Origin of the sequence: Actinomadura vinacea (assembly GCF_039532545.1) — a bacterium.
Lineage (GTDB): Bacteria > Actinomycetota > Actinomycetes > Streptosporangiales > Streptosporangiaceae > Spirillospora > Spirillospora vinacea.
In genome coordinates, this window is record NZ_BAAARW010000044.1 from 1 (window position 1) to 57,671 (window position 57,671).

General features: G+C 66.8%; 49 protein-coding genes (1 of these 49 running past the window's edge). 18 read left to right on the forward strand and 31 right to left on the reverse strand.

Annotated elements, in window-relative coordinates; all coding sequences use genetic code 11:
• The 4 genes from ABD340_RS44265 to ABD340_RS44280 form a co-directional block, all read left to right on the forward strand.
• Nucleotides 1-663, forward strand: a 663-nt coding sequence (locus ABD340_RS44265) for an IS5 family transposase (RefSeq protein ID WP_344597749.1), incomplete at its 5' end; no start/stop codon positions are given.
• Nucleotides 664-1,094: 431 nt separating this feature from the next.
• Nucleotides 1,095-4,037, forward strand: a complete 2,943-nt coding sequence (locus tag ABD340_RS44270) for a helicase-related protein (RefSeq protein ID WP_344597751.1) — start codon at nucleotides 1,095-1,097, stop codon at nucleotides 4,035-4,037.
• A 2-nt stretch (nucleotides 4,038-4,039) separates the two neighbouring features.
• A complete protein-coding gene (locus tag ABD340_RS44275) occupies nucleotides 4,040-7,882 on the forward strand; it encodes an Eco57I restriction-modification methylase domain-containing protein (RefSeq protein ID WP_344597752.1) in 3,843 nt (1,280 codons plus the stop codon).
• A gap of 122 nt (nucleotides 7,883-8,004) precedes the next feature.
• Nucleotides 8,005-12,960: a DEAD/DEAH box helicase gene (locus tag ABD340_RS44280; protein ID WP_344597754.1), complete on the forward strand. Its 4,956-nt coding sequence runs from the start codon at nucleotides 8,005-8,007 to the stop codon at nucleotides 12,958-12,960.
• 237 nt (nucleotides 12,961-13,197) lie between these two features.
• On the opposite strand, the gene ABD340_RS44285 is transcribed toward ABD340_RS44280, so the two are convergent.
• The 9 genes from ABD340_RS44285 to ABD340_RS44325 form a co-directional block, all read right to left on the reverse strand.
• On the reverse strand, nucleotides 13,198-13,650 hold the full coding sequence (locus tag ABD340_RS44285; protein ID WP_344597887.1) for a DUF6271 family protein: 453 nt from the start codon (nucleotides 13,648-13,650) through the stop codon (nucleotides 13,198-13,200).
• 9 nt (nucleotides 13,651-13,659) lie between these two features.
• Nucleotides 13,660-13,866 (reverse strand): hypothetical protein, encoded by a 207-nt coding sequence (locus ABD340_RS44290; protein ID WP_344597756.1) that lies wholly within the window; start codon nucleotides 13,864-13,866, stop codon nucleotides 13,660-13,662.
• A gap of 70 nt (nucleotides 13,867-13,936) precedes the next feature.
• Nucleotides 13,937-15,001: a histidine phosphatase family protein gene (locus tag ABD340_RS44295; protein ID WP_344597758.1), complete on the reverse strand. Its 1,065-nt coding sequence runs from the start codon at nucleotides 14,999-15,001 to the stop codon at nucleotides 13,937-13,939.
• A gap of 791 nt (nucleotides 15,002-15,792) precedes the next feature.
• Nucleotides 15,793-16,581, reverse strand: coding sequence for a phytanoyl-CoA dioxygenase family protein (locus ABD340_RS44300; RefSeq protein ID WP_344597760.1), 789 nt, complete (start codon nucleotides 16,579-16,581; stop codon nucleotides 15,793-15,795).
• Between the two features lie 80 nt (nucleotides 16,582-16,661).
• The gene (locus ABD340_RS44305) at nucleotides 16,662-16,823 is read right to left on the reverse strand and encodes a hypothetical protein (RefSeq protein WP_344597761.1); all 162 of its coding nucleotides are present in this window, start codon (nucleotides 16,821-16,823) and stop codon (nucleotides 16,662-16,664) included.
• An 11-nt stretch (nucleotides 16,824-16,834) separates the two neighbouring features.
• The gene (locus tag ABD340_RS44310) at nucleotides 16,835-17,659 is read right to left on the reverse strand and encodes a sulfotransferase (RefSeq protein WP_344597763.1); all 825 of its coding nucleotides are present in this window, start codon (nucleotides 17,657-17,659) and stop codon (nucleotides 16,835-16,837) included.
• Between the two features lie 5 nt (nucleotides 17,660-17,664).
• On the reverse strand, nucleotides 17,665-19,623 hold the full coding sequence (locus ABD340_RS44315) for a TOMM precursor leader peptide-binding protein (protein ID WP_344597765.1): 1,959 nt from the start codon (nucleotides 19,621-19,623) through the stop codon (nucleotides 17,665-17,667).
• A gap of 134 nt (nucleotides 19,624-19,757) precedes the next feature.
• On the reverse strand, nucleotides 19,758-20,318 hold the full coding sequence (locus tag ABD340_RS44320) for an aspartyl/asparaginyl beta-hydroxylase domain-containing protein (protein ID WP_344597767.1): 561 nt from the start codon (nucleotides 20,316-20,318) through the stop codon (nucleotides 19,758-19,760).
• On the reverse strand, nucleotides 20,315-21,427 hold the full coding sequence (locus tag ABD340_RS44325; RefSeq protein WP_344597768.1) for a radical SAM protein: 1,113 nt from the start codon (nucleotides 21,425-21,427) through the stop codon (nucleotides 20,315-20,317). The genes ABD340_RS44320 and ABD340_RS44325 overlap by 4 nt, the downstream gene beginning before the upstream one ends.
• A 646-nt stretch (nucleotides 21,428-22,073) precedes the next feature.
• On the opposite strand from ABD340_RS44325, the gene argS reads away from it, so the two are divergent.
• Nucleotides 22,074-24,122, forward strand: a complete 2,049-nt coding sequence (gene argS, locus ABD340_RS44330; RefSeq protein WP_344597770.1) for an arginine--tRNA ligase domain-containing protein — start codon at nucleotides 22,074-22,076, stop codon at nucleotides 24,120-24,122.
• A gap of 262 nt (nucleotides 24,123-24,384) precedes the next feature.
• On the opposite strand, the gene ABD340_RS44335 is transcribed toward argS, so the two are convergent.
• The 4 genes from ABD340_RS44335 to ABD340_RS44350 all read right to left on the reverse strand — a co-directional run bounded on the left by ABD340_RS44335 (nucleotide 24,385) and on the right by ABD340_RS44350 (nucleotide 26,601).
• Nucleotides 24,385-24,594, reverse strand: coding sequence for a hypothetical protein (locus ABD340_RS44335; RefSeq protein WP_344597771.1), 210 nt, complete (start codon nucleotides 24,592-24,594; stop codon nucleotides 24,385-24,387).
• Complete coding sequence (locus tag ABD340_RS44340; RefSeq protein WP_344597773.1) at nucleotides 24,591-25,133, reverse strand: hypothetical protein; 543 nt, start codon at nucleotides 25,131-25,133, stop codon at nucleotides 24,591-24,593. Before ABD340_RS44340 ends, ABD340_RS44335 begins: the two co-directional genes overlap by 4 nt.
• Before the next feature lie 81 nt (nucleotides 25,134-25,214).
• Complete coding sequence (locus ABD340_RS44345; RefSeq protein WP_344597775.1) at nucleotides 25,215-25,991, reverse strand: endonuclease/exonuclease/phosphatase family protein; 777 nt, start codon at nucleotides 25,989-25,991, stop codon at nucleotides 25,215-25,217.
• A gap of 88 nt (nucleotides 25,992-26,079) precedes the next feature.
• Entirely contained in the window at nucleotides 26,080-26,601 is a 522-nt protein-coding gene (locus ABD340_RS44350; RefSeq protein WP_344597777.1) for an HAD family hydrolase, read from the reverse strand.
• 470 nt (nucleotides 26,602-27,071) lie between these two features.
• Between ABD340_RS44350 and ABD340_RS44355 the strand changes: the two genes are divergently transcribed.
• Complete coding sequence (locus tag ABD340_RS44355; RefSeq protein ID WP_344597778.1) at nucleotides 27,072-28,469, forward strand: NsdA family TPR-like regulatory protein; 1,398 nt, start codon at nucleotides 27,072-27,074, stop codon at nucleotides 28,467-28,469.
• Nucleotides 28,466-28,978: a GNAT family N-acetyltransferase gene (locus ABD340_RS44360; RefSeq protein WP_344597779.1), complete on the forward strand. Its 513-nt coding sequence runs from the start codon at nucleotides 28,466-28,468 to the stop codon at nucleotides 28,976-28,978. Before ABD340_RS44355 ends, ABD340_RS44360 begins: the two co-directional genes overlap by 4 nt.
• Here the strand turns inward: ABD340_RS44360 and ABD340_RS44365 are convergent.
• Nucleotides 28,953-29,981: an NAD-dependent epimerase/dehydratase family protein gene (locus ABD340_RS44365; RefSeq protein WP_344597781.1), complete on the reverse strand. Its 1,029-nt coding sequence runs from the start codon at nucleotides 29,979-29,981 to the stop codon at nucleotides 28,953-28,955. The two genes, ABD340_RS44360 and ABD340_RS44365, sit on opposite strands and share 26 nt — an antisense overlap.
• A gap of 503 nt (nucleotides 29,982-30,484) precedes the next feature.
• Here ABD340_RS44365 and ABD340_RS44370 point away from each other — a divergent pair.
• Together ABD340_RS44370 and ABD340_RS44375 are read left to right on the forward strand one after the other, a co-directional pair.
• A complete protein-coding gene (locus ABD340_RS44370; RefSeq protein ID WP_344597783.1) occupies nucleotides 30,485-32,113 on the forward strand; it encodes an ISL3 family transposase in 1,629 nt (542 codons plus the stop codon).
• An 11-nt stretch (nucleotides 32,114-32,124) separates the two neighbouring features.
• A complete protein-coding gene (locus ABD340_RS44375; RefSeq protein ID WP_344597784.1) occupies nucleotides 32,125-32,331 on the forward strand; it encodes a hypothetical protein in 207 nt (68 codons plus the stop codon).
• Between the two features lie 151 nt (nucleotides 32,332-32,482).
• Here ABD340_RS44375 and ABD340_RS44380 read toward each other — a convergent pair whose 3' ends face one another.
• Entirely contained in the window at nucleotides 32,483-33,613 is a 1,131-nt protein-coding gene (locus ABD340_RS44380; RefSeq protein WP_344597786.1) for a WD40 repeat domain-containing protein, read from the reverse strand.
• Nucleotides 33,614-33,835: 222 nt separating this feature from the next.
• Between ABD340_RS44380 and ABD340_RS44385 the strand changes: the two genes are divergently transcribed.
• Nucleotides 33,836-34,168, forward strand: coding sequence for a hypothetical protein (locus ABD340_RS44385; protein ID WP_344597788.1), 333 nt, complete (start codon nucleotides 33,836-33,838; stop codon nucleotides 34,166-34,168).
• A gap of 142 nt (nucleotides 34,169-34,310) precedes the next feature.
• Here ABD340_RS44385 and ABD340_RS44390 read toward each other — a convergent pair whose 3' ends face one another.
• The 13 genes from ABD340_RS44390 to ABD340_RS44450 form a co-directional block, all read right to left on the reverse strand.
• Nucleotides 34,311-35,108 carry an NYN domain-containing protein gene (locus ABD340_RS44390; RefSeq protein WP_344597789.1) on the reverse strand — a complete coding sequence of 266 codons (798 nt, stop codon included), beginning with the start codon at nucleotides 35,106-35,108 and terminating at the stop codon, nucleotides 34,311-34,313.
• Nucleotides 35,109-35,179: 71 nt separating this feature from the next.
• Nucleotides 35,180-37,876 (reverse strand): BTAD domain-containing putative transcriptional regulator, encoded by a 2,697-nt coding sequence (locus ABD340_RS44395; protein ID WP_344597791.1) that lies wholly within the window; start codon nucleotides 37,874-37,876, stop codon nucleotides 35,180-35,182.
• Nucleotides 37,873-38,268: a pilus assembly protein TadG-related protein gene (locus ABD340_RS44400; protein WP_344597792.1), complete on the reverse strand. Its 396-nt coding sequence runs from the start codon at nucleotides 38,266-38,268 to the stop codon at nucleotides 37,873-37,875. Before ABD340_RS44400 ends, ABD340_RS44395 begins: the two co-directional genes overlap by 4 nt.
• 71 nt (nucleotides 38,269-38,339) lie before the next feature.
• A complete protein-coding gene (locus tag ABD340_RS44405) occupies nucleotides 38,340-38,801 on the reverse strand; it encodes a TadE/TadG family type IV pilus assembly protein (RefSeq protein ID WP_344597793.1) in 462 nt (153 codons plus the stop codon).
• Nucleotides 38,798-39,193, reverse strand: a complete 396-nt coding sequence (locus ABD340_RS44410) for a TadE/TadG family type IV pilus assembly protein (protein WP_344597794.1) — start codon at nucleotides 39,191-39,193, stop codon at nucleotides 38,798-38,800. The genes ABD340_RS44405 and ABD340_RS44410 overlap by 4 nt, the downstream gene beginning before the upstream one ends.
• Nucleotides 39,194-39,198: 5 nt before the next feature.
• The gene (locus ABD340_RS44415; RefSeq protein ID WP_344597795.1) at nucleotides 39,199-39,411 is read right to left on the reverse strand and encodes a hypothetical protein; all 213 of its coding nucleotides are present in this window, start codon (nucleotides 39,409-39,411) and stop codon (nucleotides 39,199-39,201) included.
• A gap of 24 nt (nucleotides 39,412-39,435) precedes the next feature.
• Nucleotides 39,436-40,329, reverse strand: coding sequence for a hypothetical protein (locus tag ABD340_RS44420; protein ID WP_344597796.1), 894 nt, complete (start codon nucleotides 40,327-40,329; stop codon nucleotides 39,436-39,438).
• A complete protein-coding gene (locus ABD340_RS44425; RefSeq protein WP_344597798.1) occupies nucleotides 40,326-41,222 on the reverse strand; it encodes a type II secretion system F family protein in 897 nt (298 codons plus the stop codon). Before ABD340_RS44425 ends, ABD340_RS44420 begins: the two co-directional genes overlap by 4 nt.
• Entirely contained in the window at nucleotides 41,219-42,622 is a 1,404-nt protein-coding gene (locus ABD340_RS44430; RefSeq protein WP_344597800.1) for a TadA family conjugal transfer-associated ATPase, read from the reverse strand. The genes ABD340_RS44425 and ABD340_RS44430 overlap by 4 nt, the downstream gene beginning before the upstream one ends.
• On the reverse strand, nucleotides 42,619-43,455 hold the full coding sequence (locus ABD340_RS44435) for a P-loop NTPase family protein (RefSeq protein ID WP_344597802.1): 837 nt from the start codon (nucleotides 43,453-43,455) through the stop codon (nucleotides 42,619-42,621). Before ABD340_RS44435 ends, ABD340_RS44430 begins: the two co-directional genes overlap by 4 nt.
• 4 nt (nucleotides 43,456-43,459) lie before the next feature.
• Nucleotides 43,460-44,152 carry an SAF domain-containing protein gene (locus ABD340_RS44440; RefSeq protein WP_344597803.1) on the reverse strand — a complete coding sequence of 231 codons (693 nt, stop codon included), beginning with the start codon at nucleotides 44,150-44,152 and terminating at the stop codon, nucleotides 43,460-43,462.
• 785 nt (nucleotides 44,153-44,937) lie between these two features.
• Nucleotides 44,938-45,492 (reverse strand): hypothetical protein, encoded by a 555-nt coding sequence (locus tag ABD340_RS44445; RefSeq protein WP_344597804.1) that lies wholly within the window; start codon nucleotides 45,490-45,492, stop codon nucleotides 44,938-44,940.
• Nucleotides 45,493-45,797: 305 nt separating this feature from the next.
• Nucleotides 45,798-47,057 carry an IS701 family transposase gene (locus tag ABD340_RS44450; RefSeq protein ID WP_344597806.1) on the reverse strand — a complete coding sequence of 420 codons (1,260 nt, stop codon included), beginning with the start codon at nucleotides 47,055-47,057 and terminating at the stop codon, nucleotides 45,798-45,800.
• A 208-nt stretch (nucleotides 47,058-47,265) separates the two neighbouring features.
• Between ABD340_RS44450 and ABD340_RS44455 the strand changes: the two genes are divergently transcribed.
• Nucleotides 47,266-47,598 carry a type II toxin-antitoxin system PemK/MazF family toxin gene (locus tag ABD340_RS44455; protein WP_344597807.1) on the forward strand — a complete coding sequence of 111 codons (333 nt, stop codon included), beginning with the start codon at nucleotides 47,266-47,268 and terminating at the stop codon, nucleotides 47,596-47,598.
• Nucleotides 47,599-47,733: 135 nt separating this feature from the next.
• Here the strand turns inward: ABD340_RS44455 and ABD340_RS44460 are convergent, their stop codons facing one another.
• A complete protein-coding gene (locus tag ABD340_RS44460; RefSeq protein ID WP_344597809.1) occupies nucleotides 47,734-48,522 on the reverse strand; it encodes a hypothetical protein in 789 nt (262 codons plus the stop codon).
• A 698-nt stretch (nucleotides 48,523-49,220) separates the two neighbouring features.
• Here ABD340_RS44460 and ABD340_RS44465 point away from each other — a divergent pair.
• A complete protein-coding gene (locus tag ABD340_RS44465) occupies nucleotides 49,221-49,577 on the forward strand; it encodes a hypothetical protein (protein WP_344597811.1) in 357 nt (118 codons plus the stop codon).
• Nucleotides 49,578-49,717: 140 nt separating this feature from the next.
• On the opposite strand, the gene ABD340_RS44470 is transcribed toward ABD340_RS44465, so the two are convergent.
• Nucleotides 49,718-49,846, reverse strand: coding sequence for a hypothetical protein (locus ABD340_RS44470; protein ID WP_344597812.1), 129 nt, complete (start codon nucleotides 49,844-49,846; stop codon nucleotides 49,718-49,720).
• 504 nt (nucleotides 49,847-50,350) lie between these two features.
• Between ABD340_RS44470 and ABD340_RS44475 the strand changes: the two genes are divergently transcribed.
• The 6 genes from ABD340_RS44475 (at nucleotide 50,351) to ABD340_RS44500 (ending at nucleotide 56,753) form a co-directional block, all read left to right on the forward strand.
• A complete protein-coding gene (locus ABD340_RS44475; protein ID WP_344597814.1) occupies nucleotides 50,351-50,821 on the forward strand; it encodes an ATP-binding protein in 471 nt (156 codons plus the stop codon).
• 868 nt (nucleotides 50,822-51,689) lie between these two features.
• Nucleotides 51,690-52,682, forward strand: coding sequence for a helix-turn-helix domain-containing protein (locus ABD340_RS44480; RefSeq protein ID WP_344597816.1), 993 nt, complete (start codon nucleotides 51,690-51,692; stop codon nucleotides 52,680-52,682).
• A gap of 141 nt (nucleotides 52,683-52,823) precedes the next feature.
• The gene (locus tag ABD340_RS44485) at nucleotides 52,824-54,023 is read left to right on the forward strand and encodes an AAA family ATPase (RefSeq protein WP_344597817.1); all 1,200 of its coding nucleotides are present in this window, start codon (nucleotides 52,824-52,826) and stop codon (nucleotides 54,021-54,023) included.
• Between the two features lie 59 nt (nucleotides 54,024-54,082).
• Nucleotides 54,083-55,897: a vWA domain-containing protein gene (locus ABD340_RS44490; RefSeq protein WP_344597819.1), complete on the forward strand. Its 1,815-nt coding sequence runs from the start codon at nucleotides 54,083-54,085 to the stop codon at nucleotides 55,895-55,897.
• 93 nt (nucleotides 55,898-55,990) lie between these two features.
• Nucleotides 55,991-56,320 carry a ParB N-terminal domain-containing protein gene (locus ABD340_RS44495; protein ID WP_344597821.1) on the forward strand — a complete coding sequence of 110 codons (330 nt, stop codon included), beginning with the start codon at nucleotides 55,991-55,993 and terminating at the stop codon, nucleotides 56,318-56,320.
• A 49-nt stretch (nucleotides 56,321-56,369) separates the two neighbouring features.
• A complete protein-coding gene (locus ABD340_RS44500) occupies nucleotides 56,370-56,753 on the forward strand; it encodes a hypothetical protein (protein ID WP_344597822.1) in 384 nt (127 codons plus the stop codon).
• A 509-nt stretch (nucleotides 56,754-57,262) separates the two neighbouring features.
• On the opposite strand, the gene ABD340_RS44505 is transcribed toward ABD340_RS44500, so the two are convergent.
• Nucleotides 57,263-57,671 carry the end of a C40 family peptidase gene (locus ABD340_RS44505; RefSeq protein WP_344597823.1) on the reverse strand. Its footprint extends 575 nt past the window's final position, so 409 of the gene's 984 nt are visible here — the last part of the coding sequence; its start codon lies beyond the right edge, outside the window; the stop codon is at nucleotides 57,263-57,265.

The following is a 57,671-nucleotide window of genomic DNA, read 5'->3' on the forward strand; positions in this document are numbered from 1 at the left end:
CGGGCGGATGCGGCAGCGCTGATCACCTGGGAGGTGAGTGTGGACTCCACCATCGCCCGGGCGCATCAGCACGCCGCCGGAGCCCGCACCCGGCCGCAGGAGCAGAAGGAACCTCCGGGCGGAGCCGGCGATGAACCCGCCGATCACGCGCTGGGCCGGTCGCGGGGCGGGCTGACCACCAAGATCCACCTGTCCTGCGAGCAGGGCCAGAAGGTGTTGTCCTTGCTGGTCACCGCCGGTCAGCGCGGCGACTCGCCGCAGTTCCGGGCCGTCCTGGAGGCGATCAGGGTGCCCCGGATGGGCGTGGGCCGTCCCCGCAGACGACCGGACCGGGTCCGGGCCGACAAGGCCTACAGCTCCCGCGCCAACCGCGCCTACCTGCGCAGACGTGGTATCGGTTGCACCATCCCACCCAAGGCCGACCAGCTCAGGCACCGTAAGAACCGAGGCCGCCACGGCGGACGCCCGCCCGCGTTCTGCGCACTGGACTACCGGCAGCGCCACGCCGTCGAGTGCGGCATCAACCGGCTCAAACGCCACCGCGCCGTGGCCACTCGCTACGACAAGCTCGCCGTCCTCTACGAAGCCGTCCTCTACGAAGCCGTCCTCTACGAAGCCGTCCTCCACATCGCCGCCATCAACGACTGGCTGACCTGCCTTTGAAACACGCCCTAGTAATGGTGGCCACCTCATCCCGGACTGGCCACCCAGTTGGCCACATCACTCCGGAACTGGCCACATCGACGAGAACCTGACAGCTGGTCATGAGTTGTTAGAAAGGGCCCACTGATGCATGCCGGTCGGCACGGAGAGGCCGTCGCCCGCAACCAATCGGCAGCCGAGCGTGTCCGCGCGTAGCCATCCGGTGGGCAGCCACGCTCTTGCCTCCGGGCCGAAAGAGGAGACGCTCGGCTGAGCTCAGGGCCGCGTGGCGGTGAGCGACAGCTGCGGGAGTCGGGCGCCGACGCGGCGGACAAGCCGCGGCGGCCGAGAAAGCTGGGTTACTCCCATCGTCCTCGATGGTCGATGCGAGGAAGTCATCGGCGATAGCCTTCAGGCTCGCCGGTCGCATGGGGCTAGGGAGCGCTACAGGGATGTTCGAGCGGGGCATGCGGGTGCGTCTTCGGGATCGGTTGTGGGAGGTGGAGGCGGTCCGGGGCGGGGGCGCGGAGACCTTCCTGGAGTTGCGTCGTTCTGATGATCGCCCGGGTCCTCGGCGAGTGACGGTGCTGGCCGCTCTGGAGCCGACTCTGCAACCAGAGGTCGCCTCGGGGCTGCGGTTCGAGCCGGGGAACCCGGTGCGGCTGGCCGAGTTGCACGACGCTCTTGCGCTCACGATGGCGCATGGCCGGGGGGATCTGCTCGCCGTTGAGCACGGTCGCATCGATGTCGAGCCGTATCAGCTGGTGCCGGTGCTGGCGGGGATACGTCAGCCGCGGGTGCGTGTCCTGATTGCTGACGATGTCGGTCTTGGTAAGACCATCGAGGCCGGCCTGGTGCTGTTGGAGTTGGCGCGGCGAGGGCGTGCGGACCGGGTGTTGATCGCTTGTCCGGCCGGGTTGCAGGACCAGTGGGTTGACGAGATGCGGTTCCGGTTCAACCTGGATTTCACGAAGGTCGACAGCAAAAAGTGGCTGGAGTTGCGCCGTGACAACCCGACCACGGTTAGCCCGTGGACCGCGGTGCCGTACGCGGTCTCCTCGATCGACTACCTCAAGAACAACCTGGGCGCGATCCAATCCGCGCCCCCCTTCGACGTTGTGATCATCGATGAGGCGCATCATGTGGCGCGGGCCTACGCCGGTGAGGGCCGTTCGTCGGCTACCGACCGAAGTCGTCTGGCGCGGGTGTTGGCCGATCATGGTCGGGAACTGCTGCTGTTGTCCGCTACTCCGCACAACGGCTATCAGGAGTCGTTTGCGAGTTTGCTGCAGCTGTTGTCGCCTCATCTGGCGGCGGATGACGGTCGCTTGGACCCGGAGGTGGTCCGCCCGTACATCGTGCGCCGGCTCAAGGACGACGTGGCCCGTGGTGACCCTCCGCAGCCGATCAGTCGGCGGTACCCTCCGCAGCCGATCGAGGTGCACCCCACGGCTCGGGAGAAGGAGATTCATCAGCGACTGCGTGGCCACAGCAAGCGTGTGCTGCGGGCGCTACGAGATACCGACTCCTATTACGTTCAGGCCTTCGCTCTGGAGGTGCTGCGGAAACGCGCGTTGTCCAGCCCGTACGCGCTGCTTCAGAGTCTTCGGCGACGCGCGGAGAACCTCGGTGTGCCAGCCGTGGGTCACACCGGGCGCAGGCGCCTGGACGCGTTGCAGCAGTACCGGGGCGACACGGCTCTGCCGGAGACCGAATTGCTGACGGTCGAGGAGCTCGGGCTGCAGGGCGTGGCGGCTCATCTGCCGGAAGAGGATCTGAGGGAGGAGCAACGCCTCGTCGGCACGCTCTTGCAGCAGGTCGAAGCCTTGACGCCGGGTGACGACAGCAAGCTGACCAGGCTACGCGGCTGGCTGGAAGGCTTTCGGTCCGGCCGCCGCGGTGAGCGAGTGATCATCTTCACCGAGTACCGCGACACGCTGGACTACCTGGAACAGAACTTGGGGCTCGGGCCGCTGCTGCGCATCGACGGTACTGTACCGCTGGTCAAGCGACGAGCCATCCTCGAGCGTTTCTCCAGCGCCCCGGGAGCTATTCTGCTCGCGACCGACGCTGCTGGAGAGGGTCTCAACCTTCAGGACGCCTGCCACGTCGTCGTGCACTACGAGCTGCCCTGGAACCCCAACCGGCTGGAACAGCGCAACGGGCGTGTGGACCGGTACGGCCAGCAGAACATCGTGGAGATCAGCTATCTCTACCTGGCGAACACGCGCGATGAGGAGATTCTGCAACGGCTTCGCGAGAAGCTCACCGTCATCACCAAGCAGCTCGGCTCCAGCAGCGACGTGCTGGGCGTAGCCGGCCGCAGCGATGTCATCGACGGGCTCTTGGAAGATCTGCCCGAACAGGAGCTGGAGGAACGGCTGGAGCGGGCGGTCCATCAGGTCCGCCAGTACCTGGAACGCTCAGGCGCTCTGGTGCTCATGCAGGGCATGCGCAATGAACAACAAGCCGAGGCCGATACCAGCACCGCTCGCGAGCTGGCCCGCTGGCTGTTGCCGGACTTTGAGGAATTCCGCCGATTGGTGACCTCGGTCGTGCAGCAAAGTGGTGGCCGCGTGACCGGAGGCGGCGAGATCGTTGAGATCAGTCCGGGCCCGCTGCTCACCCAGTACCCCCAGGTTCCCGCCGAACCGTTCAAGGCCACCTTCAGCCGCGCTGTGGCGCTGCACCCCGCCAACCGCGGGCTGGCTTTCCTGACACCGGTCCACCCGTTGGTGCGGGCCGTGCTTCAACGCGTTCGCACCCGCCTGTACGACGATGGCGCTCGGGATCGTGTTGCAGTACGGCCGATCTCGGGTGAGGACGAGGGGTGGCTGTTCACCTTTGTCGGGCGCATCGTTTCCGACGACCGCAGGGTCTTGGAGGAACCGCTGGTCCCAGTGTTCGTTCCGCACGAGGAAGGCCGTCCGGGAAAAGCCAGCCAGGACGAAGGCCTTGACCTCAAACGCCTGCGCCAGCGCGGCGTCGCCGACGCCAACGGCGCAGTTGACAAGGCATGGCACAAACTCTCCGGAAGCTTTGAAACCGCCGCCGACCTCGCACAGGCCGAGGCATCCCGCCGACTCGCCCATCGGGCCGAAGGCCTGCGCGCCCAACTGTCCGCGGAAGCCGACCGGCTCAATAGGGATCTGAATCGCTGGCACAAGGCTGAACTGGCCGAAGCCGAGCGCCGGTTCAGCACAAGCGTTGGGGACGTCGTGCAACTGGGGCTGTTCGCCGACATGGGCAACGAAGGCTTCCACAGCCTTGAGGAGGCCAAGACCCTGGTCGACGAGGAGTTCGACCGCCGGCGGCAGGCGCTATCGCGCGGCTTTCAGGTAGCTGACGTGGACCCGGCCGAGCCGGTGGGCTGCGTCGTATGCGTGGAGGCCTGAGCATGCTGAACATCACCGTGGCCGGGACCACGCTGTCCACCTACTACCTGTCCGACCCTGGACTATTCCTACACGACCAGCAAGGCCGGGTCGGAGCCGAGGATGCCGACGAGGGCATCCGCACGGCGCGCTGGGAACTGCGCCGTCTGATCGCAGATGTTGATGAGACGAGTACGGCCGGGCAGACCCGGCAGCGCATGCTCACCTGGCTCGCGTGCTTTGGCTGGCGCTTCCCCTCAACTCTGCCCCTAGTGGAGGAACCGCTAACCGCCCACGCAGCAGACCATCCGGGCAATGACCGAGCCTGGGTTCTGATCGCCCCGGCCGGTCAACACCTCGATGCCGCGCCCAGCGGCCGACGCGCAGGCAAGCTACGACCCCAGCGCCAAGCCGAGGTTTGTGCCCGTGAAGGCTCGTTGCCCGCCGTGTTGCTCAGCAACGGCTCCGAGCTCCGAGTGATCCGCCGCGACCCTGGTCTTGGCGGTGAGGCAAGCTACCTCACGGTCGACCTCGCAGGACTGGCAGACCTGGGCGACGACCACGAATGGCGCGTGCTGTGGGCGTTGTTCCGCCCGGAAGCGTTCACCCCCGACGGCACTGGTGAATCCCTGTGGGATCGGCTCGAAACGGCCAGTGGCGATGCCGCGACCTCGGTCAGCGAGAATCTGTCCGGCGGAGTCCGTACCGCGATCATCGCCCTCGCCAACGGCGCGCTCGCCGACTGGGGCCGCCGCGGCCAGCCGTCCCCCACACCACGCGATCTGTTCGCTGACGCACTCAAGATCGCATATCGCCTACTGTTCGTCGCTTATGCCGAAGACCGCGGGCTGCTCCCGGTCGGGACACCTGCCTATGACCACGGCTACTCCCTACGCACCCTGCGACGGCAGATCCTCGATCCCGGCGCCCCCTGGGAACCCGACAGCGGATACCTGTGGAACACGCTGCGCGCCCAATGGGGCCTGCTGCGCGGCGGCGCCGACGCAGGCGAACTACAAATTACCGGCTTCAACGGCGGACTCTTCGACCCGGAAAAGTGCCCACTGCTCGATGACACCGAGTTGACCATCGGCGACACCTTCGTACGGGACGTCATCGACGCCCTGTCCTACACCGAGCCGATGACCAGCATCAACCGGCGCGACACCGTGGGACGACGGCCCGTCAACTACCGCGAACTCGGCGTCGAACAACTGGGCAGCATCTACGAGGGCCTGCTGTCGTTCGAACCGCAGATCGCCGACACCCCCAAGGTCCTGGCCCGCGTCGGCCGAGGCCAGTCCGCCATCATCCAGGTACTCAATGCCGACCAGTTGCCGGACAAAGCGGAGGAACTGGAGCGGTACGAGGAAGGATCCTTCTACCTCTTCGAAGCCACAGGTCAGCGCAAGGGCTCAGGCTCGTTCTACACCAAACGACCGCTTGCGCACTTCCTCGTTGGCGAGACACTACGCCCTTTGGTGGAAAACGCCACACCAGAGCAGATCCTGAACCTGCGCATCTGCGACCCCGCCATGGGCTCTGGGGCCTTTCTAGTGCCAGCGGTACACCGGCTCACCGAAGCCTACGGCGAAGCGCTTGCACGTGCGGGGGAAGCCCTCGACCACAAACTGGATGACACCGAGCGCGCCGCCTACCGCCGCCTGATCGTCGAACGATGCATCTACGGCGTCGACCTGAACCCTATGGCCGTAGAACTCGCCAAGGTCTCGCTCTGGCTGGCGACGATGGCAGTCGGCAAACCTCTGTCTTTCCTCGACGCCCATCTGCGCTGCGGAGACGCGGTGATCGGCGCCAGCCTGGACACCTGGGAAGGCGTCCCGGCGCCGGCGCAGGGGGGCCGCAACACCGAGACTGCAGCATCGGCCGACGACGAGCTACAACCCAGTCTCTTCGACCTCCCGGCACCTGATCTGGCCGGTGTTATCAGGGTACGCCGGAGGCTGGCCGTTGCCCCATCGGACGACCGGCTGGACATTCGTGAGAAGGAGCAGACGTTCGCCCGTCTGGTCAAAGGGGATGACTTTAAGCGTCTGCAAGCTCTCGGTGATTGGTGGGTCGCCCCCTTCTTTGAAGACGAGCAACTGAAGCGCAATAGCGCCCAATGGCTATCCGGACGTCGAGACATCGAGCACGGTAATGCACTCGTTCCCCATATCTCCGACATCCCTGACCGGATTCGCGAGACGGTACGACCGCTGCACTGGGAGGTTGAATTCCCCGAGGTCTTCTTCGACGCCCAAGGAAAGCGGCGTGCGGATGCTGGCTTCGATGCTGTGATCGGAAATCCTCCATGGGAGGCCATTACCTTCAAGGCGGCCGAATTTTACGGGAGATTCGACCCGTCCTACTCGCTATTGAGGAAAAAGAACGAGAAGCTGAGGCGGCAGGCCGCGCTGGAGGAGTTGCCTAATGTGGCTGCGGCCGGATCACAGGTAGACGCACACCTGGCAGGTGTGAAGAGGTTCATCGGTAGCTCTGGCGCATATCGGATGCTGTACTCCCACGGGACTACATTTAACTATTACCGAACCTTTCTGGAGCGGGCGTTGGGATTGCTCGCTCCAGGCGGCAGGCTCGGAATTGTGATCGACTCTGGTGTGGTATCGGATGCCGCCACTGCGGAACATCGTCGTGAGCTGCTCGAACGCTGCACCGTTGAGCAGTTCGTGCTCTGTGATAATGTTAATAAAATCTTCCCAATTGACAGCCGTGAACAGTTCTTGTTGCTGGTGGCCGGGACTGGTGGTTCGACCGATCCTCTGCCGTTCACAAGTGATGTATCGCAATTGGAGCATCTGCTCGACTTGGAGCGGCGTACGCTACCTATTTCGCTCAGCACGATCGAAGCGCTAGCTCCAGATACCCTTGCTATTCCTGACGCCCGGGACTCGGCACTGCTAGATCTCCTTACTGCAATCTATGGCGATCGGCCTTATCTCCTCGATGAAATGGATGCTGGAGGCTGGCGGATCGACTGGGGTAGGGAACTGCATCTCGACGATGACCGGCGATACTTCAGTGTCGAGGGTACCGGGATTCCGCTGCGAGAAGGTAAACATATTCACCAATACGTCCATGACTTCGCTGAGCCGGTCTACCGCCTGAAGTATGAACTCGGTGAGCAGGCTCTCATTAACCGGGCACGAAAGCGGGCCAAGAAGAAGAATGTTAATGGGTTGGCAAGGCGTAAAGGTGAAAAAGTTCTGCTGGCTGATGGGCCTCGCGTGGGAGTTTTGGAGCCTCCAGTAGATCACTACAGACCTTGCTTTCGAGAAACGGCGCGGGGTAGTGATGAACGCACACTGATCGCCGCAGTTTTGCCTCCCGGCACTTCGCTCGCCCACACGGTGCACTACTTCTATCGGTCTAGTTGGGACCCTTTGGGGAACGGCTATCACACCGTCCTTGGCGCTGACGCCATGGTCTATGTAGTAGCGCTTATGAATAGTCTCGTTTGGGACTTCATCGTGCGTCGCAAAGCGAGTGCGCATGTAACCAAGTCGATCATGGCTACCTTGCCGGTTCCGGACGTTCCGCTTGACCGTGGTCCGGGCGCTGAGGTCGTGCGGATCTCGGCGCGGCTGACCTGTCGGGCGCCGGAGTTCGAGGAGCTTGCTGAGGTGCTCGGCGTCGAGTGCGCTTCTCTGTCCAAGAACGAGGAACGTGATCTTCGGGCCGAGCTCGATGCCCGCGTGGCTCATCTCTATGGGCTGACGGCGCAGCATCTAGAGTTGATCCTCGCTGACTTCAGGCAGAGTGCCGACCCCGAGGGCAGTCCGGTGCGTCCCGATGAGGGGTACAAGCAGCTCGTTCGCAAGCATTTCGCCCGTTTGGCTGACTGAAGCTGGTCACGCCATGAGACCCGCTTGTCAGTATCGGCCGCTACATTGCTCGCCTGGGCACCTTCCGGTTTGGGAGACATGCCCGTGTGCAAGGTGGAGAGGGCGACTGGGAGGCGACCGGTATGAATCCCCTTGAGCTGGCCGAGCGGCTGCGTGATGACTACCGGCGGTTCACCTGGACCACCTACCCGGTTGCCGATCCTGGCCTTCGTGCGCAGTTGGAGCACATGGTCGATGAGGACGCGCTGCTGTGGCGGGGTCCGTACCTGTCGGTGCAACCCAGGTTCCAACTGGATGCCACCCTGGCCGAGCTTGTCGGTCGGCTCGGCCTGCCGCCGGAGCTAGCCAAGGCGTTTCCTCGGGTTGAACGCCTGTTCACCCATCAGGTTACGGCGATCACCAGGATCCATGGCGGCCAGAACACCCTGGTGGCGACCGGTACCGGGTCGGGTAAGACCGAAGCGTTCCTCATCCCGGTAGTTGCGCACGCGTATCTCAACAGGCATCGCCCCGGGGTGAAGGCCATCGCGCTGTATCCGATGAATGCCCTGGTCAACGACCAGCAGGACCGGGTGCGGGCTGCATGCGACGCCTTGGGGTTGACCTATGGCGTCTATACCGGCGCCACTCCGCAGCACGAACGGGCTCGGATGCAGGAGAACCCGCCCGACATCCTGCTGACGAACTACTCCATGCTGGAGTACGTCCTGACCCGGCGTGATGACCGTCAGCTGTTTGGTTCCGGTGTTCTACGGCATCTGGTCCTTGATGAGGTGCACACCTACCAGGGGGCCCTCGGCACCGAGATCGCCGGTCTGATCCGACGGCTCCGTGGCCACGTCGACGCGGCCGGTCTGGTGTGCATCGGCCTGTCGGCGACGGTCAGCGCCGGTGGAGACCACGCGGCGGATCTGCGCCGTACAGCTGCGTTCGCCAGGCGCCTGTTCGCCTCCGCTTTCGATGTCGACTCGATTGTGGAGGAGACGGCGGTTGAGCAACCTGCCCCTTCTCCTGAGGCGATCGGATCGCCCCCCGATCGGCAGGCGCTTCGCCATGCGTTGGCCGATGGTGGCGGTATCGGCCGTCTCCAGGCGATACTTGGTGACCCGCAGTCCAGCCCGGTGCTCGACCTGCTTCGTGCCCGGCTTGCCACCCCGACAACGATCGAGGAACTGGTGGAGGCGCTCGCCGCGGTTCCACAACGGACGGGTGTAGAGCGAGCGGCTATCCACGATGAGGTTGCCGGGTGGTTGCTGCTGGGCGCGGGTACCCATACCTCCGAGGGCCCTCCGGTTTTGGAGGCCAAGGTCCACCTGTTCTTGCGCGGCTTGCCCAACCCGGTTCGCTGCGCGGCGGAGGCTGAGCACTTGCTGCTCGACGGCGCCCTCACTTGCACCGCTGATGGCTGCGAGGCGCGTTCCACGACCCCGGTCGGGGTGTGCTTGGGATGCGGTCAGGACTATGACTTGGAGAGCGACGAGCCGGGCGGTCCGCCAATGCGGTACGTGGCCCGTCGCTTGATTACTGAGGAGCCGTTGGAAGACCCAAAACCGCGTAGCCAGGCGTGGTACCCGGCGCGACGTTGCACCGTGTGCGGCAAAGACGCCCATGGCGACACCTGCCTCGGTTGCGCCGCGCCCACCCGCGCGGTGTTCATCGCTGTTCCCGACCCTGGTCGGCCGCTCACGCGGTGCCGGGTCTGCGGCTATCTGCGCCCCAATGGGGGAGCCGTTCAGGAGTTCACCGCGCGTACGGCCGCTGCGGTGACGGCAGCGGCGTTCAGCCTGCACAGTGGATTGGCCGACCAGAGTGACGATGAGATGCTCCGCCGCTTGCTTGTGTTCGCCGACTCCCGGCAGGACACCGCTTTTCAAGCGGGCTACGTACGTGACCGGTCCCGTGCCGTTCAAGTACGGCGCATGATCGTCGAGAGCGTTGCCTCTCGTGCTCGCGAGGCTCGTCCGGACGCAAGCTTCAACGGCCTAGTGGAGGACGTCTTCCGGCGAGGCCAGGAGTCAGGCCTGTATCTGAATCCGGCCGGTAAGGACGCTCGTCAGCGGGCCCTGCGGGTTTGTGAGTGGGATGTGCTCGGTGAAATCGCCAGCGACGAGCGGCGCCCGCCCACGTTGGAGCGTCTCGGCGTGATCACCGTCGGCTACCCCACTCTGGAGGCTCTCAGCGATGCGGCCCTGGAGCCGTTGACCGCACACCTCGGTGGCGACATCGTCGCGGCTCGCTGGCTGCTCGCCCGAATCCTCGACTTGGCCCGCACCCGTGGAGGCGTCGCCCACGAGCTACTCAGCGCGCGCTTGGACGCCAAAGTGGAAGCTGAGTTGGCCGAGGCCGGCGCCACCCTCCGCGGCGGCAACACCGTGACCGGATTCGGGGACACCACGGTCAAGGCGCCGGGAGCGAACCCGTTGAGCATGGGCGTCAAAGGCTCAGCCGCCCGGCTGGTCAAGATCGCCTTTCCCCAGGTGACCAACAGCGACGCTGTGGAACGCGGGACACGCAACGCGGTCGAATTGCTCGTCCGGCACGGGCTGCTCCGCGACACCCAAGTTGGAAGTGGACGCTCGCGGGTTCTGCTACGGCAGGTCGACCCCCAGGAAATGGAGATCCGGCCCGCCGCCGAAACACTCCACCGCTGCCGCGCCTGCCGGACCGTACAGCCCGAACAGTCACCCAGGGGGCGCTGTTCCACCTTCAACTGCATGGGACGCCTGGAGCCCTGGCAAGGAGATCCCGAGGACCACGAACGACAACTCGTCACCAGCGACGCTCCGCTCGTGGTGAAGGCCGAGGAGCACTCCGGCCAGATCCCGTTGGAGACCCGCGAGCAGATCGAAGAACGCTTCAAGAACGGCGAGCTGAACCTGCTGGTGTGCACCATGACGCTGGAACTGGGCGTCGATCTCGGGCAGCTCCTTGCCGTCGTTCTCCGTAACGTCCCGCCACGGCCCAGCAACTACGCTCAACGCGCCGGCCGGGCCGGACGCCGTGAAGAGCGCGTCGCACTCGTCGTCACCTTCGCCGGAGGCATGCCGCACGACAGCTACTACTACGCCCGGCCCGTGGAAATGATCCGCGGAGCCATCCGCCCGCCGGCCTTCCTACTGGACAACCAACGGGTCATCACCCGCCACGCGCGGGCCATGGCCCTGGAGCTATGCGGCCAGGACCTGCCGGTATGGATGCGTGCCCTGGTCACCGAGGACCAAGCTGGTGACCTTCACGGGGTCGAGGACGTACAGGCCGCCCTCGCCGAAGATGGCCAACGCATCGCCGAGCGGATTCATCGCTCCTTCCGGCTCGGTCTCGGAGACGAAGACCTGCCATGGTTGACCGAGGACTGGGCCCGCTCGGTCGTCGACTCCTGGATCGATGATCTCAACAAGGCGGTCGAGGGGTACCGGATCCGGCAGAAAACCCTCATCGAGGAGTGGACCCAGGCCGCCAACCGTCCCGGTGACAGGGAGGCATCCCGCGCCCTAGCGAGCATCAGCGCCAGCCTCGAAGCCATGCGCCGCACCGACCGCAACCGAGCCTACGTGCTCTCCTACCTGGGCAACGTCGGCTTCCTGCCCTCCTACGCCTTCCCAACCGACACCACCACACTGGTCTTGGAACGGGAGACGACCGAGCTCGCCCAAGACTCGGTCCAGGCACTCAAGGACTACGCACCCGGGCAACTGGTCTATGCCCGCGGTGCCAAGTGGCTGGTGGACCAGGTCGACTTCCGCCGCGCCAACCTGATCAACTCCGACGGCGTCGGAGCCCTGAGCCATATCAACCTCTGCACACGCTGCGACACCGTCAACGCGCCCACCGACGCGCACTGCATGTCCTGCAACAGCGACGAGCTGAACCCCCAGCTCAGCGTTCCCATGCGGGCCATGCGTGCCACGCGTCGCCAGCGCATCGCCGCCGACGAAGAACACCGCTCACGAACGCCCTTCGACGTCAGTCACCATCTCGGCGCCCCCAACACCGCCGAAACATGGCTGTTCGAACGCCCCGGCCTCGTCCTGCACTGGGAACGCGGTGCCGACCTCACGATCCTCAACCGAGGACGCGTCGCCAAGGATCACCGAGACAGCGAACGCTTCATCATCTGCACCGGTTGCGGCCTATGGTTCGACGATATCCCCGGGCCCAAGCCCACCCAGGCGCAGAAGAACCGGATCAAACTCCACGACGCGATCTGCACCAACCAAAGGCTTGATCCCAGCGTCCTGCAAACCGACCGTCGCGTCGACTGCCTGCAGATCCTTCCCGACCTGGAGACCTTCGACATTCCGCCGGATCACCTGGAGGAGTTCCTCGCCAGCGTCAGGGCCGCGCTGGATCTGGGCTGCCGGGTCGTCCTACAGGCCGGGGAAGACGAGGTCGCCGGGTTCGACTGGCCCAGGCCCGACCCTGAAAGCGAAGACGCCTCCATGCGCCTCGCCGTCCTGTACGAAGAGGTCCCTGGCGGAGCCGGCTACCTCCGCCAACTCGCCGAACGCTTCGGCGAGGTCGCGGCCGTCCTCGTCCCCGTTCTCGACAACTGCTCCTGCGAACGGTCCTGCTACGCATGCCTCCGCTCGTTCAGCAACCAGCTCGAAGGTGACCTGCTCAACCGCCAGGTGGCAGCCGACTTCCTCCGCCACTTCATCGACGCCCCCGACGTCGCCGGCCTTCGCGTCCCCACCTACTCCGACGTCTTCGTCGGCAGACCCCGATCGGCCATCGAGAGGCGCCTGGCCATAGCGTTGATGACCCTTGGAGTCCCACGAGGCCACGCCCAGTATCCGTGGGGAGACCGGGGCTCGACCGACGGGACCCCCCGCCCGATCACCGTTGCAGACTTCGCCTGGCCCCACCAGAAGATCGCCGTCTTCTGCGACGGATGGAAGCACCACAACACCCCCGAACGCCAAGAGTCCGATAAAGCAAAACGGGACGCCATGCGACAGGCAGGGTGGACTGTCCTGTCTTTCTGGGGCGGCGAAATCGTCCGTAACGTCGACCGCTGCGCAACTGAAATCAAGACACTCCTCCATGACGATCACGAAGGTGTGAACGACCCCCTGTGAACACGTCACGCCGCAAGCGACCCCTGTCCATGGCAAGCACGGCCTCGAACAACATCACCTCCGAGCACGCCATCGGATGGTGATCCAGGTAAAGTCGGTGATACGGCCAGTAACAAGGGCGCCGTGGGACCGCAGGCGCGTCCTTGCCATGGGCGACGCGCATGCTGCGCCGCGAGCAGTGACAGGGCGCGTACCCCGGGGCGTGCTCTGATGTAAGGATCCGCTCAGAACAATTGATCATCGTCGGGTTCGAGTTCGGCGCCGAACTGCAGGCATGCCTCCTCGAGATCCCGGTGGTCCGGCGCCCTCGACGCTCGAACCGACGATGAACGAGGCTGCGTGCCCACCGGCACCGGTCGGCAGCGCGGTGCTCAGTGCCGCGATTTCGACCTCGAGCGTGCTCACGCCGGTTCTTTCGTCGTAGGCGGGAAGTTCGTCGCTGTCGCGCCGGTGCAGGGTCGCCGCGGCAAGGTAGGCGGCGAACAGCGCGGCCTTGTTCATGCCTCCGCCATAGGAACCGGTGGGTTTGGGCAGGGCGTTCCGGGCTACCGCTGATTCCGCGTCCGACAACTCGGTGCTCGCCACCAGCGAGTCGACGAAGTCGGCCCACGTCTCGACACCCAGCCAGTTGATGACCTGGCCGGAGTCCTCCGCCAGGCGCTTGGCGGACAGGCGGTTGTCATCCGCCAGCTATCTGGGTCAGTCGTCGATCAGCAGGAGTCGGATCTCGTCAGCGGAGCACTCTCCCGCGGCCAGCATCTCATCCAAGACGGCCTGTAACACTTCTGGGCAGTCGCGGTGGGTGGGTACGTAGACGAGCCGCAGGGGAGCGTTCCCCAAGCGCTGGTACTGGTCGAGCCGTTCACGGAACTGCGCCGGGTGGACCTGGGACTCCGAAGACTCCACGTTCTCCTCGCCTATTGCTGGGTGGCCCTGACGGCCGTTGCGGTCCGGAATAGGATGCCGCCAGTGTGCCCTACACGGCTCCCAGGTCACGGCCGGGCACCACCGCGCTGGGACCGAGGTTCATCGCTTCGAGTCGGGTCTCCCGGGCGGTGAGGGTGAAGCGGCTGAAGGAGCCGGTGTCCCAGCGGTACCGGCGCACACCTTTGAGGTCCACGCCGAGTGCCTGCTCCACCAACCACTGGTGCGGTCCGCCGTGCCCCACCACCAGGACGCGCTTGCCGCCGTACCTCGCGGGCAGGCTCCCGAAGAAGTCGAGCACTCGTTCGCGGGCATCCGCGTATGACTCGTCCTGCGCGAGCTCCACCGCATCGCTGTTGCCGCCCATGATGCTCTGGCCGTCCGCGCCCATCTCGGCCAGGATGGCGGAGACCTCTTTGCCGACCAACTGGAGGAACACGCGCTCCCGCAGCGCCTCGTTGACTTCGGTCTTCAGTTCCGTGCCCGCGGTGGCCAGCTCGGCGGTCTCCACCGCCCGCGCGAAGTCCGAGCTGATGACGACGTCCGGCGCGAACCGCCGGATCGCGGGCTGCGCGGCCCGGGCCTCGGCGCGACCGCGGGCGGACAACCCCATGGTGAACGGGTCCGGGTAAACCCCCGCGGGATAGTCGGGTGCGCCGTGCCGCATGAACAGCAGGTCGACCTCGTCCTCACCGATCAGAGTCTCACGCTTGTCAGGCCGCTCCTGCTCGATGATGTCGAGGATGTCGTCGCAGACCTCCTCGGGGAGCTTCCCGCGGATGGGCAACGGGTAGCCGACGACCTGGTAGCTGGAGTGGAGTTGCTGGAGCCGGGCCTCGTCCATCCGCTGAAGGGGGTCGCGGAGGTTGTTGCGCTCCACGAGGTCCGCCATCTCGGCGGTCAGCGAAATCGTGATGAGCTTGCACCCTCGCCGGTCGAAGCGCAGCGCTTGGCTCTCCAGGAATTCAACGTCCTCGTAGACGCCGTCGAGGATGGGGAGGAAACCGCTGTCGCAGTAAGAGATCGCGAGGTCCAGGCACGCCCGCTCGGACGCTTCCAACGTGAAGGTGGTGAAGTCCCGCGGCTGCGCCATGTACCGCACGGAGTCGTTGGACACGCGCACCGCAGGGTTGAGCGTGTCCCGCAGGAGTGCAGCGGTCGTCGTCTTCCCAGTCCCCGGGAGGCCGCGGATCAGCACAGCGAACAGCCGGCTCACAACACCATCCGTTCGCGTATCGAGGGAAGAGAAGCGACCCTTGCGCCCCTATGGTCGCGGCGTGCCCGCGGCGAAGCCTAGCGCAGCCCGTTTCGGCTTCGGGTGTGTGCGTGGTCCATGGTCGGCGGGGCTGGTCGTTGGCCGCGTGGGCGTCCCACCGGCCGACGCCGTCGGGGCGAGCCGCGCCTGATGATGTAGGCGACGCATGGGCTTTGGATCATGATCGGGTCGCTCATGGCGGGGGTCGGCCTCGGCCCCGCGCCTCAAGTAGCGCATCGATGAGGCTTGAGGTTCGGAGGACACGAGCCGACGCGCCTCCCAGCGGCACCTGTGACGGTCAACCCGGCTCGTGCGGGTGGCCTCGAAGTGATCGGCTGCGGCGCGGATCGCTTCGAGCGTGCTCTTTCTGGTACGGACACTGGGCGGCGCGGCGCGAGGGCGACTGCTGACGGTGACCAGCTCATACTGCGATCATGGGTGAAGCCGGCTGTTCAAATGCACACGCAGAGCGTCTGCGGCTTCGAGTGTGAATTCGTCGATGGCCCGTTCGGGAGGATGGCCGTGGAGAGGTGACATCGGCGCAGGGCGGCAGAAGGATGTGGAATACTGGTCCCGGCGGGCCGTCACCTGCGGATCGGGCAAAATTCGCTAGTGACGGCCCGTTTGCTTCCTCGGTGAGCGATGTGGGCGGGCTACTTGGGCAGCATCCAGTAGCTGGAGAGGATGAGCCGCTTGTTCGCGCGGAGCTCCGTCGACCGGTGAAGCCCGAGGTTGTCAAAGATGATCAACGTGCCTGCCTGGCCGGTACACAAGATCTCCGAGTAGCCGTGACGTTCGCGCAGGCGGCGGGCCTCAGTCGGCAGTAGGCAACCGCAGTAGGGGCTCTCCTCGTTCGCGTACTGCCCGTCCGACTGGCGGTCGTAGTAAGAGAAGAACTCCCGTTCCTTGGGTATCCGCCATAGTCGCTGTCGATGGCTTCCCTTCATGTAGACCATGGGGGCCTCGTCGGGGCCCACGTCGGTCAGTAGAAGAAATACCGAGATCAAGTATCGCCACTCGTCGATGTGGAAGAAATCGACGATGGCCTTCTCTCCGATGTCGGCCTTGAGTTGTACGGCAGGACGATCGGGTACCGCGTCCTTGGAGAGGTAGGCACGAGCTAGACCGCGAATCTCAGGGTTCTGGAAGAACACCCGGGTTGACGGGAGGGCCTGCTCTGGTTCCAGGAGCAGGAAACGGGCATTGCGCTTGACGATTCCGGGCGATGTGCGCTCGGTGAGCAAGTCCGTCTTGTTGCTGATCTGATCGACGATTGCCGCGATGCGATCGGGAGGGATGAAATCCTTCACGATTGCGATGCCATCGCGGCGCAGCTTCGTCAGATGCTCGGGGTGGTTGGTCAAGGTCGGGTCGATCCGCCTGGCGCGGAACTGGCGGAGCTTGGCGGAGTAGAACCCCAGATCTTCGCGAAATCGAATCATCGCTCTCTCCAGGCGGGTTGACCGGCTGCGGGCCGGGGGGGCGCCCCGCGCCCGGTGTGAGCGACGGGGCGCCCTGGGAATCAGCAGCGGCGGTAGCTACTCGAGAAGTGACCGGCGTCGGCGGAGATCTCCTCGATCTCCAGGCTGGCACCGGCCAAGACGAGCTCGCGCTGCTCTTCGGTCGCGGGCAGCGGGATGTCAATCGTGTCGACTTCATTGAGAGCTTGTTCTTGCGCGCTCATGGAGAAGCTCCTTACCTTTGGATCGTCTCTGGTGGTTGCAGCCAGTTGGAGAGATCGATATCTGCCATCTCTTGTAGACGTTCGATCTCTGGACGATAGAACCGTTCCAGTTCGGCTTTGAGATCCTCGGGCGGCTCACCTCCTGTCTCGTACCGTGACGTGGCCTGTTGAGCTCTGGTGGAGTTAAGGTGGGCGACTCGATTGGGCATGGCCGCGTCCGTATCCACGCCAAGGAATTCGAAGATCGATCGCAGCATAAAACGCCCGTGGTCCTGGCCCCAATCTTCGTAACGCAGCACCTTGATGCGATGGCGTGGGAACAGGGCGAAGTAGCGGGCTAGGTGAGTGTGGTACAGGCCGCGGTGCCGGTACCGCCAGACGTAGGACCAGCCGGCGCGGTGTCGTGACTCCTCAAGGTCCAGCGCCTCCTGGAGGGTCGCAGCCGCCTCTAGGCCATCGAGCCGTTCCCGGTAAAAGCTGGAGATGGCGCGCTCTACTGGATGCCGGAGGATGGCGATGATCTTCGCGTCAGGCGCCTGCTCATGGATGCGAACCGCCGCAACGGGACTGCACAGGTAGGCAGGAGAGACCTCGCCGACTGCGGATTCGTTGGTCACTCCCGAGTACAGAGCGTGGTAGGCGGCGGTGTCGGTGACGACCCGTTCGCGCAACATCTCGTCGCCCGGCCCGGTGTAGTCCAGGTTGTCCCCCTCGAAGGCGAAGAATCGGGGCTCGTCAACAGGTGGCACGTAGATGGCGGGGTGGGATCGAAGGTGATGGCGTAGTGAGGTGGTGCCGCTTCGGGCGGAGCCGATGACGAAGAAGTTCGGCGGCATTTTCGTCACCCCCGCAGGTGGTGGGTGTTGAGGTCGGTCACGGAGCGAGGAGGGTTCGGCCAGCCCATGCGTGCTGGGACGTCGAAGAGGCGGCCTGGCGCGAATCTGGGCCGGAAACCGCGAAAGCCGGGAATGATCACCTTCACGCAGGGGATGGCAAGGTCGCGCCGTGTGCAGTCCCTGACGAGCACATGAACGCCGGCGGCGTCTGCAGCGGTCTGACAGTCGCTCAGCGTCGGCTCGCGATCAAGCAGCGTGTAGTCGCTCAAGCGACGAGTTCCGCAGGTCGGCTCTGTGAGGTGAGTCTGCGCCCGCCAGGAAAAACCCTGCCACTTGGCCCGTTCGTGCTCTTGAAAGCACACCGCTTGGGCGAGCTCGCGCAGAGCAGAGCGCAGGGCTTGGCGCACGTCGAAATGGGCCCCGAAGCCGAGAAGCGGGACCTCTCGATCGGGCGGGACAGATAGGGCCACGAGCACGGGCACGCGGGTGTCACAGGTCACGTCAAAGATCGTTACCTGGTGGCCCTCTGATCGGATGCTCGCCACAAAACGATTGGCATACGGGTCGTCGAAGGACCGGAGGTCGACGATGGGACAAGGGATCTTTCCGTACCACCAGATCGCCACGGCGTCCCGCTCGACACTCTCCAAGAATCCCGCTACGACGGCTGTCTCGTGGGAGAATCCGACGGCGCAGCCGTTGCTGTCGTACACGCAGACCGCTGTATCGGGATGCTCGTCGGGGTATCTGTAACAGCAAGCCGCTGGAACCCAGCGCTGCTCGCCCTTAAGCGTTAGGGCGGCACACCAGTCGAGGAGGTCGCCGTCCCGGTACCGGCGGGGCACGCGCAGGTCAGGCTCCACTTCTATCGCGCTATGCGGCCCTTTGCCTTCCAACTGGTCGTCGCTGAAGCCCATGAGGTCATTCGGGACGTGGGCAGGACCATCAAGGTCAGCACGGATGCTACGGACGGTGGGCTCGTCTCCGTGTCTCAGCGTGCAGTAGCGCTCAGCGGCTTCCAAGAGCGCCCGAGCACGGGCATCTTCCTCGGATTCACCTGCGCCGAAAGCGTAGCGGGCTCTGCCCGGCACGGCCGTGAGAGCGCCGGAGGCATCGAGGCTGAACTGGCAAAAGGCGGCCCCGGGGGCCGGCATCGCGTAGTTGGCGACCGCTACCTTGGTCGGCCCCAGAACCTCCACCGTCCCTTGATCGGTCACCAGCCCGGTAACCGGTCCGACGCAGTCGCCAAATACCGACTCGACACCAGCCAGCAGATCGGTGGACCTGACGCGGCGAGGCGACGCAGGTCGGCGGCATTGCTCGCAGTCTGGGTAGGCGATCACGGTGTGTGTGTTGATAGCCCCCTCTCCCCGCAGCCGCAGTAGCTTCTGGGGTTCGTCGTTCTTCCAAGGAAGGATCTGCGCTTCGATCCGCCTCGCAACCCGTGTCGCTTCAGGCGGTCCAGGGCCGACCGGAACGCCACCGCCCGATCGTGAGGTGAGCAGAGGGCAAGCGTGCGCGTGCAGCAGAGCCAGGCGGTCGTCCCGCGAGAGGATGCGTCGCTGGAAGCATCTCCAGCAGGGAGTCTGGTCCAAGGCGAAGATCGGACTGATCCACACCGACTCGAGGTCCAGCTTGACCAGGATCCATGGCCGGCCGCTCCCCGCAGCCGATGCCGCCTGCCGCCTCAGGGGCGATCGAAGGTAGGAGTCAGTGACCATAACCGTCGGCTCATCGCCCCGCCACGCCTGCTCCAACAACGCTCCGAACCGCCGAACCGCTGGGGAGTCGGCGGCAACTCGGATGTGAGAGGTAGGGCCCACACTCTCGGCAGAGCGTGCCGAGTCTTCGTCAACCAGAAGCCCATTCCGGTCCAGTGCGCCGAGCAACTGACCGATTCGCTCCTGGCCGTACCGGTCCCGCAGAACGTGACCAGGTGTGGCGCCGTCGACGTCCAGCAGCATCGCACTGATGTCATCGCCGACGAGCCGCAAGCTCGTTCGGCCGGTCATCGCCAATACTGCCCGCGGTGTCAGCTGGTACAGCTCGACGAACGGATGCAGGAGCGGCGAGGCCGTTCTCACGGGGCCCAAGGCCGTCATACAGGGGCCTTCTGGTAGATCTCGAAGATCAGGTGCACTCGAGCGTGGTCGCTTCCGTTCTCCACACTGTGAGGGAGCAGGTTATTGATCTCATAGGCCTGCCCGAGAGCGAGGTGATGGCGTGTTCCATCGATGACGAAGTGGACGGACGAGTCCGTAATGAGAGGAACATGCACCTTGTGCGGGACCCGGGACGACAGGTTTGTATCCACGTGGAGCGGGACGCAGGCACGTGCGTTGAGAGCGGAAAACATGATTTTGGCCAGGCCGGCATCTGTGAATCCGTACCGTTCCCTCACCAGGTCGATAACAGGCTCCACGAGCGGCTTCCACTCCGGCCAGTGTTCGGTGAAGGAAGCTGGGTAATGGTTGTCTGGATACCTGTCGGGGAAGCTCAGGACGATGTGACGTGAGTCGTCGAGGGTCTTCACAAATCTGGAGTCGCCGACCACCCACAAATGCTCCGCGTCCCGGATGCGGGATATCAACGGGTCCAGTAACTCGTGCGGGATCTCTCCAAGGTTGCGGACCTGGCCGTCGAACTTCGACATGTTCATCTCGGCTCCGGGGCAGGAGCCCCGATGGAACGATGGGTGGCCACCTGGCGGAGTAGGTCTATCTTTCCTGAGCGGTTGTACTCTTCCAGCGCCGTGAGTGCCCAGGGTTGGAAGTCTTCCCTGGCTTCGAAGTGTCCGCCGGGGGTGGCGAGCCCCTCCTCTGACAGGCCTGCGAACACTTGAACGTCCTCATCTGCGACGGCGTACATCACCTCGGCGATGTCGAAAAGTGAAGGTGGCGTCCAACCCTGGCTCTCCGCCCAGGTGGACCACAGGGACCCCTCTGCTCGGTACATGGAATTAACCCGCAAGGTAAGCCGGGTGTTACTTGATTTGCACAAGTCCTTCAGATATTCGCAGGTGGCGATCGCGTCGGCTCGCCCATCGGTATCGGAGTGACTTGGGTCAGCCTTCACCAACACATAGGACGCGAGGCCGATATCACGTTCTCCTAGAGACCGCACGACCCTCTCGAACCCGCCAAGATCCATTTTCTTCCGCAGGATTCGCTCTCTGACCTGCGGATCCGCACTCTCAAGACCGATCTTGAGAGTCAGTCGCTTTGGCGAGACCAGCTCGACGAGCTCGTCCAATAGGGCTTCAGTGGCGAACTCCGCCCTCGTCTCCAAGACGATCTCGTCCGCTGAGGGGAGCGCTGCGCAGGTTTCCAGTGCGTACCGCAGTTGTTCACGGCTGAACGTTTCTTCGTCGAGGATCGATCCCTCATTGCCAAGAGAAACCATGCGGATATCGGGTAGCTCTTGTGTTGCGAACTCCAAGGCGGCTTTTAGCTGTGCCTGGATACTTTCCGTTGGTACGTCGCCGTAGGCCGATGTCGCCGGCAGGGTGCAGAACGTGCACTGGTACCGGCAACGCTTAGTGTAAAACACCACGACGAGCTCCGGCGTACCGAGGAAGTAGCGCGTGACCACGCTCAGTGGCTTATCACCCCGCTTGGGGCGAACCTTCAGGCGATGACCCGACGGAGTGGCCCGAGAAATGACACGGTCGACCTCGCGGGGCCGGAACACGGCGTTCTCAAAACCTTCGGGAACTTCTCCAAACTCGTCCACCAGTGCAGCGCGGGGATCCGAAAGCAGAAGCGCCAAGAAATTCTCATCCCGCCAAGAACGCCCTGTGATTCGGCTCAAGATTTCAGCTCTTGAGGAAGATGAACCGCCTGCTCTGGAAAGGGATGTCAAACACGGCCTCCATTGTGCAGAGGTATTCTCGGCTCCCAGCAAACATAATGAGCGCCGAGGCGTCGGAGGTCAATACTGCGGAGCCTCTTGGCGACGAGGCTCGAGCTCAGTCGCTCTCCGACCTGCGGACTCGCCAGGACGAATCTCGTCCTGCTCGCCGCGGCGTCACTGCGGGACCGTGTTGGTTGTCGGACCGAGGACATCGGTGAGTAGCGCGACGAGTGGTGCGACCCGCAGTCACCGGCGGCAAGGATGAGCCAGGGGCTGCTGAGGTACCCTCTTGAGTCAAACACCTACGCTATGGACGCTGGCCACTGCGAGGGTGTCGATCCAGGCGATATCTTCGGGCTGGTGGGTGCAGGTGGGCTGCGACTGCTGGCCAGGCATGCCTCGCGTCGGCGCCACGAGGCGCCGGGACACGGTGCTGCACGCCGACGACCGACGCCGACTGGCATGGCCGGGCAGTGGCATGTTCGACCCTGTATGCGCCTGAGTTGAGCATCGACTGAGACGTCGGCAGGTAACGACTACTTCGAGGACCAGAACCCATCCCATGAACGAGTTGGCCAAGCTGAATGCGATCTATCGGCACGAGATCGAGTCGCTCCGCGATTCCGTTAAGGAGCGCCGACAGCTTTCCGCGTTCCCAGCTGCTGCCGGCTACCCGTTGGCCAACCTCAAGGCCCGTATCACGCGGGCGTTGGAAGAGCACTCCGGACGCACCGACCTGCGCTGGGAACTGGACATCCTTGATCGCGCGAAGATGGGGGCCGACATCGCGATCCGGGTGACCGGTCTGCTTAAGGAGTTTGGAGCCAAGGAGTACATCGGCTCCCACGTTCCGTGGATCGTCGAGGCCGTGCGTGGGCCCGATCTAAGCGACGTGGTCGATGAGGTGGCCCACAAGGGCATCTACGTCAACATCCGCCTGGCCGACGCCTGGTACCTCAAGAGCGTCCAAGCGGTCGTAGACCTGGACCAGCAGTTCGGTCTGAACGACAGCCGGGCAGACCGCACATATGTGGTTGATTATTCCTCGCCCAACGTGGCCAAGCGGCTGCACGCCGGCCACCTGCGCTCGACCATGATCGGGCACGTATTGACGAATCTGTACAAGGCGTGCGGTGGGCTGGTCTACCGGGTCAACCACATCAACGACTTCGGCGGCTTCGGTTTCATGCTGGAGGGATACCGCCGTTTTCACGACCGGTTCCCTGCCTCCATGGGCGAGAACGATCGGCTCTTGTCCATCTACGCCATCCGCCGTTCTCTTGAACGCGCCGTCGAGGCAGGCGTCGATCTTGACGTCTTGCCGGCGACGGACCGAGAGGTTATCGACACCTACTTCCCCGACGTGAAGACCGCCGGAGAACTGAAGATGGCCTACGAGCAATTCGTGGCTGCTTCGGACGCCCGCTTCCAGAAGCTGGAAGAAGGAGACGCGGATGAGGTCGCCCTCTGGGAGCGGATGGTCGCGTGGAGCCTGGAGGACTTCCAGTCGTTCTACCGGGCGCTGGATATCGAGATCGACTTCACCATGGGCGAGAGCTTCTACGCTGACGCCGGCAACCAGGTGGTGGACGAAGCTATAGAGGCCGGCCGCGCCTACCGACTCACCCGGGACATGGTTGACCAGGAGCTCACCAGGCTCGATGGGCTCGTCGAGAATGACGAGCTCACGTCTGAGGCCCGCGACCAGGCCGCCACTACCCTCGCCAAGGATCTGGATGCCATCGTTGTGCCCCTCGCAGACGGTGAGCGGCTTGTCGTGCGGCGCTCGGATGGACGGAGCATCTACGCCACCCGCGACATGGGCGCGATTCGGATGCGTCGGGAGATCTTCGATCCCTCTGACATCGTTTATGTCGTCGGCCAAGAGCAGCGCGTCCACTTCTCGCGGGTTTTCCAAGCCGCTGAGACGCTCGGTCTGGTCAAGCCGGGGGAGGTGAGCTTCCGGCACATCCCGTTCGGCTTCTACGTCGACGCCGAGACCGGGAAGAAGCTCTCCAGCCGCGACAGCGTCGCCAGCGTCAATGACCTGCTGGCCGAGTCAGTGGAGCACTACCGTGCCAAGACGGCCGAGGGTAGCAACGACCTGAGCCCTGCGGAGGTCGAACAGGCGGCCCGGCAACTAGCGGTAGGGGCCGTCTTCTTCAACGACCTGAAGAAGGACATGAAGGGCACCGTGCCCATCCCTCAGGGCGACCTGGCCCCAGTGATCGCCGAGTTCGAAAAGTCAGGCGGTCCCTACGTCGTCTATTCCGCCGTCCGAGCTCGGTCCATCCTGCGCCGCTATGGCAAGGCGCTGCCCAAGGCAGCTGACATCGATGCATTCACCGTCGACAGCCAGGAAGGACAGCTGCTTCTCCGGTTGTTTGAGTACCCGGAGAAAGTCGCCAAGGCTGCTGCGGAGGACAACCCTTCCATCCTCGTGCGCCATCTCCTGGATCTGGCCATTCTGTACAACTCCTACTACACCGTCGCGCCCGTCCTCCAGAAAGACCAGGTCAACGAGTTCAGGCTGCTAATCACCAAAGCGGTGGAACTCACTTTGGCCAGGGGATTGAGCCTTTGCCACGTCGAGTGTCCTCCCCAGATCTGACCGCTGATCCTGTGGTGACTGGCTCTTCACTGGCGTCAGGGCGGGCGGCCCCGGCGGGTTGATCGCACTCGGGCCGCGCGTGCACGCTCGGGGACCTGCAGCGGCTCCCGAACCACCGGTTCCTCGGTTGTCGGGGCCGACCATGATCAGCTCTTGCGTCTCTGACTCGCCGCTGGTTGCAGTTGGGTCGTCCAGTTGCAACCAGCGTGGAGGGCGTCGGCCGTGGGCTTGGCCAAGACCGTAGAACACACAACCTACGCGGTCAGCTGTAGAGCAGACGGGTGGCGACGGTCAGCGCCACGTCGGTCTCGGTTTCGAGCGTGTGCGTGGCCCACAGTCGGCGAGGCTTGCCACTGGCCATGCGGGCGTCCCACCAGCCGGTGCCGTCCGGGCGGAATTCGGCTAGTTCCTGGCCGTCGCGCGTGATGACGTAAGCGCCGCATGGGCTTTGGATCATGATCGGGTCTTTCACCGCGTGTGCCGTCCGCGTGCTTTGAAGATCGCGTCGATGAGGCTGCGAGGTTTGGGGGACTCCAGAAGCCGAGCCTCGCGAGTCCCGTCGTGGGTCATGGCGTCGGGGACCAAGGCCCACCAGCTGTGCGTCGCGTTGCCATGCCAGACCTGGACGCCCTGACGCTTGAGCGCGGTGAGCAGCTCGTCGACTTTCTCCTGCTCCTCCGCGGTTGTTCCGTTGGGGATGGGCGCGTCGTTGACAGCCTCAGAACGCTGGCCGAAGCTCTCGGTCAGCGTCTTGGTGATGGCCGCGAGCGTTGCGTCGAGGTTCGTGCACGGGATGAGCGGCCCGGTGGATAGTCGGTAGTGGGGCAGGTTGGGGTCCTGGGTGAGTGGGTGGGGTTCCACGGTGATCGTCAGGTGGATGTCGTCGCGCTGCGGGTGGTGCACCAGAAGGCGAGGGCCTGTCTGCACGCAGAACCGGGCGGGCCAGCCCAGGCGCTGCGACGCGCCGGCGAGGCGATCCAGATGCGCGATTGCCGGCTGCGGAGTGATCATGGGCGCGTGGGGTCGGGCGGCGGGTGCTGGCGAGGGGCCGATCGGCGGCCTGTTGTTGGTGGGGTGCCAGGTCATTGGTGCTCACCGGGCCTTGGCGAGGTCGAAGCAGGCTTCGACGGGTCTGTGGTCGGAACTGCCGAAGTCGTGGACCTGATGGCCGGTGAAGGTGGTGGTGGGCAGCGTGCTGAGTATCCGGTCGCACCGGTAGGCGAGCTCGTGGTCTCCGGTGTGTCCCACGGTCGGGCTGTGGTCGCCCAGGTGCGCGCCGACGTCGATCAGCCCGGCCTCCTCCAGGGCCTTGGCCGCGCGGGTGTCGAGCTTGCGGCGGGCGTGCGCGGGGTCGACGCCGTTGGGGACTTTCACCCCGGCCTCCTCGCTGGGAGCGGCGTTCCAGTCGCCCATCGCGATGATCGGATGGTCGATGGGGACGCAGAGCTTGAAGAGTTCGGCTTCGAGTTCGCGCCGCAGCGGACTGGAGGGCGCCAAATGCACCACGGCCAGATCCAGCGGGTGGCCGTGGACTCTTGCTTGGACGCACAGCACGCCGTGGTGGAAGCCGTGCGTGCGGTGTCGCAGGTCGACGATTTCCACGACGGTCGGGTCGACGAGCAGGGCCAGATGGCAACCGTCGCTGTTGCTCTCCAACAGGATCCCGCGCTTATTGAGCATGCGTTCGGCAACGCCCAGGTGACGACGGTGGTCGTGGTTCCACCACTTGCACTCTTGCAGGCCGATCACGTGCGGGGCCAGCGCGGCGAGCGAGGCGAGGTCACACAGCTCCCGGGTACGGTCCCGTGCGCTGGTGCCGCCCTTGAGGTTGTAGGTGGCCACTCGCAAGGCCAAGGGCGAAACGTCCATGGGGTCATTCCTTTGGGTGATGAGTGGGCAGGAAGGTGCGGTGCCGCGCAGCTTGCCGAGGCGGTCGACGTCCGATGGCAAGACGTGATCAGTCATCGGTGCCCTCCACCAGCAGTTGAGGAAGGACGGCGATATCGGGAAGCTGCACGCCGAGTGGGAGGCCGCGGGGCGGCACGGGCCCGACGAGGACTGCGGGCATGCCCAACTCCACGGGCGTGAGTACGTCGTGCAACAGGTTGTGGCCCACGAACAGCAGTCGACCTGGAGCGCAGCCGGCTACCGCTTGGACGTGCCGGAAGAAGCCGCGGTACGGCTTGCCCAGATCCCGAAGCTCATGGGACTGCACGACACCGGCGAAACACGTCCCGAGACCGGCGGCGGCCAGGGCTCGTCGGCGATCCTGCCCGGGGCGAGTGTTGGAGGCCACCAGCAGCCTCAGGCCCAGCTGCGTGTGGAGGGCACGGATGACCTGGATGGCGATATCGCTGACGGGCCGCATGCCCAGCTCCGGGTCGTAGCGGCGGCTGTCATCCAGTGTCCTGCCATAGTTCAGCGCGACGACCTCGATGGAGCCGCCCAAGCCCGCGGCGGCGAACGGACGGGATGGCATGGAGGCGTCCTCATCTCGGGTGATTGAGGGGCGGGGTCGTACGGCGCCCGCCGAAACGGGGGGGAAGACGGCAGGCACCGCACGACGCTCGATGTGAGTGCGGCCGGCAACAGGCCCCTGGCCGGCCGCACCCACGTGGACGGAGGCGACGCCGCAACCGCGACGTCAAAAGCCGCGGCGCCGCCTCCAGCTCAAAGGGCGGGCTCAGGCGGCGGGCATCCGACCGGTGCAACGGCGTTCACTGGCACACCTCCTGGACGTCATCGCGGTGCCGAGGCGCCGCTGTCGGTTCGTCCAGTGGACCAGCGCGTGCACAACGTGCGGTACCAGCACGCAGCGTGAACATCGTGAACCTGAAGACCTTCCCGTGAAGGTCGTGAAGGTTGGCTGTTCGTATCAGCAGCCCACTTCGCCCGGCGTACCTATAGCGTTACCGTTCGCGAAGATGGGCAGGGGCTGGGGAGGGCCAGATGGCCAAAGAACCGTCACCGCTGGCCGAGGCGCTACGTCGTGCCGAGATGAATCCGCGCCAGCTCGCCACGGAGATCAACAGGTGGCTGGATGGACGCCGCCTTGGCGATCGCCGTATTGATCTCACGGCGCCCTACTCGTGGGTGCGGCAGGGATACAAGCCCTACGATCCGATCCCTTCGGTCGCGGCGGCCGTGCTGTCCGAGCGTCTCGGGACTCTCGTCACAGTCGACGAGCTATGGCCGGACCGTCGGAGGGACGGCGGTCCAGTCCTCACCGCCATGGGAGGTCTCGAGGGCCATGTCACACCCGACGGCAATCTGACAGCCCTGGCGGAACTGGCCTCCCGCAGCGCGGGTGCACATGCCGAGGTGACACCGGCAACCGGCCCGGACCTCACCGCCGCCGTCCATCAAGGCCTGCGGGTCACCTTTCAATGGAGCAAACAGAACTCGCACCGCGATCGCGTCCTGCAGCCTCAGATCGATGTCATCGCCGCGCATGTCACGGCGCTGCGCAAGCTCGACGACCAGCATGGCGGAGGCGCGCTCAGCCTCCGCTACATCACCGGACAGTTGCGCTCCGTGCTCGACCTCGTCCGGTCGGCGGACTACGAGCCCGCGATCGGTCGACAGCTTCTGACGATCGTGGCCGATCTCGCCCAGTTGGTCGGCTGGGTGCACTTCGATGCCGGCCGGCGGGGCGCCGCCGAGCGCTACCTGCTGTTGAGTGAGCGAGTGGCCGTTGGCCTGGGCGAGCCTGGGCGGGCTGTCAACGCGATCGGCATGCTGTCCTACGTCTCGGCCTTCGCCGGTCACGGCGCCGATGCCGTGAACATTTGCGCGGCGGCCGAGCGGTCCTGCCCGGCCTCTCCTGTGCTTCAGGCTCGTGTCTTCGGACGAAACGCCACCGCGTACGCCGCGGTCGGCGATGTGTCGGGCTTCCGCAACGCGTCGGACACCGCTCGGAATCTCCTGAGTAAGCGCGTGTTGGGGGACGTGCCCGGCTACCTCTACTATCTGGAGCCCGAACAACTGGTCTCCGAGGCGGGCCAGGCACTCGTGGTTCTGGCTGAGCGGACGCTGGTCGGGCGAAGGGCTCTGCTCCGCGAGGCCATCGCCCTGCTTACCCCGAACGCCGAGATCGGTGCCCGGCCCGGCTACCCCCGCTCCGCCTTGCTGCACGGGGCGTTCCTGACCAAGGCCCACCTTCTCAACGGTGACCTGGACGCCGCGGTAGACGCCGCAAGAGCCGCACTGACCAGGCTTCCCGAGGTTCAGTCCATCCGCGGTATCACCTACTTGCGAGACCTCCGCTCCGCCTTCGCCCGGCGCAGGCGTTCCGAGGTAGTCTCGGACTTCCTACCGGAATTCGACGCAGCGCTTCCTCGAACATGATCGACAGCCGTACCGGCGTTCCCCTCGAGTTCGGCAAGGTTACGCTTCACGAGCTTCCGTACGATCACCCGGCCGCGATCCGCCTCGTCCGCGCCCTTTTCGACGACCAGGTCGAGCGATACGGCTATGCCGACCCGGTCGAAGCCGATCCGGCGCACTACGCCCCACCCGAGGGCCTGTTCCTGGTGGCCTATGCGGGAGCGGTCCCGGTGGGCTGCGGCGGCTACCGGACCCACGACGCCCCGAGCCGGACGATCGAGATCAAGAAGATGTACTCGCTCCCCGGACTCCGCGGGACCGGTCTGGGGCGACGTATCCTCGCCGAGCTCGAGCGCCGCGCCGCGGCAGCGGGCTTCACCGACTCGATCCTAGAGACCGGGATCCGCAACACTGCCGCGCTCGCGCTCTACACCAGCACGGGTTACCAACCTCGACCTCGATACGCCGTCGGCTACAGGGACCCCGAAATCAACCGGGCATTCGTCAAGAAGCTGCCGCACGGGGAGTGACGCGATCCCACTCGGCCAACAGCCCCGCTTCGCGGGCAGGGGCGATGCCGTGCTCGGCGAAGCGCTCGTGGTCCACGGGACGGCCACCGTTGCTCAACCATGCCCAGGTGTCTCGCACCGTCACCTCCAACGGACGGCATCGCAATCCTTCGGCCTGTGCGCGGCCGGCGTCCATGGCCCAGGCGTTCGGCAGTGCCCGCCAAAGTGGCAGTTCGGTCCATTCGACCACGCCCTGCCTCAACAGCCACTGCTCGTCCACCCAGACGATCTCGGCAGCACCGCCCGTCACCTCCTTGCATGCCGCCAGGAGAGCGCCATAAGTGTCACGTCCGATCGGGGCGGCGACGTTGTAGACACCGTTGCTGCCCTGGCCAACCTGGTCGAGTGTGAACGACGCGACGTCCCGGACGTCCACCGGCTGAAATCCACGATCGGGCGGTGCCGGAGCCAGCACCCGCCCGCCCCGGTCGATGCGGCGCAACCACCAGGCCAGGCGCCCTACGTACTCGTGCGGTCCGAGAATCACGTGAGGTCGTATGACCAGGACGTCGTCACCGAACTCACGTCGGATCGCCAGCTCGCAACCGACCTTCAGAGGCCCGTAAGCATCGGGATCCCACCGCCTGGTGCCCGGGTCGTGATCCGGTGTGGAGTCCCAAAGTGGTGAGCTCTCATCAACTGGCGCGTACGGCCAGTCGCGATAGGCGGAGATCGTGGATATGAAGACGTACCGTCCGGTGACCGGTGCGAGGGAGCGCGCAACGTTGCGCACCACAGCAGGTATCGAGCCCGCTACGTCCACGACGACGTCCCACGGGCCGTGCCCGGCGAGACGGGCAACATCCCAGCGATCTTCCCAATCGCCCTGGACGAAGGTGGCACCGACCGGCGGCCGACCAGAACGGCCACGATTGAAGACCGTGACGTCATATCCCCTGCTGATCGCAGCCGAGACGATTTCACGCCCGACGAACCAAGATCCGCCCACGATCAGCAGCCGCATCCCGCCATTGAAACACGAGGCCGTGGGTGACAAATTGATCTTGATCTCGGGCCCGGTCTGTGAGTGCTCCGCCCTGACCGGACGAGCGGCCTTCGTTGATCAGAGGCGGCATGGTGAAGACCGCTTTGAAAGCGGTGGCTCGGCTCGGAGGTGACAACCGTCTTTCCTGGCCATTGTGGTTTGCCCTCATCCGGGACAAGTGAACTCCCCGGCCTTACTGTGACCGCGCCGCCATGTCCGCCTTCTCCGGGAGTTCTTGATGACGGATCAGCCTGACCCCCAGCCTCGGAAATGGTGGCGCCGAATCTGGGGCGTCCTCGGTCATGGCTTGGTCGCCCAGCTCGTCGGTGGATTCGCCGTGGCGGCCGTGATTTCGTTCGCGAGAAGTGGATCTGGCTCAAATTCCGTGAAGCGGTCACGGAGTGTGCTTCGTAGGCGGTGAGACGGGCCGAATCGCGGTTGAGTAACTCTGCGCGCATGGGCGCGGCCGCATCGTCAGGATCTTGTTCATCCCGGAACTGATCCCTACGAGCGGCCGCGAGGTCATTGTGCTGCATGCCCGCACGGGCGAGAACCCCTGTTGCGCCGATCTGCTCTTCCCGCACCTGAAGGATGTGCAGGTCGATAACGTCACCGAGGCCGAGGACGGTGTCGTGGTCACCGCGCGGACCCAGACCACAAGGTCGGTCTGCCACCACTGCGGGACGCCGGCCGCCCGGCGCCATAGCCGCTACCGCCGTCGGCTGCACGACCTCACGGCGGGTGGCAGACCGGTCGTGATCGTCCTTGAGGTGAGCCGGTTCTTCTGCGACAACACCGTGTGCGAACGGCGCACGTTCGCCGAGCAGGTGCCGGTGGTGACCAGGCGGCACGGCCGCCGCACGGCGTTGCTGCACCGGCTGCTGGAACGGCTCGGCCTGGCCCTGGCGGGTCGGGCAGGCGCACGGCTGGCGGGCCTGATCGGGTTGCGTGCAAGCAGGTCCACGCTGATCCGCCTGGTCCAGGCACTTCCGGACCCGCCGGTCGGACAGGTCCGCGTCCTGGGCGTGGACGACTTCGCCACCCGGCGCGGGCACGTCTACGGCACCGTGCTGATCGACATGGACACCCACCGTCCGATCGATCTGCTGCCCGATCGCCAAGCCGAGACCCTGGAAGCTTGGCTCGCCGACCATCCCGGCATCGAGGTGATCTGCCGCGACCGTGCCGGCGCCTACGCCGAAGGAGCCCGCAACGGCGCGCCCGAAGCGATCCAGTGCGCGGACAGGTGGCATCTGTGGCACAACCTGATCCAAGCCATCGAACGATCCGTCTCCCGGCACCGCTCCTGCCTGCGCGATCCGCACCCCGAGCTAGAGCCGGCACCGCCCGCCCCGGAGCCGAAAGGCTCGACCAGGTTCGCCGACCGCACCCGCGCCAAGCACGCCCGGATCCACGAACTCAAGGACGCCGGGCACGGCATCCGCTCGATCGCCCGCCAACTCGGCATGGGCTCTGGCACCGTGATCCGCTACGTCCGCGCCGAGACCGCCGACGAACTGCTGTGGGGCCAGTGGACCGCCAAGCCCAGCATGGTCGACGACTACAGGACCTACCTGCACCAGCGGTGGGACGAAGGCGAACGCAACGCCACCCGGCTGCTGGAAGAGATCACCGCGATGGGATATCGCGGCAGCTACGGCGCCCTCAGCGCCTACCTGCGGCCCTGGCGGGTCCCGCAGCCGGTCACCGCCGCCGCGCCCTCGGTCCGCAAGGTGACCGGCTGGATCGCCACCCGCCCCGACCGGCTCGACGAAGAACAGCACCTCCACCTCAAAGCGATCCAGGCACGGTGCCCGGAGCTGGACGCGCTCGCCCGCCACGTCCGCGACTTCGCCGTCATCCTCACCCAACGCCAAGGCCAGGACCTTCCGGCCTGGATCACCGCGGTCCGAGCCGACGATCTGCCCAGCCTCCACGGCTTCGCCAACGGTCTCGAACGCGACCTGGACGCCGTCACCACCGGGCTTACCCTCGCCTGGAACTCCGGCCCGGTCGAAGGCCACGTCAACCGCATCAAAATGCTCAAACGCCAGATGTTCGGCCGAGCCGGATTCCCGCTACTGCGCAAGCGAGTCCTCAACGCCCACTGAAAAGGAGCGACATGGCCCGTTCACCAGATCCGACCCGCCGACAGATCTCCACCGACCTGCGCCGCATCGCCCAAGCACGTCGCCACCTCGCCCTCCAACACCCTGAGGACCACGAGATCTACGAAGCCGAGGCCCGCGCCTACGAAAACGCCGCGGCCATCGTCGAAGGTGACACCAGCATGGTCCGCGTCCTCACCGCCCATGCCTCCACCGAGTGACTCTTCACGGACCGTGACCGCTTCACGGAATTTGAGCCAGATCCCGAGAAGTGGCCGCGTTTGTTCGTGAGTTCTGACCGCGCTTGGGGTCGGAGCCATGATCAATGTTTGTGAGAAGTGACCGTACTGTGGGCGGGCCGGGGGTGGGCGGTCAGGGGTGGTGGGTTGCGAGTTGTGAAGGGACGCGATCGCCGCCGGCCGTCATGATCCGGATGACCTCGACGTCGCCACCGGCGTCGCGGTCGCGCATGACCAGTGCGGCGAGCGTTGTGCCATCGGGCGACCAGGCCAATGTGCTGACGTGATGGCCCAGGTCGTGCGATGCGACCACGACCTCGTCCTCCAGCCGGACGACGGCGATCACGTACTCCTCCCCATCAGCGGAAGGAACACCGTAAACGGCCAGGTGGCGGCCGTCCGGCGCCACAGCCAGAGTGGCCACCGCGGGCATCATCGGCAAGGTCTTCGTGAGGCGATCGGCCTCCGGCGGTTCGAGGAGGTAGACACCACCGTCCAGGGTCGCCGCGTACATACGGGTCTCGTCCGCGGTGAACGAGACGGCTTCGAAGAGAAGGTCCGGCCCGGTCCGGTGGCGGCGCGGTCCCGTACCGTCCTCGATGAGGACCTCGATGCCCGCGTCGTATCCAAAGGTGGCGCGAACACGGCCCGTCCGGGACCGCCTGACCCCGGCCTCGGCCGGCACCGCTACGGAGTCGCCGGTACGCGGGTCGAAGGCCACCTGCTCGATGGTGTCGTCGTCCGCGGCCGCGATCGTGACGACCGTACCGCCCGGCACCCACATCAGCCGCGGAAAAGCAAAGTTGACGGCCTCCATTACGCGGCACACCTCGGCCCAGCCGGCGGTCTCGAACACCACCAGCGTTCCCTCATAGCTGATGGCCGCGAGCAGCCGGCCGTCGTCAGAGAAGGCGATATCGCACCCGAGGCCGTCCTCGGGGGAGAACGGAACGAGTTCGGCCGCAGGCACCTGGATATCCGGAATGCCGGTGAGATCGAGATACATGGCCGAGAATCTACCGGGTTGAATGGAGCTCAACGCGCGGATCGCCGAGTAGGAAGCCGCCGATGACCTGCGGCGGATCGACTCTCGCGCGCGTACCGGCGGGGAGCACTTCGCGCTGGAACAGCCGTTGCTGCGGCCGGTACCGAACGAGCCGTTTGAGACCGGCCGGGTCTTCCATCCTCGAGTGGATGTCCGCCGATCCGAGATCTGTGTCCGTATGGGCCGCCATTCGGTGCCGGTACGCCTGGCCGGCCGCATGGTCCGCGTCCTGCTGCACTCCTATGGCTGCTCGTCACATGTGACCGTGCACCCGGGCCCAGCATGATCATCAGCGCTGACGAGCTGCAGGTGAAGTCGCCCCCGCCTAGGCAGCGATCGGGTGCGGTCACAACTGGCGAACGCCACCTTCGCCGTGACGAGGGTGCGGTCGTCCGTCGCGAACATCTGCGGTCGGAAGGCACGAACAGAACCACGGCCGTCGTGGCGGCCGTCGTGGCGGGAGTGGGACTCCTCTTCGCCGGGGTGGGAGGTGGTGATGACGACAGGCCAGGCGCGCGCGGATCTCGCCCGCCCAGCCGTCGGCGAAGCCCCAGGGGGCCCGGGCACTTCACCGAGTACTGCAAATCGCTCGGCTGGGAGTGGGTGGCGTACCGCGAGACGCCGCAGCCCGGGGCGTACTGCGTCAGACGGGCGGACGACACGATGCTGCTGACGGCGGCCCAACGGAATGCGGGCTGCCGGTGGCGGTACGGCGTCCCGGAGGCCAGGCACTACTTCAAGGACAAGAGCAACTACTGCTATACGACGCGATGACGTCGCTCGTGCCCCAGAAGTACCCCTTCTGATGATTCAGGGAACTTGATCCCGGGCCGTCCTGCACGGCAGCGGCGTTGTGTTGCGCCTGCTCTACGGGTTGAAAGCAAATATCTGTCGGGGGCGACGGTACCGATTGGCGTCACGGTTCGGCCCCTCTGGGTGCTTGCTTTGGGGTGTTGTCGGTGCGGCGTTTGTCGCAGACGTAGATGATGGCGGCTTTTCCGTCACCGGGGGTGCGGCGGTCCAGGTCGAAGAGGGTGGTGGCGGCGAGCAGGTCGCTGAGTTTGGTGTAGCCGTAGGTGCGGGAGTCGAAGTCGGGGCGTTGCTTGGTGATGATGTGGCCGACGGAGGCGAGCTGGGCCCAGCCGTCGTCGTCGGAGGCCGCCTCCACGGCGTGGCGGAGCAGGTTGACCAGGCCGGTGTCGCCCTTGAGCTTGGTCGCCGATGTGCGCGGGGTGGGCTTGGCTTCGGCCGGGGCGGCGGTGCTTTGGAGGTTCTCGATGTAGATGAACTTGTCACAGGCCGCGACGAAGGGCTTGGGGGACTTGCGTTCACCGAATCCGTACACGGTCAGGCCGGATTCTCGGATTCGGGCGGCCAGACGGGTGAAGTCGCTGTCGCTGGAGACGATGCAGAATCCGTCGAACCGCGCCGAGTACAGCAGGTCCATCGCGTCGATGACCATCGCGGCGTCGGTGGCGTTCTTGCCAGTCGTGTAGGCGAACTGCTGGATCGGCTGGATCGACTGGGCGAGCAGTTGTTCCTTCCAACCCTTCAGCCTCGTGCCGGTCCAGTCTCCGTAGGCACGCTTGACGTGGGCGGTTCCGTACCTGGCGACCTCCGCCAGCAGCCCCTCCACCATCGCGGGCTTGGCGTTGTCGGCGTCGATCAGTACCGCCAGTTTCGCGGTGTTCTCACCGGTGTTCTCTGCGGTCATGCGCTACGGCTCCAAGAGGGAGCGGCGGTCGAGATGACGGCGGCCAGTCGGGCGGGACTGTTCATCGGATTCTAGCTGCTGGTAAGGGCGGTCATGAGTTGGTGGGTTTGGTCGTCGGGTTCGGTGTCGAGTTCGGCGAGGCGGGTGGTGAGGAGGCGGTAGGTGCGTTGTACGGCGTCGGGGCGGCCGAGCTGGGCTTGCAGTTCCATCACTCGGCGGTAGAGGGGTTCGGAGTAGGGGTCGTGGCGGACTGCGTGTTCCAGTGCGCCGAGGGCGTGGTCGGGTTGATCATGCCGCGTGAGGTGGGCGAGGTGGGCCAGGGCATCGGTGGCCGTGCGGCGGAGGTGTTCGCGATGGTTTTCGGCCCATTCGTGGGTGAGGTCGGTGGCGAAGTCGCCGGTGTAGAGGTCGGTGACCGGGCGGAGGGCTTGGGTGCGGTCGGTGTCGTTCTCGGCATGGCGTGCCCGGTTGAGGGTGGTGGTGAGGTGCCAGAGGTCGACGTCGATGAGGTGGGGGTCGAGTCGGTATCGGCCGGCGGCGTGGATGATGAACATGGGTTCGCGCAGGCCGGTGGCTTGGCGGAGGACCTTGCGGGTGTTGCTGATGGCGGTATGGAACATCGTGGTGGCGGTGTCGGGGTCGTGGTCGGGCCAGAGTGCGGCGGTGCCTTGGTCGCGGCTGACGCCGTCCGGGTGGAGCGCCAGGTAGGCCAGCAGGGATCGGGAGCTTCTGCGTAGCCCGGTGGTGATGGGCCCGTCGGGCGTGTGAAGTGTGACGGGGCCGAGCAGGGACAGTTGAACGAGGGTCTGCTGGCCATCATTGGAGGCACGGGGCGGCGGGACGGGGTCGGGGCTGCGGTCGGTTTCTGTGGGCGGTTGGGGCGGTGCCGGTTCGGGTGCGCCGGTGGCGGTGCGGATGGTCTGGAGCATGCCGCAGGCGTCGGTGGCCGTGAGGTTGAACAGGCGTGCGTCGTGCAGGGCGTCGGCGTGGTGCCCTTCGGCGTTGGTGACCGAGCCGTCGTTGCGGACATTGGCTGTGGTGCCGGGTGGCCAGGAGCCGAGGAGGAGCGAGGCGATGCCGTAGCGGGCTCCGAGCTGGACGATGGCGTGCAGCGTGTTGCTGGCGTGCTCGGGCACGGAGGCGATGAGCAGGACGGCGGGGAGCGGTTCGGCAGGGTCGGTCGCGCGGAGGCTGGGCAGGTCGGGTTCTTCGGTGTCTTCCAGGAGGCGGGCGCGGCGGATGATTTCGGCTTCCAGGTGGGTGATGGCCGCGTTGAGGGTGGGCGGGACGATGAGCCCGGGCAGGGCGTCGGCCAGTTCGGTGATGTCGGTGTCGGGGAACAGGGTGTGGGCGTCGGGTGCGGGGATGAGGAGTTCGACGCGGTCGGCGCGTGCTCTGGCCAGGAGCTCAGTGGCGATCGCCCGGACCGTGCCGATGGCTCCGTCCCCTGCGATGCCGAGTCCGAGCCCAGGGAGCGGAAGGGCGATAGCGCCGTTAGGGCCGATGCCCAGGGTGATCTGGTCGGGGATGGGTGTGGCGAGGTCTCGCGCGAGGAGGTCGGCGTCGATGGGGACGGGCTCGTCGCGGTCGGCGTAGGTGTCCAGGTGGGCTCGGTGTGCTTGGGCGACGGCGGGCGGCGGTGCCGGCTCGGGTGTGGCGGGTGTCGGCCAGGTCCGGCTGGCGAGCGTTCGGCGGCGGCGCCGGTGCAGGCGGGTGGCTGCCAGCGCGACGCTGAGGGCCGAGGCGAGGCCGAGACCGAGGTAGGCGCCGCTGGGCAGGGTGATGGCGAACGGCTTGGTGTGCTCGGCTCTCTGTGCCGCGGGAGGCGATTGCGGCCCGGAGGATTGATTTACAGGAGGCGGATCGACCGGAGGGCGAGAAGCCGAGGTCGGCCCACTCCCCGGCGAGTGTGTGGGCGACGGGGGAAGGGGCTTCTCCGGTCGGTTGGGTGGCTGCGTGGAGGGGGCTGCTGGTGGGCTGGAGGAGTTCTTGGGCGCCACCGGTTTCGAAGGGCTGGCGGCTGAGCGCTTGCCCTTGTTTGTCTTGGGCTGGGGATAGCGGAGCGTCTGTCCTGGATAGATGCGGTCGGGATCGGTGAGACGGGGAACGCCCTCGGGCTGGGTGAGGCGCCGACTGGCCTTGAAGATCTTCGGGTAACGGGTTCCGGAGCCGTACTCGCGGCGGGCGATGGCCCACAGGGTGTCGCCTCGCTCGACAATGCGGGTACGGAACCGCGGGCGTTCTGCTTGCTCTGCGCCGCTGATGGCTGGCGGGCTCTCTTGGGACGGTGCTTTCTCGGCGCCGACGGATGCAGGGGCCCTGGGGTCTGTGGTCTGGGGTGCGGGGCTGGTGGCGTGTGCTGGTGTGCTGGTCATCGGGTGGGTGAGTGCGGTGCTGGTGGTGAAGATGAGGGCGGTCATGGCGATCAGGTCGCGGGCCAGGTGCTGGGCGGGGCGGATGGGCCGGGGCAGTCTGGGGGCGGATCGTCCGGCGAGGTAGCCGATGGTTTCCGCGGCGATGATGGCGGCGAATAGGCACCAGGCGGCCCAGCCGATCAGCCGTACCGCTCCCAGGAACAGCGCGTGGTCGGTGTCGGGCTGCAGCAGCAAGGCCTTGATCTCCGGCCAGGCTGGTGCATCGCAGGGGAGTGGGGAGCCGCCGACCGCGTAGAGCAGGACGGGGCAGGCGACCAGCAGCCCGGCCAGGACGGCGAGCGCGCCGATGCCGCGCCAGATCTCGGCGAGGCGGGTTGGTGCCGTTGGGCTCATGGCTGGCTGGGTCCTTCCACTCCGTAGGTCAGGTCCGCGACGGCCACGGCGTCGGCGCGCAGCGTGGAGATGCCGATGAGGGGAAGGAACAGGGCCGGCCTGGTGACCGTGACGCGGACTCGGATGGAGCGCGTGCCGACGGGTGTGACCGAGCCGGCGTGGCCGCCGGCCCGGAGGTATTGCTCGGCGGCACGTTGGGCGGCTTGGCGTCCCACGACGAAGCGGCCGTGGCCGTAGGCGTGGTCGAGGTCGATGTGTCCGGCGCCTGCTCTGGCCGCTTCCTGGGCGGTGGTGTGGGCGTCGTGGCGTGCTTCGAGCTTTTGCTCGAAGTCGACAACTGCGCCGAAGAACACGACCACGACCAGGGTGATGATGACGGCGAACACGCTCATGGATCCCCGGTCCGGCCGTTGGTCTCTCACCGGTGGGTGGTTTCGCGATCGCGACCAGGGCCTCATGCTGGTCAGCGTCCTCGGTAGGGGTCGATGTTCGAGCGGTGGGACTTGGTGACGGTGCGGTGGCCGGGCATGCCAGGCAGGGCGACGGCGGAGAGCTGGATGACGCAGGTGACCTGGGCGGTCACGGTGCCGCTTTCGCCAGCTGGGTCGTGGAAGCCGGATAGGGCGAGCCGGACGTGTGGGTGGCAGTGAAGTCCTTTGTCGCGCAGGGTGGTCATCGCGCTGGTGGTGGCGTCGGTTTGGGCTTGGGTGGCGGTGCGGGCGATGGAGGCGTGGCGGGCGGCGTCGGCTGCGGCTTGGCTGACGACGGCGCTGCCGTGCTGGATGCGCATCGCGGTCAGGAGCGCGGCCAGGAAGAGGATGAACAGCGGGGCGAGGATGGCCGTTTCGACGACCGCGTTGCCCGCGTCCCCGCATCGGTCATGCCGACGCCGCCCGGGTGGTTGCCGCTGTGGAATCGAGGTCATGGTCTCTGCGGTGTGGTGAAGTGTTCGCGGGCGCCGCGTGCCGCTTGCGAGACCTGCAGGTGCAGGCCAGGCAGGACGGAAGGCGCGTGTCCACGCACGTGGACGGTGATGGTGTCGGCGCCGGTCACGGTGACGGCGGGTGCTTGCAGGACCGGTTCGTGGCGGGCGAAGCCCGCGGCGGCGGTGCGTCCTTGCGCGTGGCTGCCATGGCGCGCGCGTGCGACGCGCAGGCCCTCTTCCGCAGCTGCCAGCGCGACGTCGCGTGCGACCGACACCAGGACGGCCTGGAGCAGGGCCAGGAACAGCAGGCCGACGGCGGGAAAGACGATGGCGATGGAGACGGCGGCCGAGCCGCCGTCCCGGCATCGACTGCGACGTATGCGGGGACTCACGGGCCCTAGCCGGGGATCTTGTTGATCCAGTTGTGGACCTTGCCTTTGACGGCGAGGTAGATGGTGAAGGCCAGGCCGGCGAAGCCGGCGACGAGGATGATCGTCTCGACGACGCTGGCGCCCCGGTCAGAGCCGTTGCGGGCGTTCTCGCGCACCTCCTCCAAGCGCCCGACAAGGGTGATCGCGATCAGCACGGCTACCGCGTTCAGGTGTTTCATATCCCCCCTTTTGGTGGTTGGTGTTCAGCCGGATCCCAGGAGTCTGGAGAAGAACGGGAAGCCGACCAGGATGACGAAGCCGAGCATGAGCAGGGAGGTGGGGACCCACATGGCGGTGGTGCGGGTGTTGGCTTCGGAACGGGCGGCGGCGGAGGCTTCATGCCGCATGCCGGTGATCTTTGCGACCAGGACGTCGTGCATCTTGGCGCCCTCGCTGCCAGCGATCTCGGCGGTGTGGGCGAGGTCGACCAGGTCACGGACGTCGATGTCCTCGCCGAGACGCGCCAGAGCGCGCCAGGGCTGCTGCTGGGCGTGCCGGGCTCGGGTCAGTGCGTGGTGGACGCGTTGGAAAGGCCAGCTGTCGGTGATCTTGGCGGGCTCCTCGAGCGCGGCGTTCAACGCGGCGCCCGCCTCGCGTTCCAGGACGACGAGCTGCAGGTAGGCGGCGAAGGCGTACCGGAAGTCCCTGCGGTGCTGGCGGGCGTGGGAGCGGACGTTCCAGTCCGGGGTGAACGACAGCACTGCGGCCAGGAGCAGGCTGGCCAGCACCGGCAACGTCCATGACGGGCGGCCACCGGCCAGCGCCATCAACCCGAAGAACAGCGAGGGGGTAGCGAGGCCGGTGATGAACAGGGCCAGTTTGTCGAGCATGAACCGTTCGGCGGAGCGGTCGAGCAGGGCCAGGTCGGTGCGCGGGAGGGCCAGCATCCCGGCGGGACGGGTGAGGTGATGAGCCAGCCAGGCGCCGATGCGGTCAACACCATCCGGCTGCGCGGCGGCCGTGGGTGGACGCAGTGGAGTGGCCTGGATGCGGGCGAGCGCGGCGTCGAGACGTGGTGGTGCGGGCCGCAGCTCGCGCACGACGATGATGAGGCCGAGGGCGGCGAGGCAGCCGGCGGCGGCGGCGAGCGCGGTCACCGCTCTGCTCCTTGCCTGCCTGGGCCATACGCGGCTGCGGCGTGTTCGGAACGCAGGAAGCGGGTGCCGGTCGACAGCGCCGATAGGCGCCGCATCCACCACAGGCCGATCGCGTAGATGGCGGCGACGACGCCCAGGACCATCTGTCCGAGCGGTGTGCCGTAGGGGTCGGCGAGGGTTTGGGAGGAGACGAACAGCGCGCTGAGGGCGCCGACCGACAGCACGATCACCAGCAACGTGGTGCGCAGGCTCGCCCGTTCGGCCTCCACGTCGCGGCGGACGATGACCTCCTGCTCCACCGCGTCGGCCAGCAGCGCGAGGGCCTGCCGCGCTCCGGGGCCGCGTCGTTTGGCGGCCAGGATCAGCGCGGAGGCGAGCAGGTCTCCGATCGGGTCGTCCAATTCGTCGGCGAAGGCCCGCAGAGCTTGTTCGGTGGGGGCGTGGTTGTTGAGACGGTCGGCCAGCACGCCAACCGATCCGCGGATCGCCTGGGGTGCGACGCGGGCGCTGTCGGCCAGGGCCTGCTCCAGTCCGCGGCTGGCCCCCATCATCTCCGCCAGCCGCCGTGCCCACTGCGCCAGCGCCTCCAATCGGGCGATACGGCGTTGCGGCTCCCGGCCCGACAGCATCGGCGGCAGCACGTACACAGCCAACCCGACCGCGATGGCGGCCACCGGCCACCGCAGCACCAGCAACACTGCCAGCCCTGCACTGACGGCCGCCAGCAGCCGCTTCCGCCGCCCAGGGGAGGCGGCCGCGCGCAGCGCCAGGCGCACGCGCGACGGCGGCCGCCCCTGACGGCGACGCATCTGGACGCCCAACATTCCCGCGACGATGGCCAGGACGGACGCTGCAGCGCACAAACCGGCGCCCGCCGCCAGGAGAATCGTCATGACCACCTCTGCCCAGACGGTGCGAGATCACCCTCGGCGGCGGTGAGCGCGGATGAGTCGAATCCGTGAGCAGCCAGCTCCTCCAGCAGGGCCGGGCTGATGTGTCCGCCGGCCGGTGTGGCGGCCCCGTCCGGGCCGGGGACGAAGATGTGGTTGCGGGTCGGTTCCGCCGAGTCGGCGGGAGGGCCGACTTCCATCACCTCGGTCACGTACCGTTGGTTGCGGGCGGGATCGCGGTGGAGGTGGACGATGAGCGGTTCGGCCATCCCGAACATCAGGTGCAGGTCTTCGGGGCTGAGGCCGAGGTCGGCGCGGCGGCCGAGCTGGACCACCCGGTTGAACACGTGCTCGGGGCGGTGGACGTGCAGCGTGCACATCGAGCCGCGTGCCCCGCTGTACATCACCTCCAGCATCGGCGCGAGCTCGCCCTGCCGCGCCTCACCCACGATCACCCGATCCGGATTCAGCCGCAGGCAGGCCGGCACGAGGTCTTGCAGTCGGACCAGGCCGACGCCTTCGGAGTTGGCCTGGCGTGCTTCGAGGGCGACGACGTCGTGATGGCGGTGCGCCAGCCGCGGGTCGTCCAGGAACAGCTCGAAGTCGCTTTCCAGGGTGATGATCCGCTCATCGGCGTCCATCTCATTGGCCAGCGCACGCACCAGTGTGGTCTTGCCGCTGTTGACCTCGCCGCACACGATGATGTTCCGCCGCGCCCGGATCGCCGCGCGCAGGAACTCCTCCAGCGGCTCGGTCAGCGTGCCCAGACGGGTCAGCTGGTGCAGGGAGACATCGACCAGGCGGTGCACGCGGATGGCCAGGTGAGGATGCCGCGACACCCAATGCACCACCGCCAGCCGTACCCCATCCGACAGCGCCACGTCCAGCAGCGGGCTGGCGTGGGAGAACTCCCTACCGGTGTTACCGCGACGTGCCAGCAGCTGGATCCAGTCCACCAGCCGCGCATCGTCCTCGGCGACCGGTGGGCCGGGCTTCTTGGAACCGTCGGTGTAGGTGATCCAGGTCTGACGGCAGCCGTTGACCACGATGTTCTCAACGTCGGATCGTTCCAGGTACGGCTGCAACGGACCCAGCCCGAAACGGTGATCGAACACCGCCCGCGCCACACGCCGCTGATCCTCGGCCGTCGGCATCAGCTCGCCGGCGGTCATCTGCTCGTGCGCCCACACTTGGACCTCGGAGTTGATCCGGTTCCAGGCTTGGTGGCGGTCGACCTGGTCGTCCAGCACATCGACCAGCCGTTGGGAGACTTCGCGTACCGCTGCCCAGTCCAAGCCCTGGTCGTCGGAGGGCGACTCGTGAGCGCCCATGGAAAGCGGGCCCGCAGCATCCTGGTCGACTTCGAGGGCGTCGATCGGCGGCCCCCATCCTGTGGCGGTCATCGGCCACCTCCAGCCGAGGCCGCCGCAGCTGGCGAGGGCTGGACGGCCTGCGCGGCAGTATCCGTCTCCTCCGAAGAGGCATCTGCGCGGCCGGCTTCCTCGGCGGCCTTGCGGACGCGTCGCCCCATGGTCTCCAAACCCCGCATCAGCAGAGAGGCGTTGAACGTCAGCCGCGGCGCGGCACCATCGGAAAGCACCCGGGCATCGGGCGGCGAGCACGGCAACTCGGCAGTGATCGGATGGCCCAGGACCCGCTGAACCTCCGCGGCGCTGTAGGCGCCATCGTCGATCAGGCACAATCTGATCTGAGCGCCCTCACCGACCACCTCCCGCAGGACCTCCAGTCGCGGTAGAGCGGCATCGACCTGCCCCAGCGTCGGCCTCAGCACCATGACGACCACGTCAGCGGCCTCCAACAGGCCCACCGGAGTCTCAGCCCCGCCGACCCGTCCCAAGTCGGCGATCACGTCACCGTCCTGGGCCATGAAGGTGTCGGCGAGGGGACGCCACAGCCGGGCGAGCTGCCGTACCTGCCGGGGGTCGTGAATGCCGTGCAGCAGCCGGGCCTCGCCGTCCTGGGTCAACGGCAGGGTGTACTCCTCCAGCGCGGCTGCGGCGCCGTTCGGGTTCGCCTGTACCGCCATCGCCAACCCGAGCAGCCCCGGGCCGGCAGGCCCTTTCAACCGATCCGCCATGAACCCCGACAGCACCCGCCGCCCCGCCGGATCGCACTCGGCCAGCAGCACCTTGCCGGGCCAGGTGAGGGCGAGCCCCAGTGCGGTGGTCGTCGCGCCCGGGGCCCCGCCCGCAGAGATCACGCAGTACAACGCCACGGGTTCAGCCCCTCCTCGCGGTCACGACCAGCGACACGAGCCCGGCTGCCGCCTGCCTGGCCACCATGCTGCTGTCGCCGTCCACGACCACCAACGACACCGTCACGGTGCCCTCGGCGTTCGGGTCACCCACGTGGTCGACGAGCGCTGCGACGTCCTTGACCGGAGCGCCCTCACCGGCCGCGGGGGCATCGCCCCGGCCCGGAGCACCCGGAGTGGTCACCACCCGGACCTCCCACCCCGGCGCCAGCCCCGGTGGCACCTCGCTGGTTTTCAGCGGAACCGTCACCAGCGCCTCCCCGGGAGCGGGATGCGCCTGGACGGTCAGCTGCGAGGCCGATAGTAGAGTTCCCTGCCGCAACCCGACCGCTGCTCTACGCCCGACCACCTCGGCGAGTTGGCGCGCGGGAATCGTGTGAACCGTCGCATCCACCGCAACCATCGCCGTGTTCAGATCGGCGCGCGAAATCTGCTGGCCCACCGGCACATCACGCACCAACCGCACGACCGACACCCGCTCACTCGAGCTTTGGAACAAGTAGACGTTCGCCAGCACCGCCAGAGCCATCAGCATCACACCGGCGGCGATCCACCCCGGCCGCCGCTGCCGCGCCACCCGGCCCGACACCGCGCGCCCCAAGCCACCCGACTCCTTGGACCGCCTGGGCTTGGGCAGCGTCTTGCCCGCCGATGTCATGTCCCCTCCCACCGTCACCTGTAGAGGCCCTGCGCCTCGGCGACCCGCACCGGAAAGCTCGTCGAACGACTCAGCGGCGGCAACACGCCACCCGCCCCACCGGAACCGACCCACGTACCGCCCCAGGTCACCGTCACCCGAACCCGATACGCGTTGTCGCCCTGATGCAGGGAGGAGCGCGAGAAGGTGTACGAGCAATCGGTCCGCTGCGACGCCGCAGGCCGCGAGGCGTCATAAGCCGTCCCGGCCCCAGGGCAACGAACCGATTGTTGCCCACCCCCTGGATCCACGGTCAAGCTCTGCGGCCGGGCGGTGATCTCGACCCACGCGCCCCCCGCCTGGGCACGCTCGGACAACGGCCGCCAGTTCGCCACCCAGAACCAATGCGGCAACCCAACCAAACCCGAGGAACCACGCGGCGGAGCCGTCCGCACCTCCGGCTCAGGAATCGGCAACCGCCGCCACTCCGACAACGCCACCTCAGCCGGAGACCGCCCAGCCTTGGCATCCAATGGACGATTGGGCCGACAGATCCTTATCGCCGCCCAGAGAACCCCAGGCTGACACGTAGCCGTAGAGGTCACCTCGGTGGGTATATAGACCGCGCTCTCAGTCGCGCTGGACGCCGCTCCCCGCGGGGCAGCGGAACCCACCTCCTGGCGCACCCCGAAGCCATAGCCGTTCTTGTTGCCGATCGGTGGCAAATGATCGGCTATAGAGACCGTAGGCGTCAGGAAGGTTCCTGTGAATAGTATGAGGGTATTGGTGGCAACGATTGGCATCTGTTAACAACCTTCACCCAGTACGACATACTTACTGACCCGCCAGCGCTGATCACTGCCCTTCTTTAGGGTTGTCGTAATGCTTTCTCTTCTTATTCCGCGGTTGATCTTGCGGCGAGTTGTCGTGTCTCGCATGCCGGCTTTGCTGGAATCCAGGCAATCGTTGACCGTGGCCTCGCTCTCTTTGATCGCGATGCTCTTAATGTGAACGACGCTAATTCCGTAGGACGAGACCTTATTCGCTTGGTGCTGCTCGATGGTGGTGAGTACTTTGGAAAGTTGCGGTTCGACCATGTGGGTCGATAGCTGTTTCTTGCGGCCAGATTTGGGAAGTGAGTCTGCCTGGTCGAGAATGGCTATGAATTTTCGATATGCTCGCTCGACCGCTTGGTGGTCGGTGGAGTTTGCAGAAACTGAAGGGGTGCGTGATGGCGTTTCGGATTGAGTTGGCAGGGCGACTGTTGCCCGCCTGTCGTCGCAACTGCTCAGAAGGAAGGTGGCGCCAGCCGCGCTCGCTATTGCGATGGTCGTGGTCGACCATCCACCGGTTCTGATCAAGCCGATCTCCCTGATTGGCGATCATTCGAGCATCTAGCCGCCTAGCGGAGTGGTGGACCTCTGTGTTCGGCGGGCGGTCGCAGGCTCCGTGTGATGCTAGGTGTGTGAGGACCGCCCTGTGTCCTCTTCTCTTCGATGAGAAGGTAAAACCATCCTGGCGGCCAGCCGTGCATCCCCAGCCATTTGAAGCTTGTCCGCTTTGGGTCGGGCTGGGGTGGTGGGTCGTAAATGGATGGCCTGCCTGTGTCCAATGAGTGACGCAGGCAGGTCAACTCCGTTAGTACTCCAGCCGTAGATCGTGATCTTCATGGCTGCAGAGTGGTCTGGCGGCGGTAGTGGCTGTGGCGGGCGCGGGCTTGATGGCGTCGGCGCCAGGTCGACCAGCGCAGTCGGTGGGCGGTGTCGCGGACGGGCCGGACGACCAGGGCGGTGAACAGTCGCTGGATCTCGTTGCAGGTGAGCGGGATAAGTCCGCCTGGGCTGGTCCCGTCGTCTGTCGGGACCTGGTCGCGGCGTTCGAGGGCGGCGGTGACGGCGAGGAAGGCGTGCGCGAGCAGGGCCAGCGTGACCCACCGGTGCCAGGAGTCCCAGCGGCGCACTTGGTGCTCGTCCAGCCCCGCCAGGCCCTTCGAACTCTGGAACGTCTCCTCCACGGTCCAGCGGCTTCCCGCGACCTTGACCAGCGTGGAGAGCGGCACTGGTCGGGGCGAGTAGCAGCGGTAGTAGGCCAGTTCACCGGTGGTGCGGTTGCGGCGGATCATCAGGTGCTGATGGCCCGTCGGATCACCTGCGGTGATGGCGACCAGCGCCCAGTCGTACCAGCGGTGTCCCTTCGCGCCACGTCCGGCGGACAGCTTCTGCCAGGCCCGGCGCGGGACGCGTTTGGCCAGGTGGTCGGCGCGCTGGGGACCGGCTGCGGTGAGGACACGGTGGGTGCACGAGACCGCGAGCACGTAGCCGAGCCCGCGCTTCTCCAGCGCGGCGCGCAGTTTCGGGTTGTCGCCGTAGACCTCGTCGCCGGCGGCCCAGGCGGCGGGGGTTCCGGCGTCCAGGACACGTTCGATCATCTGCTGGGCCAGCTGCGGCTTGGTCGCGAAGCCGACCTCGTCCGGAACGGAGGCCTGCTCGCATCGGTCCCGGTCGCCGGTCCAGGACTTCGGCAGGTACAGGGCGCGGTCGATGCCCGCGTGACCGTGGCGGGAGGTGTAGGTGAGGTAGACGGCAACCTGGGAGTTCTCGATCCTGCCCGCGGTGCCGGTGTACTGGCGCTGGACGCCCACGGTGTGCGTGCCCTTCTTCAGATCACCGGTCTCGTCGACCACCAGCACGGCCTCGTCATCGGCCAGGTGCTCCAGCACGAACTCGCGCAGGTCGTCACGGACCAGATCGGCGTCCCACTTCGCTCGCCCCAGCAGGTGCTGCAGCCCGCCCGGAGTGGCGTCCCCGACGTGCTCGGCGATGGTCCAGCAGTTCTTGCGCGGCAGGTCCGCAAGCAGCCCCAGTACCAACTGCCGTGCCCGGAAGCGGGGTTCGACCCGGGCGAACCGGCCCGCGATCCGACCCATCAGGCCCTCGAACACATCCCGCCAGCCAGCAGGGACTACGCTGTTACCTGCGGCCACCGCATGATCTTCTGTCTTCACACACCGATGATCAGCGGTGGCCGCAGCCGTCTTCTCACCAGCCCTGACCAGCCAACCTCACGATCTGTGGCTGGAGTAGGCGGCGACCGAAGGGGCGATGCAGGCGCGCCGTCCCGTGTCAGGAGGACATATGCGACGTGGTGACGTCTGGTGGGCAGATTTCGACGAGCGCAGGGCAGTCGTACTGCTGTCCGGAGAAGAGGCGTCCGGTTTCCTGGCGATGCAGGTCGTCGCTCCCGCGGGCACCGATCTCAGCGGCGTGGCCGTTGAGGTGACAGTAGGCGCCCCCGAAGGACTGCCCCTCGAAGGCGTCCTCAGAGTCGCACTTCCACGTCCCGGCCTCATCCCTTGCACTTGGCTGGTCACCCTGACCAGGGAAGACCTGATCGGGCAGGTGGGCGTCCTGCCGTCCGCGAAGCTCGGCGAGATCGAGGACGCCCTTCGCCTCGGTGGACTTGAGTAGGCGAAAAACGACGGACACCACCGACGGCGCGGCCGATCTCGTCCAGATGGCCACGGTGGCCACGCCCATATCAGCGGTGCCCCACCCCCAAGATCACGATCTACGGCTGGAGTATTAGCCCGGTCGATATGACCTTCAGGTGGATATTCTGTCTGAAGTCGGTGAAAGATCGCCGGCATGTATCGCGGCGGCCAGGCGTGCCTCTGCGTTCATGCGCCTCCGATAGAGCCGACTCGGTGCGATGCCTCGGTCTTGTGCGATGTCCGTAAGGCACACGCCGTCCAGGCGGGTTGCGATGATCAGTGAGGCCATGTCCGGTGTGATGATCTCCTGCCGCGCGGCTCGGAGGAGGAGGTCGACAGGATCGGAGTCCTGGCCGCTCGGGCACGAGGGCATCTCCTCAGGTGTGCAAGCGAGGTGACGACTTTCCCGGGCACGGGCGCGTAGTGCTCCCTTGCGCGCCCACAGCATCAGGCGTGCCGCGATGTGCGGGCGAGTGATGTCGATGCCGTGCAGCTGTGCGACGAACTCGGTGAGGAGTTCGGAGACGATGTCGTCGGCGAGTCGTTCGGGGCTTGAGCGGAGTACCCGTGCCGCGACGTTCTTCAGCCCCGGCATCGCGACTCCTACGCACCCGATGACCCAGGCAGGGTCTTTGGTGCGCGCCCGGGTGACCAGCTCGGCCCAGACGGCGTCTTTGAGGGTGTCGGTCGCGGCGGGGGCCAGGAGCGCTTCGCGCAGCTCGCCCAGATCCACTGCTCGCGCGGGCTGTCCGTGCCCGACCTTGCGGCCGTCGAGCGCCAGTGGGCAGGGGCCGGCGATCAGAAGCTGGAAGGTGCGCTCGGCGACTGCCAGGGCGTTCCCTGGCCGGTCGCCCACACATGCGTTCCCTGCTGCGCCGTCGGCGTTGTTGTCGTGGGTCATGGCGGCCTCCGAATGTGCGTGAGGGTTGGTGCCGCCAGGTATCGCCCCCGACCTGTGCACTTCCTGGGCACCCTCTAGGCAGACGCGGGCTGCTGCGCTCGCGCCTAAAGTCTGCTCAGATTGGCTGTGACCTGCAGAGATGCTGCTCTGACGGTGCTTGCCAGGCGGGGTGGCAAAGGAGGCGTCAGTGTCTAGATCCGTCCCTGACCTGGTCCGCAGTCAACGCCGGGTTTTCTCGGTAAGGACTTCGGCAACCGAGCTCGCCGCCTGTGGGGCCGAGGAGTCTCCGGATGCAGCCAGCGGCCGGATCGAGGTCCATGGGCCGAGGGGCGTCTACTCGTGTCCATCGCCAGTTTGCTTCTCAGCCGCGGTGGGTGGCAGGGGCCAAGTGAAGGGCCTCACCTTCTGTCCGGAGGTGGATTGAGGGGAGGAACGACATAGGCGACCGCGTGATCAACGCAGCGCGGAAGGATCGACCGGCCGCGACTTGTGCGGCCGAAAAGAGGCGAGCCACAGTGCCCTGCCCGCGAACACCGGCCGGAATGCATCCGGCCCAACCAGGAAGGACAGGGCATGAACACCAACACCGACACCATCACCGACACCCTGACGGTGCGGACGGCTCGACGGCGCCGAAGAACGGTCCGGTCCCGGTCCCGGTCCCGGTCCCCGACAGCTTCGCCAAGGCGATCCTGGACGTGGTCGACCGCCTGCGTGCCGAGTCCGAGGACGACCCAGATATCGACGGCGTCACGATCCGCACCGAACACGGCACCGTCGGGATCCGCGCGTTCCGTCCCGGAATCACCGACCCCGCCTACGCCTGGATCGGCAACCTTGACTGGGCCGCCCTGATCATCTACCTGCCCACCGACAGCGCGGAGATCTACATCATCCCGGGTGCCCATTTCACCCAGTGTGCCTTCCGTGCCAACGGCGTTCTTCAGCACGTCGATCATCAGGACGCCGACCACCCCGGGGTCTACTGGACCGATCTCACCGGCGACGCCTACGACCAGCGGTTCACTCGCTTGGCCCCCTACCGCGTCACCTGACCGACGAAGGTGGGGGCTGCGTTCCGCGAGTCTGAGAACGACAAAGGTCCACAACAACGGTGTCCGTCCGTGTCCGTGCAGATGCTCGGTATCTGTGCGGGCACGGGCATGCACGCCGTCGACCGGCCGCGCATGCGTCCTCAGGAACCGTCAGTCAGGGCGCTCACGAATCCCGACGGCCACAGGTCGATGACGCGTAAGGCGACCGCGGTGACGTCCTGGTCGCTGGTGTCGATCCGGATCATCGAGGCCGGGTCGGACTGCCTCACACGGTCCGACTCGTCGGAGTCGCTCAGAGCGTGTGGGACGTCGCGCCGGGCAAGCTGATGGGACACCTCATAGGCGTCCGACGACTTACCGACGCCGGCAGGCCGCACAGCACCAGGACTTTCGTGCCGGGGCATGCGAGAGTAGGCCGTTGCGTCAATCCATGCCGCTATTGAGCACTACGACTCTGAGAAGCTCAACAACACCGGCCATGGCACCGCTCAGCAGGGCGCCGGTTCCGAAAAGGCTGGTTTCTGCTCGGCTCACGGCCTGGGGCGGCGAACATATTGGCTGCGGTCGTTGGGTTCGATTGGCCGAACTCGGCATGCGGATTCTTTCGCGGTGCATGGTGGTGAAGTTTCTTGGGTGTGCGGCTTGACCCGGGGCGTGAAGGCGGTATTCCTTGGGGCGGTGCCGGCCGCGCTGCGGGAGGGGTGTGGCGTGGCCGGTCCCGTGAAGTCAAGCAAAGAAGGGGTGTGAGCGGAATGGCAAGAGGGAACTGGGGGATGTGCACCGCGGCCGAGTGGCTGTGGGGTTCGGAACCGATGCGATGGCGGCGGGCCTATACCGGAAGGCCTGACCAGGTGGCGTGGGCGCGTGGGTTCGCCAAGGCGCTGTTTTCGGGTAGCGGGCGGGAGGATGACGCGGCCGTAGTGGTCGCTGAACTGGCCAGCAACGCCATCCGCCACACGCGGTCGGGAGAGCACCGGGGATGGTTCGGGCTGGAGGTCGCCTTTGGTGAACTCGCCTACATCGGGGTCACCGATCTCGGAGGTGGGTGCGTGCCACTGTTCCGCCCCAAGAACCCGGAGTGCGAGCTGACCGAAGGGGGGCGCGGCCTGCAGGTCGTCTCCGAACTCGCCGTCTCTTACGGCATCCATGGCTCTGCCGGGCTCGGGCACACCGTATGGGCGGACGTCGCCCTCGGCGGTCAAGGCCCGGCGGTCGGCGGCGCCGAGCTGGCGTCGGCGTCGTAAGGAGGGCCCAGCCTGCGGCTATCAGGCTGGGCCCTCGGAGGCAGGATACCGAGAACACCGCCTCCCCTCAGGCCCCATCGGTCTCCCTTGACAGGGAGGCAGGTGGGGCCTCGTCGTCGACACACCGCCGCTGCACTGGCCGCCGTCATCGCACTGGGGGCCAGGCCATGGGGCGGCAGTTCGGCGCCGGGCCGACTGATGTCCGAGCCGTAGACCAGGGACAAACAGTAGATTTCGGTGCGATTTTTTCGGGGTTCCGTCCAGTGTTCTGTACGGGATTCTCTTCGGTCTTCTGTTTATGAACGGCAGGGTGCCCTGCGTGCGTCTGTGCAGGCCAGGTCGCTTCTGCATATTCCGTTCGTGGCCCCGACTCGTCTGTAGGACGACTCCTGGTAATAGCGGGACTGTGTAATCTGCCAACGGCCGGTGCCCCTGCTCTGGGGCCTGACTCCCAGCCCTGCTGGTCAGTGCCTTCCCTGCCGAATGGGAGAGCTTCCCCTGGAGCATCGGCCAGCGCCGCCCGCGTGCGAGCCCGAGTCGCCTCGGGCGCGAGTCGCACCGCCCCCGGCGCGTGAGAAGAAGGTGCCTGACGAGACCTTCGGCAACGGCATCTTCGCCCGAGGCGGATTGCGAAAGAGGCGCGCGGTTCGTGGCCGCCCGCACCTATCGTATGGCGAATTTATTTTTGCGGCGTCTTTAGGGTGCGGTCGTGTGGGGTGTTCGGGGTTAGCTGGTTCAGCCGTTGAGGTGAATAAAAAAGCGGCCGAAGGTCCTTGCTAGTGGCGTGTTATCGAGAAATGGTCGAGCTCCCGGTGAACGGGAACGGCACCGAAATGCGGGCGCCGTCACCAACGAAATGGGAGACGAAATGGCAACGGAGAACACCACCGCGAACACCGCCACCGAAAACCGTCCCACGGGTGCGGACGGCGCCGCGAACGGCGTGACGCCTATCGCGGGTGCGGGACGTCCATCCGGCGCGGCAGGGGACGTGTGGGACGCGCTGACGGCCACCCCCGGCGGTACGGTCGCGGCGATCGCGGCGGCGTCCGAGGTCAGCCGCGCCACGGTGACGCGCACGCTGACCGCCCTGGAACGCGATGGCCGCGCCGTCCGGGCGCGTGGCGGGTGGGACGGCGGTAAGCGGCTGCCCGACGTCTGGAACGCCGTAACGCCCCCCACCGACACCGACACGCCCCCCACGGACGACGCCGCGCCCACTGCCCCGTCTGATGATGCCGGAGCCACGGCCACGGACGGCGCCACCGCGACCACGGACGGAGCCACGGCCACCACGGACGGGACCGATAAGGACACCGAGCCGCAGGACGTGCCGCAGACCTCCCCCGACACCGACGGCGATACCGACGCCACCGACACCAACACCGGGACATCCGGCGACGACGGCGGGCCGGTCATCGATACAGCGGCGGTCGGCGAGGCCCGTGACGCGCTGAGGGCGTTGGGTGCGGCGATCGCGGACGCGCTGACGGCCCTGGACGGTGGGGATGGCGCGGCGGCGTTGGGGGCGGTTGAGGCGGTCTACGGGGGGTCGGGTCGGGCGCGGCGGTTGGTGCGTGCGGCGGCGAACGGACGGCCGCGCAACGCCTCGGGGATCGCGCGTTCTCTGCCGGGTGAGATGCGGGCGAAGGTCGCCGCGCATCTGGCCGCGTACCCGGGGGCGGAGTTCACCCCGCATGAGGTCGGCAAGGCGCTGGGGCATTCGGCCGGTGCCGTTTCCAACGCCCTGGACCGCCTGGTGGAGGCCGGTCGGGCCGAGCTGGTGTGCGAACGGCCGCGCCGGTTCACCGCCGTCCCCGCCGCTGACAGCGCCCGCACGGTGGCCACCACCGCGCACTGACCGGCCGACCGGTCCGGGGGCGGGCCTTGGCTGCAGGACCGCGCCACCGCCCGCCCGACCGGGCCACATCCCGACCGCATCTCAACCCGACAGGAGAAGGACCCGATGACCACGACCACGACCACGACCACGACCGCGCCCGTGCACGCGACGATTCCGGCTGGTGCCGGGCGTTTGGGGCAGGGAGAGTTGCGGCGCTGTGTCGCCGCGCACCTGGCTGCCTATCCGGGGGCTCGGTTCACGCCCGGTGAGATCGCCAAGGCCCTTGACCGGTCGGCTGGTGCCGTGGGTAACGCGCTGGCGACGTTGGCCGACCACGGGCACGCCGAACTGGTGGGGACCGGCCCGCGCCGCTACCGGGCCACGGCGACCACGCGTGAGGCCGCCAAACCCGCCGTGAAGCCAAGCGGGCCCTCGGCACCGGAACCGGTCGCGGCGCCTACCCCCGCGAGATCGTCGGTACCCCGAACCCCACCGGCGCCCGGTACCCCACCCGCCGCGAAGAGCCCCACGGCGAAGAGCCCCACGCCGGGCACGGCGGCGGGCGGGAAGACGATCACGAGGCCGAACGGGCAGGTCTATCACCCGCGCCTGTTGGCCGATCTTCCTGATGTCGGCGCGTTGCGGCGGCTGCGTGAGGCGTCGATTCCTGCACTGTTGTACGGACCGCCGGGGACCGGGAAGACGTCGCTGGTCGAGGCGGCGTTCCCGGACCTGATCACGGTTGCGGGGGACGGTGATACGGCGGTGGCCGATTTCATCGGTGAGTACACCCAAGCGCCCGGTGGCGGATATGAGTTCGTGTACGGGCCGCTGGTGACCGCGATGACCGAGGGCCGTGCCCTTCTCATCGATGACGCGACGCTCATCTCGCCGAAGGTGCTGGCGGTGGTGTACCCGGCGATGGACGGGCGCCGCCAGATCACGGTGAAGGCGCACAAGGGCGAGACGATCACTGCCGCCGAGGGGTTCTACGTGGTCGCCGGTCACAACCCGGGTGTTCACGGTGCGGTGTTGACCGAGGCGCTGGCGTCTCGGTTCGCGGCGCAGATCCGCGTGTCCACCGACTACGACCTGGCCCGCACGTTGAAGATCGATCCCCGCGCGGTGAAGGTGGCGCGGAACCTGGCCCGTCGTCAGGAGTCCGGCGAGATCGGGTGGGCGCCGCAGCTGCGCGAGTTGATCGCCTTCCAGAAGATCGCGGGCGTCCTCGGGGCGGACGCGGCCGTGTCCAATCTCGTCGGTGTCGCGCCCGAGGAGGACCGCGAGGTCGTCGCCGAAGTCGTCGGCGCCGTCTACGGGCGTGCGATCACGCCGCTGTCCCTAGGCCGCCAGATCTGACCTGTCCCACCACCCACCACCAGCCGACGGACCAGCCCGACGACAGGGAGGTATCTCCGATGACCGCGCATGTGATCGCCGCACCCGAACCGACGCCCGCCACTGACCCGAGAGGCGCCTGGTTGAGGCTGTCGGCCGCCTTCACCGACGCCGTGACCGATCTCGCCGACCGCGAAGACCTGACCGTGACGTGCGCCCCGGGCATGGGGCGCGGCGCGCCGGGCTGTTTCATCCCCGACCTGGCCACGGTCGAGTTGGACGGCGCGCACCTGGGGCACGCCCCGCATACGTGCGACCCGTCCCGCCCCTCGGACCGGGAACGCTACCCGGCGTTGTGGGGCGTGCTGGTGCATGAGGCCGCGCACGCCCACCACACCCGGTGGTCACCGCCGAACGGCACGCCCGCCGCGCACGCCGACGCCGCTCTGGTGTTGGAGGAGTCGCGCATCGAGGCGGCCCAGATACGCCGCCGTCCGGCCGACCGCCACTGGCTGCGTGCCTCGGCCACCCACCTCGTCCTCGCCGACTTCATGCCACCCGCCCCCGCCCCCGCCACCGTCCCCGGCGCGGGCGCCACCGCCACACCGCCCACGACACCTACACCCGCCATGCCCGCGCCGAGCGCGGAGATGACGCCGTGGGACGCCGGGCGCGCGGCGGGCCTGCTGCTGGCGCGTGTGGACGCGGGCGTCCTGGATCGCGACGAGGTCGCGCCGCTGGCAGCCGTCGTCACAAAGATTCTGGGTGCGAGCCGGTTGAGTGCGCTGTCGGCCCTGTGGCACATCGTCCACGCCACGGGCGATGGCGATCAGGAGAAGATGATCGATCTCGGGCGTCGCTGGTGTCGGATCGTCGGGGTCGACCCCGACCGCCCCGCCCCCCAACCGTCACCAGGCGCCTCCGGCGAGGCGTCGGGATCTTCGCCTTCGCCGTTGGCGGAGGCCATCGGCGGCGCCCTCACCGCCGTCGCCACCGCCGAAGGCCTGTCCACCTCGGGCACCCCCGACACCACGGGAAGGTCGGTGAAGGCGGACGAGCGGCGCCGTGAGCAGGCCACCCGCGACAAGACCCGGCGGGCCGCGCACCGCGTGTTCGGTGCCACTCACCCCGACCATGGGCGCCGGGGGCCGACGGCGATCACCGGTACCCGTACCCCGCGCCCGGACGAGCAGGCGGCCGCGCGGCGTCTGGCGCGCAGGTTGCGGGCCGCCGCGCACCGCGAACGCCTCACCACAGTGAGTACCTCGCCCACGCCGCCGGGACGGTTGCGGATGCGGGCCGCGCTGGCCGCCGACGCGCAACGCGCCGCCGGATCCGTACCGACCGCCGAACCGTTCACACAGACCACGCGCCGTCACGTCCCCGCGCCGCCGCTGCGCATCGGGATCGCGTGCGATGTGTCGGGGTCGATGATGACGCTGGCCGCGCCGGTGGCCTCGGCGGCGTGGATCCTGGCCCGGGCCGCCTCGCACGTGCCCGACGCGCGCTCGGCCACGGTCATCTTCGGCGCCAAGGTCCGACCGGTCACCTACCCCGGACGCACCCCCGAACGCGTCAGCGAGTTCTCCGCGCACGACTCCACCGAGCAGTTCGTCGAAGCCGTCGAGGCCCTCGACGGCACCCTGGAGTTGTCGCGCCCCGGCGCCGCCCGCCTGCTGGTGGTCGTCTCCGACGGCATCTTCACCGCCGAGCAGCGCCGCACCGGGCAACAGCGCATCGACCGCCTCACCGGCACCGGTTGCGCCGTCCTGTGGCTGGCCCTGTCCGGCAAACCCAACGCGATGAACGGCGCCCACCTCGTCGCGCTATCCGACCCGGCCAAAGCGGCCGACACCATCGGCGCCGCCGCCACCCGCGCCCTACGCCTCGCCTGACCGCCCCGCCCGGTGCGGCCCCCCACCCCCGGAGGACCGCACCGGGCACGAGCCCCGTCTTGCCTTACCCCGACGACTCGATGGGAGATTCCGATGGCCGGCGAGATGTTCGTTCTTCTCGGCTGGGCATGGGACATCGACACCGCTGCACGGCTGGCCGTCCGGCACCCCGTCACGCGCCCTGATATCCGGCCGCTGGCCTGGGCCCGCACGGTGATCCAGATCGATCCCGACCACGCCGCCACCGCCGACCTGTCGCGCCCGCTGCTGGCCGTCCCGGTCCCCAACACCCAGACGCCGCTGGTGATCGACGGATACCACCGGATCCACCGGGCCCTGAACGCCGGGATCCACCGCCTCCCCGTCGTCCTTCTCGACGAAGACGACGAACGCGCCTGCCGCATCCGGGGCGGCGGCATCTGACCACAGGTCCCGCACCTTTCACCGCCGAGAAGACGAGGAGAAGGAGACCGTGAACGATTTGGAGAGCCACATGCGTGACCGCCATGAAGTCGCGCTTCATCTGCGAGGTGACGCCGAGGGCCGACTCGTTGCCCGCATCGACGAGGGCGAGGCCATCGCCCGCGAAGTGCGGGCCGTCGCGGAGGCCCGCGCCGTGGCCGCTTGGTGGGACAGCGTCATCACCCAGATCGATCAGGCCGGTAGCGGACCAGCCGACGCCTTGCTGCGTGGCCGCGAGGCCGCCCGCCGTGTCCTGCTCGACCGGCCGCCCCCGCGCGCCGCCTGTCCAATCAAGCTGGGCTTCGCCGTCGCCTCGATCGAGGGCGCACGCCGGTTCTACCGCGACACCGCACACCTTGCGGCCCTTGTCACCGGGGTCGAGCCGCAGAGATGACGACCAACCTCGGGGCCACTGGCCGCGACACGGGACACTCCAAGGAAGTCCTCGTGGCACACACTGCGAACCTTGACCGCCCGTGTGAGGTTGGCGGGCCGCTGCTCGACCGGATTCGCGATCTCACCGAGGTTCTCGATCATGTGGACGGTGCATCCCGTGACCAGGAGCCAGCAACTTCACGCTGGCCCTAGATGAGCTGATCTTGGCGGCCCGCCGGACCGTTGCCGCCGCGATGCCGGTCCTGGGCGCCGAGAGGTCCTCGTTCGCGTGCTGCGCGATGCCGCCGAGTACCGAGGCCGTGCACCGGACTGGTGCCGTGACTGGGGCAGGCTGACGACGGTCAGCTCTGCCAGGACCACGCGGAAGACGCTGCTACTGCCGATGCCTATGACGCGCTCGGCCGCGCCCTCATCGGCCACGACCACGGCCAACGCTGAACGCCTCATGCCTTCCTGTGGAACGGGTTGACGGCCATGCCCGGGCGCCCGGGAACCGGGCGCGGGATGTCAGCGGCGCGGGGTGGGGCGGGTGAAGCCCAGCAGGTTGCTGCGGTTGTAGGACTGGATCTGGATGACGGTTCCGGTTCGTGGTGCGGCGATCATCTTGCCGGGGGCGATGACCAGGCCGACGTGACCGGGGTTGGTGGTCGTGGTGCCGGGGCCGGAGTTGAAGAAGACCAGGTCTCCTGGCCTTTCCCGCCCTCGCGGCACCTTTGGTCCGTGTCTCCATTGGTCGCCGGACACGCGTGGGATCGTGATTCCGGCGGAGCGGTAGGCGGCAAAGGTCAGGCCCGAGCAGTCGAAAGAGTCCGGGCCCTCGGCACCCCAGCCGTACGGTTTGCCGAGCTGCGCGCGAGCGAAGGTGATCGCCTTTGAGGCTGCCTGGCCGGGAGCCTGTACCGGGAACGCGTCGACC

Coding starts and splice junctions, on each gene's coding strand:
- ABD340_RS44275 (WP_344597752.1), top strand. CDS start 4,040: ATGCTGAACATCACCGTGGCCGGGACCACGCTGTCCACCTACTACCTG.
- ABD340_RS44375 (WP_344597784.1), top strand. CDS start 32,125: ATGGCCCGTTCACCAGATCCGACCCGCCGACAGATCTCCACCGACCTG.
- ABD340_RS44430 (WP_344597800.1), bottom strand. CDS start 42,622: ATGACCGCCACAGGATGGGGGCCGCCGATCGACGCCCTCGAAGTCGAC.
- ABD340_RS44490 (WP_344597819.1), top strand. CDS start 54,083: ATGACCGCGCATGTGATCGCCGCACCCGAACCGACGCCCGCCACTGAC.
- ABD340_RS44305 (WP_344597761.1), bottom strand. CDS start 16,823: ATGAGCGCGCAAGAACAAGCTCTCAATGAAGTCGACACGATTGACATC.
- ABD340_RS44350 (WP_344597777.1), bottom strand. CDS start 26,601: ATGCCATCCCGTCCGTTCGCCGCCGCGGGCTTGGGCGGCTCCATCGAG.
- ABD340_RS44460 (WP_344597809.1), bottom strand. CDS start 48,522: ATGACCCACGACAACAACGCCGACGGCGCAGCAGGGAACGCATGTGTG.
- ABD340_RS44310 (WP_344597763.1), bottom strand. CDS start 17,659: ATGCCGCCGAACTTCTTCGTCATCGGCTCCGCCCGAAGCGGCACCACC.
- ABD340_RS44390 (WP_344597789.1), bottom strand. CDS start 35,108: ATGACCGCAGAGAACACCGGTGAGAACACCGCGAAACTGGCGGTACTG.
- ABD340_RS44300 (WP_344597760.1), bottom strand. CDS start 16,581: ATGATTCGATTTCGCGAAGATCTGGGGTTCTACTCCGCCAAGCTCCGC.
- ABD340_RS44280 (WP_344597754.1), top strand. CDS start 8,005: ATGAATCCCCTTGAGCTGGCCGAGCGGCTGCGTGATGACTACCGGCGG.
- ABD340_RS44450 (WP_344597806.1), bottom strand. CDS start 47,057: ATGGGTCGGATCGCGGGCCGGTTCGCCCGGGTCGAACCCCGCTTCCGG.
- ABD340_RS44340 (WP_344597773.1), bottom strand. CDS start 25,133: ATGATCACTCCGCAGCCGGCAATCGCGCATCTGGATCGCCTCGCCGGC.
- ABD340_RS44455 (WP_344597807.1), top strand. CDS start 47,266: ATGCGACGTGGTGACGTCTGGTGGGCAGATTTCGACGAGCGCAGGGCA.
- ABD340_RS44475 (WP_344597814.1), top strand. CDS start 50,351: ATGTGCACCGCGGCCGAGTGGCTGTGGGGTTCGGAACCGATGCGATGG.
- ABD340_RS44395 (WP_344597791.1), bottom strand. CDS start 37,876: ATGAGCCCAACGGCACCAACCCGCCTCGCCGAGATCTGGCGCGGCATC.
- ABD340_RS44415 (WP_344597795.1), bottom strand. CDS start 39,411: ATGAAACACCTGAACGCGGTAGCCGTGCTGATCGCGATCACCCTTGTC.
- ABD340_RS44360 (WP_344597779.1), top strand. CDS start 28,466: ATGATCGACAGCCGTACCGGCGTTCCCCTCGAGTTCGGCAAGGTTACG.
- ABD340_RS44480 (WP_344597816.1), top strand. CDS start 51,690: ATGGCAACGGAGAACACCACCGCGAACACCGCCACCGAAAACCGTCCC.
- ABD340_RS44355 (WP_344597778.1), top strand. CDS start 27,072: ATGGCCAAAGAACCGTCACCGCTGGCCGAGGCGCTACGTCGTGCCGAG.
- ABD340_RS44400 (WP_344597792.1), bottom strand. CDS start 38,268: ATGAGCGTGTTCGCCGTCATCATCACCCTGGTCGTGGTCGTGTTCTTC.
- ABD340_RS44380 (WP_344597786.1), bottom strand. CDS start 33,613: ATGCGGCCGGCCAGGCGTACCGGCACCGAATGGCGGCCCATACGGACA.
- ABD340_RS44495 (WP_344597821.1), top strand. CDS start 55,991: ATGGCCGGCGAGATGTTCGTTCTTCTCGGCTGGGCATGGGACATCGAC.
- ABD340_RS44270 (WP_344597751.1), top strand. CDS start 1,095: ATGTTCGAGCGGGGCATGCGGGTGCGTCTTCGGGATCGGTTGTGGGAG.
- ABD340_RS44440 (WP_344597803.1), bottom strand. CDS start 44,152: ATGACATCGGCGGGCAAGACGCTGCCCAAGCCCAGGCGGTCCAAGGAG.
- ABD340_RS44405 (WP_344597793.1), bottom strand. CDS start 38,801: ATGACCTCGATTCCACAGCGGCAACCACCCGGGCGGCGTCGGCATGAC.
- argS (WP_344597770.1), top strand. CDS start 22,074: ATGAACGAGTTGGCCAAGCTGAATGCGATCTATCGGCACGAGATCGAG.
- ABD340_RS44320 (WP_344597767.1), bottom strand. CDS start 20,318: ATGAACATGTCGAAGTTCGACGGCCAGGTCCGCAACCTTGGAGAGATC.
- ABD340_RS44365 (WP_344597781.1), bottom strand. CDS start 29,981: ATGCGGCTGCTGATCGTGGGCGGATCTTGGTTCGTCGGGCGTGAAATC.
- ABD340_RS44425 (WP_344597798.1), bottom strand. CDS start 41,222: ATGACGATTCTCCTGGCGGCGGGCGCCGGTTTGTGCGCTGCAGCGTCC.
- ABD340_RS44345 (WP_344597775.1), bottom strand. CDS start 25,991: ATGGACGTTTCGCCCTTGGCCTTGCGAGTGGCCACCTACAACCTCAAG.
- ABD340_RS44315 (WP_344597765.1), bottom strand. CDS start 19,623: ATGCTGCTGGACGTCGACGGCGCCACACCTGGTCACGTTCTGCGGGAC.